We start from the raw sequence: 43,595 nt of genomic DNA, 5'->3' as shown, positions 1-43,595 counted from the left end.
ACCTCGGAAAAGGCATCAATTTGATTCTCCAAATGAAGTATATTTACAATTATTAAACAATAATCAGGAATTCGCATTAATTAATTGAATCCACCAAATAAAATACTTGAGGATGTAATCTGTAGTACTTTGTGCGTTTAAAATTTCAGCAGTAATTTTATTTAAATCAAAAGTTGCTTTACCATTTGAATCATTTCCGTCCTTCGCATCATCGCAAATGACTGATTCAATTGCGGGAATATTTATATATTCATTCACTTGAACATAAAACTCTGATGTGGTGAAGCAACCAGTTATTGTATTCGTTATTCGTGCAAAAAGAGATTGAGGATTCTGTGAATTTGTAAATGAAGTTGGATTTAGTATCGGATTTATACTTGTTGTTGCGTCATTTTGATCTTTATGATAACTCACATTAACACCGGTTTGGTCTCCTATGATAATTGGAGTATTTTTAGTTAAATCGAATGTCGTAGAAAAGTCCGCTGTTCCATCGCTATCGCATTGAACTATATTTAAGGTTTCTCCCGTTGGTACATTACTGGTAGGCGAAGAATTGAATGTTGCAGTTCCGGTCCATTGAATTGAAAAATTGCTATTGCCAATAGGTCTGTCTATTACTAAAAAATAAGAATCACCATCAGCTACCGTCAGCCATTTTACAAAGCTATTTCCATTGTTTCCGGGCCCTTCGGCTATATCACTCTCTATTTCATTCATGCCAGTATAATTATTATTCTGCCTTGTTGATGCTGGATTAGTGGTAGAACACCTGATGGCCAGTCCTAGAGCATCGCATGTTTCATTAGGTCCAAAAACAAAAAAATCAAAATCTTCTCTGATGTCTGTACTTTCAGGAACGAGATTGAATCCTAGCGTGCCGCCTTTTTTTATCGATATTCTTAACCAAATACTATTATTCTCCTGACTTGAGCAAGTATTTAAAGCAGATAATTCTTGGGTGCCAAAACCGGTTACTGTCAGACCATCTAAATTTGTGTTTCCGCAAACAATAATGGCATCGCTACAGTCACTTTGTGCATGGCTCTTTACAAATGCAAGAAGTAAGAATAAGGGTAGTAAGATTGTTTTTGTCATTGTTAAAATTTAAAAAATATTTTTACCTTTTTAAGCTAAAATGCCCTTTAGTTTGTCTTCCATCTTCTAATTTTATGGTATACCAATAATCATCAGAAGGCAAAGGTTGGCCTGTAAAAGTTCCATCCCAACCTTCACTGGTTGGTATCAATTGTTTCAAAAGCTTTCCATAGCGGTCAAAAATATAGATTGTCGACTTGGCATTAAAGTTGGCATTAATTCCTTTTACATTCCAAAAATCATTATAACCATCATTATTGGGTGTAAAATATTTTGGTACACCAATAACAGAAATAGTTTTACTAACCGTTCCGCAACCATTAATGTCATTAATAAAGACATCATAAATTCCGGAAGGAATGTTAGTAAATACATTAGAGGATTGGAAAGGGCCCGACGGTTCGTTTAGGCTATATTCATATTTTCCTTTTCCGGTAACATTCACCGTTACCGTATTTATATCTGTTAGGTCTACAATATCAATGTTTGAAATCATTGCAATATCTGAAGCTGTCACTTTTATTTTTCTGGTCCTGCTGCAGCCTAGAGTTGTAAATACTTCAACAGTATAATTACCTTCCGCATTAACATCTAAGGTTGCATTGGATTGGCCACTTAAAATAACACCGTCTTTGGACCAAACGTATTTATAATTAGTTGTAGCTGAACCATCTTGAATTCCCGCATCAAGTGTTACGAAGAAAGTGGGGAGATTCGAACATACTAATTCATCCTCACTTCCATCTAAATTTAAATTTATTGGTGGAAGTGGATGTACTATAAAAGGTATAATTACCGATGCAGTACAGTTTGAATTTATAGTATTTTCTACTATAGCAGTAATGTCTTGAGTATTGCTAAAAAATGGATTTGGTAGCGGACTAGGTAAGGGAGCCCCATCCTTGTCGAAATATTTAACATTCATTCCTGTTTGTCCTCCTAAAATTGTATTTTGAAAAGTACTAGTGTCAAATCCATATTTCCCGTCTTGCATTAACGGATCTGCTTCATCATCGCAAACCGTTGTTAAAGCTGTTGGAATTGGGAACGCTACAGGTAAATCATCTACGATAAAAACGATAGTCGTTGCATCAGAACAGCTCAAAGTTGTGGCGTTCGTTACCACTGCTTTTATAGTCTGAGATTCCGTTGTGAATGTTGGTGGAAAAGGACTAGGTAACAGATTGTTATTTTTATCAAAATAAGTGATGGTTACATTAGTTTGTCCTTTTACTATATCTGATTCTAGAGTAGAAGTGTCAAAAGTATATATTCCGTCTTGATTGTCATCGCATTGTCTTGGAACGGTAACCACATTCGCAAAAGGTAGTTTTTCAACAGTAAGCGATACATATGGTCCCAAACCATAACAAGCGTTATCGACATCACTATCTACTCGACCCCATATTTCCTGTGTGTTTTGATAACCAATATTTCTATAGTTTGAAATATTTGTGATCACATTGTTTTCCGCTAACGCATCTGTTTGATTACGGTAAAAAGTTACGGTGTAATTACCAACTGGCAATAAAGTTTTTACATCCGTTTCGGCACTGCTAAAGTCAAATGAACTAATTCCATCTCTGTTATCATTGTTTGAATTGTTATTCCCGTTTTCATCTAAGAAATCGTCACATTCCATATACGTTCTCTTGAAGGTGCTTGGAATTTGTGTTACTAAAACTTTTAAGGTTAATTCTGCTACGCTAAAGCAGCCATTAGCATTGACTACTCTTGCCCAAACTTTCATCGTGCCGGGTGTTGTATTTGTAAAAGATGTAGGCGTACTAATTAATTCTGATTCGTTTGCTGTGGTAGCACCATCCAATGAAGTATAATAGAAGAAGTCCTCATTGGCAAAATTACTGGAAATAGCATCATTTTTCACCGTTAGATTAAAAGTAGTTACCGCATCTAAATCATCATCACATTGAATGATAGTCACCTTATTAACGATTGGTAAAGTGTACACGGTTAGCGTAGTATCATCTGAAAGTAATCCGCAGGAATTACCCACTTTATTTAGTTGAACTCGATATTTATATCCGTTCATATTATTTTTTACGCTTGTTATCACTAAAGTATTGGTTGTTGCTCCAGAATAGATGACGTTATTAATAATAGTATTCCAAGTGGTTCCATTAGTAGAAATTTGCCATTGGTAGGTATTACCACCATTGTCACCTAGTGTAATTGTCGTGTTTTCTAGCTCACAAGTAGGATTTGCCAGCGGTTGGGAAGTGATTACAATTGGCGCGGCTGTTATGTAATTTGCATTTGGGGTTGAGTAGCCAGTACCGCTAGTTACTTGCCCTTTACTATCAATGGTTGGTGGAGCAATTGTACCCAATAATCCATCTCCATTTGGATCCATGAATCCTGCTTCGATAACATCAGAACATAAATCTCCATCACTATCTAAATCGCGATAATTTTTGATGCCGTCAGTATCGGTGTCTGTTCCAAGATTGCCAGTTTCAATTGCATCAGTAATTCCATCATTATCGCTATCTAAATCTAGATAATCGGGTACGCCATCATTATCTGTATCGATTGGGACCAATCCAGGTTCAAACGCATTATCTAATCCATTTTTATTGGTATCAGAATTGGATAATGCAATCGAGGTGTTTGGTTGAGATTCTATTATGTCTAGAATTCCATCATTGTCACTGTCACTGTCTAGCTGGTCTGGGGTTCCATCTCCATCAGAATCTTTTGGAACACAAGAAGCAAAAAACTTAAATGTTGATTTGTTGGCATTGGTGTCAGATAAATTTTTGTGTGTGAAACTGATGGAGTTGGACAAGTAAGTAAGAAACTTGAATGTTCCTGTTCCCGGCACCAGGGGAGTGCTACTGTTTAAACGAAATCGTATTTCGAAAGAAGAATATTGTGTCACGCCGCTTTCATAAATACCATCATAATTAGTATCAATCAATAATTGGTTGGTTGGGTTGATTACCGTTATTGTTTTATCGATATCCGAATTTACAATGTAATCAGAATCAGCATTCAATAAATCTGTTGCATTGGCGCTAGTTACATATTCCATTCCCAAACTTATGGGTTTTGAAAAAGTCATTTTATAGCTTACAAAATTTCCTTTTCCGGCGGGTATTTGGGTAATAAAACTTCCATCATTATTTCCTGTAAAAGGAGCAGCGCCCGGTGCTGTCGACGTAGAAATGGCTCCAATAAATGAATTGGAATAAAGACCAGTTGCTATAATTCCCCCATTAGGATTGGATATGTTAACGTCTTGCTTGCCATAAGATTCCGTACAATTGGTAATGCCGTCGTTGTCATTGTCGATATCAATATTATCGTTTACGCTGTCATTATCTATATCTGTTTCACACGTGCTTACAGGAATCAGGTCAGATAAAACAGGAGGTGAACTGCAACCAGATATACTACCCTTTACTTGATAATAGCCAGGTTGTGTGGGAGTAAATGAACTGTTATTAGAATTACTTTGAGCAACACCATTAAAATACCATTCGAAGGTATCGTATGAAGAAATAGAACTAACTTTTAGCGTAACGTTAGGAATACAGGATGAACTACCTACGGTGATTTCGTCAGTTATAATTTCGGGCTTGGTATCAAAACCGGAATAATAACCTCCATAAGTAGCTGCATTGTTTGAACCAAAATAAGAAACATAGACTTGTTTGGATGAAAAGACGCCAATATTTCCAGTTAAACCAGTAATAGTGTAGGTTTCATATAGCGTATTCCCAATGACATCCTGTGGTTGGACGCCAATAGGCTGTCTAACGCCATTTATCGCAATTTCTATAGTTGCTCCTTTTTCAGTAACAATATTTAATCCACTGTTTGTAGTAAATGACGTTGTTCCTATTTGCTCTATCATTGGAATATTATCAACGATATTTGGAGTAGAACAGTTTAATGGCGGAACAAAAAACATTTCTTGATTGGCCTGACTCGAACTCCCAACACTTTGGTATGCAAAGACATTTTTATTTGTTTTTACATATAAACTGCGATTGGCAGAATAATTTGTACCATCAAGGATAATGTATTGCCCTGCAGTAAGAGGAGTTGTATTAAATGGAATTGTACTTCCATTAAGGTAAATAAAAGTATCATTTTCGTGAGCCACGAGCAAAGGCCTTTCTAAAATATCTAAGCCCAAACCACGAACAAAAATATATTCATTCCCTATTCTTTGTGCAGGTACTATCTGATCAAATCCTAAATCTAAATTTCCACTATTGTTCCCATTCGTGCCTCCATAAGAACCACAATTCATGACAATGGGTTTGTTAGATTTTACTAATGCCCCAATTAATCCATCTTTATTGGCGGTACTAATATCTTCCGTCGCTAAAACATAGCTCTGACCTGTATTTAAAGTTACACTTGGGGGAGTGTTTCCTACGGTTGTATTTCCCATTAATGTTACTCCCTCTTTTATGCCGCTAAAATCGACCACCGTATTGTTTTCAGTTGCTAAGATTGATAAAAAAGTATATCTAAAAGTACCATTATTTGCTGTACCCGTATTGACAAAAGCGCCAACTCTAAACTCATTCCCAATAGCTGATATGCCTTTTGAAACAAGGGAACCGGCTTGATTGGAATTACCTGCTATTACTCGTGCGGCAACGTAAATTAAATTTTCAGCCTCAATAATAAATCCCTTGTTGGATAAAGGAGTGTTTAATAAACTAGGTTCAACATGCAGTTGGCTATCTGTTCCAAATCCTACGTTATATTCAACTGGTGAATTTTTTGATACTATAATTTCCGTTATACCTACTCCTAAGGCGTTAATTTTAACCTTTACAGGAATAATACTCGGTGTAGAAATGTAGAGATATTGGTCTTGTGCAGCAACCAAATTAGAGCCTGACAACGGCGGTATATAATGTGTTTTACTAAATTGGGCAAAGCAGCTTATTGATAAAAAAATAAAGAAAATAAGTAAAGTTTTTTTCATGCGCTAAAAATAGGGAAATTAGTATTATCTTTTTAAAGAAAAATGTCCTTTTATGATTTTCCCACCCGTAAAAGTTAAATTAAACCAATAATCATCAGCAGGTAATAAGACTCCATTAAAACTTCCGTCCCAACCACCATCTGAAACCGTTAATTGTTTCAGTAGCTTTCCGTAACGGTCAAAAATATATAATGTCGATTGGGGAAGTGTGTCCAGATTTTTAATTTTCCAAAGATCATTGTAGCTATCATCATTTGGCGTGAAATAACGCGGGTAATCCAAAACGTAAACTACAAAAGGGAACGAGGTGCCGCAACCATTCCTATCTCGGGCATAGACTAAATATTCTCCTGGAACCACACCATTAAAAGTGGAATTTTCTTGAAAAAAATCACCGTCAATTGAAAATTCATATGCTCCAATTCCCGTGTACTCAATTGAAATTGAATTCTTATTACCCGCAAAATCGTTTGTTTTTATGCCTGTTATCGTTGCAATTCCAGAAAGGGTTACCGTATATTTTTTAGTTTTTTGACAGCCTTTCTCATTTGTGACTACTACAGTATACGTTCCTGGCGCATCAATCAAAATACTATTAGAACGTCCTCCTGTGTTCCACAAATAGTTGGTGAAGCCACTATCAACGGCAAGAGATATGCTAGATCCTTCACATAAAATTAAAGATACGTCTTGAAAATTAGGTGGGTCAAATGGGTTTACTTCCAATTGTATAGGAGTAATTGCATAACAGTCGGGTCCATTTACAATCTTAGCAAAAATGGTTTGTTGATTCGGAATCGTGTTTCTGGAAACCGTTGAGAGTTGGTTTTGCGTTGTTATAGCATCCGTTGAGGTCAAATAATACTGAACGACCAATCCCGATGGTAAACCGGTCAGGACCTGCGCGGTTGCCTGAGTACTTAAATTAAATTCAGTTAAACCATCTTCGATACCATCGCCGTCGCAAGTTATGATGGGATTTTGTTCCGAGAGGGTAGTATTGGAAATAAGAAGTTTTACTTCCGCAAAGTTTTCACATCCCAAGGAATTGGTCACTCTAGCGAATACAGATTGACTCGGTGCTGTATTTTGAAAAGTGGTTGTGTTGCTAATTGGATTGATTTGTGCTTTGGCAGCAGCCAAAGATTCATAATAGACTACCATGCTTAAATTCGGTATATTATTTTTTACAATGGCATCTACTTTTGTCAAATCAAATAGAGTGATTCCGTCAGTGTCAGTATCACATTGCAAAAGTGTGGTGTCCCTCAAATCGATTTTTGGAATAAATTCAATTTTTATGTCTTCTGTTGCAATACAGCTGGGTGTCAAGAGTACTTCAACTTTATAAATACCAGGACTTGTAACAGTGTAAGTAGGTGTGGTATCGGATAATTCGATTCCGTTTTTAAACCATTTATAGGTATAACTTGAGGGTAGTTTAGGATCAATAGTGTAGCTTTCGCCTAAGCAAATAGCATTGTTTGTGGATAGTAATCGATCAGGCCCTAAATCAATTTTTGGCAAAAAGCTACCCGCTTCTAGAAAAACTGCCGAATCAAAATCAGCATTTTCGTCATCAGCGATAACTAATTTTATATGATAAATTTTGCCGGCAATCACGTTACTTTGCGCGTTTAGAACGGTAGTTTGTCCACTGTAATTAATAGGGCTAGTGCTACCGTTATACCCTCCAAAAAAATTCTCATTTACAGCCGAACATCCGGGTATTGAACCGCCAGATCCATTGAAGGGAGGAATGAGGGGATGAACATTGGTTGAGGAAACAGGAATCGTAGAAGTGGGTAGGACCGCTATATTTTGATAGGGTGTAGGACTTCCTTTTTCTTGGATTAAAAATGCAAACCCGTCTGAATAAAAGCAAGGAAAATAATCTTGGTATTCATTTGAAGCAAAGATGTAATTGAAACTGATAAAATTTGTCAACGGAATAAAATCGAATTCTAGAGTAGTAGCATTAATGGTCCGGGTTAGATTCAAAGCTTGTTCTAAATCGGAATCCCCCAGCCACCCGGGGTTTCCACCACCTCTGTTTCTTATAAATGGGCCTACAGAATTTTGACTGCTCCAAGTACTCAACAGGACGCCCTCTTTAAAAGGAAAAGTACTGGTTCCTGCATTGAAATAAGCATAACTTTTTTGAATGCCAGAAAAATTATCTCCGGCAGCCTCAGCATTTGAAATGGTAGCGCAGGAACTATTTACTAATACATTTTCTACCAGTTGATTTGCTGTATACGCGTCGTTTACTGTAATAGATTGTGCAGTTGCATTACTAAAAATGCAACAAATGAAAAGAATAAATAGTATTTTTTTTACACCGTTCATAGCGCTATAAAGATACTACAAATCTCTATTTTTTAATAATCGATGCGAAAGGAAAATAAAAATCACGGTCCAGCATAAAACAATTATTAGGGAAGACAGTTCGACATCATATTTTTTAACATTATCTAATCCAATTTGTGTTCCCAAGTTTTTCACCACTGACAAACGTGTAAAGGGTTCAATGATTAAATTCGACATGGATTCCAAAGGAAAAAACTGCATAATGGAAGCCGCTGTGGTACTTTCTGGGAAAATCTTGAACGTTAAAATACCTTTTACAATTCCTTCGATAATATTCCAAACCAATAAAAATCCTAACGCAAAGGCGGATCGTTTCACCAATATCCCTAAAAATAAACAAAACGAAAAGAAACCAACTAATTTTATGAAATAGGCAAGCAGGTATTCCAAATCAGAAAATACGATGCTGAATTCCGTGTAAGATGAAAAACTAAATCCTAAAATCAGTGACATTATAAAAATAAAAATGGTGGATACTGATGCAAATAAAACAACGGTTAAAAATTTAGACTGAATAAATTCCGCTTTGCTCATGCCATCAATTAAGTTTTGCTTTAGCGTTCCATAACTGTATTCATTTGCCATCATCGAAACAATTACGATGGCTAAAAATAGTTTTAGTATTGCTGCAATGTACGTGTTGAAATGCCAAATAAAAGGAAAGTTAAAAATCCCCATCTCAGCTAGGTGAAATTTAAAAATTCCTAAATCAAATTTTATAGAGGCTATTAATGCAATGAAGGTTAAAAGTATAAAGTAGGTCAATGTCAAAACCCGACTGGCTTTGTTTTTCCAAATTTTTTGAAGTTCTATGGAGAGAAGTCGTTTCATAAATTGAGTATTAAGACTTAAGAATTATAGCTTAAGATTTAGTGTTTTGTAATAAGATTTAAATGTAGCTCGTGAAATTGCTTTACCGATGTTATTTTTTTTGTGTCAATTCTAAAAATTGTTCTTCCAAGCTGTTTTTTCGCTTCACCAAATGATTTAAAACTATGTTTTTTTCAAAAAGGAAACGATTCAAGTCTTTTGCTTCCAAATTCTCTTTTAAATAAACCAAAACCTTTCCTTGCTCCTGTACAATATTTTTAGTGGCGGGATGCGTATTTAGAACCATCATTAAGTTGGGAATGTCATCTGCCTCTACTTCAAAAAATCCTTCATTAGCTGACATTCCGTCGACTAGACCAGTATATAAAACCGCTCCTTTTTGTAATACTAAAACGTGGGTACACACTTTTTCCACTTCGTCTAATAAATGCGAAGCGAGCAATATGGTTGTCCCTTTAGAGGCAATTTGTTTGATAATATCTCTAATTTGATGGATTCCTTGTGGATCTAAGCCATTTGTGGGTTCGTCTAAAATCAAGATTTCAGGATCATTCAATAGTGCCGAAGCGATTGCTAATCGTTGTTTCATACCTAATGAAAAGGTACTGAATTTACTATTTTGGCGATCCGTCAAACCTACTAATTCTAACTTTTCGTTGACTTTGGCGTAATTAATCCCTTTGATTTTGCACACTAATTCTAAGTTCTCCTTAGCGGTCATATAGGGGTAGAAATTTGGTCTTTCAATAATCGCGCCTACTTTTTTCAGGGCTTGATGTGTCTCCATGGTTCCGCCAAACCAGCTGTATTCGCCAGAAGTTTTGTTGACCACATTTAAAGCAATACCTAAGGTGGTTGATTTTCCGCTCCCATTAGGACCTAAGATCCCGTAGACATTGCCTTTTTTTATTTCGAAAGAAACGTTTTTTAAAGCTTGGAGTGCGCCATAACGTTTATTGAGATTTTTGACTGAAAGTATCGTTTCCAAGGAATTCATCTTTATATATTTTTATATAGGACGAACAAGGACCGATTTTGTTACTATTTAATCAGAATTAGTTTATTTCTCCGATTAATTTACAAAGGATATCCAGTTTTTTTGCAGTGATTGGCTTTTCAATATAATCTTTTACTATTTGATATTCCTTCGCTTTTTCGATGTCAGCCGGGTCAATTGAGGAAGTCATGATAAAAATAAAGATCTCTTTTTTTAATGATAATTCGATAAACTCGTCTAGGAACTGCCACCCATCCATCATTGGCATATTGAGGTCGAGTAAAATGGCATCTGGCAGAATTTCGTTGTCAAATTCATTTTTTTTTAGTTCCTCTAACGCATGTTGGGCGTTATTATAAGATTGAATTTCTTCGCAAAACTTATTTTTTGAAATAAGAATGCTCATCAGTTTCACGGTTAGTTTGTCATCGTCTATGATGTATGTTAATTTATTTTTCATTTAAATAAATTTTAAAATTCGAACCTAGATCTAGTTCACTTTCTACCTCAATTTTGCCATTCATGGCTTCTAGTTGATTTTTAGTAATAAATAACCCAATTCCTTTAGCATCTTCATTGCCATGGAAGGTTTTATACATACCAAAAATTTTATGTCCATTTCTTTCTAAATCTAATCCTAATCCATTGTCTTTGAAATTTATGACATTGTAATTATCAATAAATTCATGCTGTATTTCTAAGGTAGCAGTGCGCTGCGTTGATTTGTATTTTATAGCATTGGTAATTAAGTTGAGTAAAATACTATCTAAATAGGCTGGTATGGCTGTAACCATAAGATCTTCTGGAATGGTGTCCGTTATAATTATTTTACTTTCTTTAATAACTAACCTTAATGCTTTTTTTGTTTTTTCGATTTCGTTTTTTAAACAAATTTCTTTTTTTTCGATATTTGTTTTTTGCTGAATTGTTATTATTTCATTCAAATATTCAATCGATTCAGACAGTTTTTCCGTTCCTTCTTTAAATAATTCAAAATAGGAAAGTTTCTCTTGGATATCATCAGTATTTTCAATCACATCTACTACCATAGATAAATTACTGGTATGAGAACGGATATTGTGGGAAACGATATGTGTAAAGTTATATAATTTATTGTTCTGATTACTAGTGACTTCTAAAAGTTTTTTCAATTCTAGTTCTTTTTCGATTCTGGAAGTTACATTTCGTCCTACACCAATAAAATTGATGAAATTATTGTGATTATCAAAGGCTGTCGTGATATTCAATTCAAACCAATATTTTTCTTTTTTCTGGTTATAATTAAGTACCGTAATTTTTATACTTTCTTGGTTTTCAATCGCTTTTCGCATCAATGATGAGGAAGTTGCGTCCGTTTCAGGACCTTTAGATAGACATCCTGGTTTTTGCCCTAAAACTTCAATCATTGTTAAACCCGTTAGGTCTAAATAAGCTTGGTTTGCCCATACAGCGATTCCATTTTTATCAGCAATTACTATGGTGTCAGTTGTCTCAGATGCAGCAAGTGATAGTAAAGTCATTTTGTTTTCAGTAATCTTTCTTTCGCTGATGTCTCTGATGAAACACACTAAATAGGTGATATTATCCACCTGAAATTTCTTTCCAGAGGCTATCTCGACTGGGATTAAATCTCCCGACTTAGTTTTTATGAAGGTTTCATCAACGGTATAGTCATTTCTGTGTAGGTTGTATTTTAGAAAAAAATGGGCTTCTTTTCGAAATTCTTCGCTAAATAATTCGGTGTAATGGCTGCCTTTTAATTCAGAGACCTCATATCCAGTGAGGACTGAGGATCTCGGATTACAATCGGTTATGATGCCATTAGAAGTGTCAATAATGAAGATTGAGTCATTGGCACTAGAAAAAATGGACGAAAATTTCTCTACATTTAATTGAAGCTCATTAATTAAGTTCTGTTCATTTGTGATATCCTGAAAAGTACCTAATAAATTAGCCGGTTTTCCATCAATCATTTCCACTTGACAGATGCATTCTATATATTTTATATTGTTTTTAGCGGTAGTAATTTGGAATTTATCATCAAACGAAATTCCTTCATGAATTGCACTATAAATTCTATTTTTAATCCGGTCTCTATTTTCTCCTTCGGTATAAAAATTAATTCCGTTTCCATTAACAGGGTCAAAATCAGCAGGAACCTCAAGAATGCATTTTGTCACTGCATCCCAAAAAACGTGATCTGTCTGCACATTCATCTTCCATATACCAATCTTAGCTGATTGCGCAGCCTTGAAGTAGAGTTCAAGTTTATTTGTCATTAGTAGGTTATAAATGTTTTTAAGTAATTTGGGGTTTTCAAATATAAAGTATAAATGTTGTCATCCATTTTTTTTAACATTAAATAACCGTTTTTCAGGATGGTAATGTTAAATATGCTTTTAAATCAGCTTTTATGTTTTTATTTACGATACAGGGATTATATCTAAGATCTCGGTTTATCTGGTAGTAAACTGTATACGTGATCGTAATCTAGTCCTTGGCGCTTTTCCTAATTGTTGTTTATTAAAATAAAAAAATATAATAAAAGCTGCTCCTTTATTATTGATTTGGGATAATTAGCGCAGGAAATTAAGTCAGCCTAAGCTGCGGCGTGTACTTTTATATTTTTACGATAAACATTATTTTTATCTTTTTTTATTCAAACTTAAAACCTGTACTATTTCAGAGATCTCTCGCCAATAATTTATGAAAACTGATGTCGCGGAGGTCTATTTAAACATTCAATAATCTTCTTTACTGCATTTTTATGGTTCAATAGTAAGTTCGCAGAGGTTTAGTTGAACGCATGCACCAGTCAACAGCTTAATTTGTTGTAATTTTGTTGTAAATTTTTTTCAGATGAGTGAGCCAGTAATGATTTTTAAAAAACCATCTTATCCTATAAATGATGCTCTTTTGCAGTATTTAGAGCGGTTTGATCGCATATCAAAAGTCTCAATATTTTATGATGATTTATTGCGATTTTCAGGTTCGGTAACGGTGTATGATAAAAACGATGTGGATACGTTGTGGATTAGAGTGTATTACAATGAGTTTGAAAGAGAAGAAATTGATTTGAATTTAAAAAAAATCTATTCACTATTGCACTCAGATGGTAATTTAGGAATTATTAAATTCTTAAATGTGGATTCGATTGATTATTGCACTTTTGGGAACTCAAAGCCTTTTCGAATAAAAGTCAGGAACATACTTAATGATAATTATACGCATTTTTATATCAAAAAAGCCGATGCTTCCCGTGTTTATGGTTTGGAATTAGAACACATTCTTTCCCCTGATAAAATCAATTTTTTGGTTTACCAAGATACTTTAATTGAGGAGCACATCATGGGGATTCCGGGCGATGTATTTATTAAAACCTTATTGAAAGATTGTACAGAAACGGAAAAGTCACAAATCGCAAAAGAGTTTGTAAAGTTTAATGAACGTTGTATGATTCGGTTGCTAGGGGATATGCGTTCTTATAATTATGTAATTGTTCCTACGCATGATTTTGACCAAGTGGTCTATAAAATACGGGCCATTGATTTTGATCAGCAATGTTACGAAGGCAATTTTAAAGTGTATCGCCCACAGTTTTTTAAAGAAAATTATCCAATGGTTAAATTGGTAAAAGAAAAACTTCAAAATAGTTCAATCGAGCAATACAAAGATGAGGAGCGTTCTGTGTTAGCTAAAAGAATGATTTCTGCTGAAAATAGAATCAACAGATTATTGGAAATTATGGGAGAGGACGAACTTGCACCCGAAGCACATTTGCATCAGTTACAAATGGAACTTTACAATTATACCAATGATTTGAATTTTAAAAAAGCCAAATCTATGGGAGAAATTATGAATGCAGCATTTGAATTTATTACTCGAAATTTCAAAAGCATTAATTTATTTAAATCAAGAATGTAAGTGTTGGTCTGTTTGTGTTGAACGAATTAAAATGATTTTTGGTCATGCTACTATAAATCGTATTGTTTAATTTTTGCAACCACAATTAAAAAGGGATGAATTTTCTTAATTGCTTTTTACTATTTCCTTATGCTATTCAAATTAACGTCAAGTTCTTTTTTATGAAAAAATATTTTTTATTGAGTTTCTCTTTTATTTTGATGGGTTGTCAGCAAGAATCAAATTCTTTGACACCACTCTTTTCTTTTCCCAATAAATTAAAAGAGGTTTCAGGAATAACGTATGTTCCTAGTGCTAATCTGTTATGGGTATTAGAAGATCGTGGAAACCCAAATGCAATTTATAGTATTAATTCTAATGGAAAAATCGAGAATACCTTAACGATCTCAAACACAGATAATATCGATTGGGAAGACATCACAAAAGACAAAGAAGGAAATCTTTATATTGGCGATTTTGGTAATAATGACAATGAAAGAAAGGACTTGAGTATCTACAAAATTGATAAAAACGCGTTACAAAGCAAAAGTGCAACACCAGTATACAAGATTTCTTTTACTTATCCTGAACACAAAGATTTTCCACCTAAGAAATCAGAAATGTTTTATGATGTAGAAGGTTTTTTCGAGTTTAAAGATAATTTCTATCTTTTCACAAAAAATAGAAGTAAAGGATTTGATGGAACAGCATTTTTATATAAAATACCGAATGCTCCAGGAGTTCATCTAGCGGTTTTAATGGGGAAATTTGAAACATGTACAGTGTACAATAGTTGCGCAATCACCAGTGCAACCATTAGCCCAAACGATGAGAAAGTTGCTATTTTAACACACGATAAACTATTTTTATTTGAAAATTTTAAAAACGATGACTTCCTTAATGGTACTAAAACTGTTCTGGAATTAAATCATTTCTCTCAAAAAGAAGCGGCTTGTTTTAAAGATAATGACCGCTTATTCCTTGCTGATGAAAGAACCAAAAGCATTGGAGGAAATGTGTATAATGTCAGTCTTAAAATGTTAAAATCCAAATCCTAGACCAAAAGCAATTCGTGCTTCTTCGCCTGCACTTTTAAAATAAGTGATCCGGGCCGTTAATACATTTAGTCCGTTAAGCCATAAGCCGCCACCAAATGACTGGTGCCATTTATCAGAACTCTCGCCTTTCTGCCATACTCTACCGTAATCAAAACCACCTAAGACTCCATAAGACATCGGTATAATGGTCCTTTTTATTTTTCCTAAATTCAAACGAATATCACTACTTTGATAGAAAGATCGGTTGCTTAAAAAACGTTCATTTCTGAAACCTCTTAAATCATAATCACCTCCTAAAGTCGCTCCTTGGTAAAATTCAAAATTGTCATTTAATACGGCTTTTCCTTTAAGTATAGTTGCGAACACTAGCTTTCCGTTGGCGTCTATTTTGTGATTAAAATTAAGCTTGCTTTCTAATGCAGGGAAATTTCTTTTGGTATCTTCTAGATTTATTTTCCATGTACCTGCGATACTAAACCCCATTCCCATAGAGGGAAAAGATAGTACATCATAATTTTCAAAACTGTATTTTAGCATTGCTCCAGCAAATTGTTGGCTCTGGAAAACCGCTGGATTTACACTTGGGGAAAGATCTACAAACCGATTCATAGTTTTTTCGACGGTGATTCTTTCAAAACTGGTTTGTAACTGAATGGTACTACCGTATTGTCCAACTCTTTTAATGGACGGCATTACTTTTAGCATTCGGATGCGAACGCGATTGAAATCCATGCCAAAAGTATCATCCTCATTTACAGTCTCATTTCCGTAACCGAAGTAATTTATCGTAAAATTAGGACTGGTGAAGCGGCTCTCGAAATCAGCATCCCATTTGCCAAATAATTTTGGAAATTTACCATTATAAATAACTTCATATCCTTTTGTAGCAAAGAAATAATTGGTTTTTAAGCTGTGTTTTTGAGTGTATGGATTCTGATGAAAATCGTTAACAATATAACCTGCTACAATGCCTATTTTTATTCCGTCATCAGGATTAAATCCAATATTTGGAAGCCCAGAAAAAGCATTATATTTCGGTTTTTTATAATCGTATAAGCTAGTTTCGTAGTCGTCTGATAATAAAATTTTACTCTTCGCATCTAATGCATACGTATTAGTCTTGGACTTAAAATCATGAATTTTAATTTTTCTTCCGTCTTCAACAATGTAAGAATCCTCATTTTGACCTCCAATTAGTCGGATTTTAATTCCTGATTGTGCTTTTCCTTTTACTTCAAAAATATCATCATCATCTAAACCATAAATCCATATTTTTTTTGTGTTTTTAGCGTTGAAGTTTTTAGTATATTGTAGTTCGTCTCCATCATTTTTCAAGCGAAAAACTTGGATTTCGAGTTTGTTTCTTCCTTTATTCTGGATTACAAACTTGTCTTTTTTATCTGTTCCAACAATCAAAACAGTGTGCTGTAAAACCGTGTAATATTGGGAGGCCGACTGCTGTAATTCTTTTTTACGAAGTTTTAATTTTCGTTTGATATCTTGCAATGTCTCATCTTGTACAGCCTCAGGTAAATTATCAAAGGCCGCCTCTATAGCTTCATCTGATAGGTTATCTTGGATGTATTTTGCTTGTTTGATCCATTCGTTTTCATCGGCAGTTTTTATAAAAGCGAGGTCTAAGGGGTAAGGTTCTCGATTCATCAGTTTGACGTTTTTCATTTTGTCCCCAAAAGACTGCATGTGACGTAATGGTATACTTTTCATTAATACAAAGAGCAACGCACCATCATATTTTGTAAATGCTTGATCTCGATCTCGCGGAATGGGTTTGTAAATTACTTTTTGATCTACTTTATATTCGCCCCAACGCCACTGATCTTCATGACGGTCCCAATCACCTATAAGCATGTCAAATAAGCGCGCTTTAATATAAGCACTTTCATCTATTGTGTATTTTTCGTCTTTGTGTAGGTTTTTCAATACCTCTTTTGTGTTGATGATTGCCATTGGATTGCCAAAACTTGCTACATCCTTTTGGCTATCTGTTGGACGCTCTTCCACCAAGTATAATTCGTTTCCAAATTCAACATTGAAATTTTGCAACGCACTGTGTTTTGGAATGTAGTATAAGTTAGGATTCGCATGAGCAACACCTATTTTTGAGGCTAAATTGCCCACAGCAAAGGGCGTATAAGGATGTGCAGTAGTATAAAAATCAGATAATAAATTTTCGGCATACGTATCGTCAAATTCATCTTGGATGAACTGATTCTTGAAAGCTACGGATTGGATAAAACGTGTTGTGCTTTTTTTCATAGCACGCATCACATATTCTTTTCCCGTTTTATCAATGAGTTGTAAGGAATTAGATTGATGTCCGCCGCCAGAACGCTTTGGTTGTAATCCTCCATAAAGAGTATCAATTGTAGTAGTTGTAGCCACTATGGGTAGGCTGTAATATTTGCGGTAGTGGTTTCCGAAGAAGAACCTATAAAACCCTGATTTCTGGGTTTGTTTTGAAGTATAAATACTAGCAGTGGTCGTTTTGGGAAATGAGGTTGAAAATACTTTCGTGTTATAATCCTCTTTTTTGTCCAATACCAATTTTTCAAAGATAAGTTTTTCGGTATTATTTTCTTGGCCATAAAATGATACTTTTGCCACCCCATTTTCATAGATTGCCAAGGAAGCATACCCATTTCGACCATAGGAAAAATCATTTGGATAAAGTGCTTTAGCAGCTTCAGATTTAGAACCTGCACCACTGATAACTTGCTTTATATTGTCTTTTTCAATATACTGTAAATTGTGATCATGGCCGGATACGACAATAACATTGTCCTGATTTTGAAGTAGTGTTTTAACCCTTTTGATAAAAAGGCTGTATTGCTTATTTTGAATATCTTGTGGACTTACTCCAGATGTTTTTCGGACAAAATTGATTACAGAACCTAAAATTGGAAGCGGAATCTTTTGTTCTAAGGGGAAAAGTTGTTTTTCTAGTGAAAATTGACCTCCATGTGATCCATTGCTCATTAGCGGGTGATGTAGCGCGAGAATTACTGTTTTTTCTTGATTCTTACTCAAAAGGTTTTCAAATTCTTCAAAAAAAGCTTCTCGAGTTTTGATCGAGCAATCATCATTTATTGTAGGGCTTTTGTCCCAATCCTCTAAAAACCATTGGCTGTCGATAGTGATTAAAACCAGATTTTCGTTGATTTCTAAATCATCAATACCGCAACTTTTTCTAGGAAGGAATGATTTCTTGTCGTTGAGGTACTCCGTTACAAATTTAGCCTGGCGTTCTAATCCCTTAATTCCGCTATACCAATCGTGGTTTCCGGGAATGAAGATAGTTTGCCCCTTAAATTTTTTAGATAATTTAAGTTGATTTGTCAATTTACTTTCCGCGATAATTCGTTCATTTGGACTATCAGTTGCAGGCAATCCTTTTGGATAAATATTATCACCAAGAAATAAAAGAGTACTGTTTTTATTGGCTTTTTGTAAACGTTCCTCCAGTATAAGTAATGTTTGCTGTGCTTTCTTTTCATTGGCGTTACCAGCATCTCCAATTAAATAAAAAGTATGCGCAATTGCTGAACTATCTGTTGCGTTTTGGGAAACTACATTTTTGATGTTTTTTCCAAACTGGGCATGATGTGTTGCGCACGATTGAAAAAATAGCGCTACAATAAAAAATATAAAACCTGCTTTATTGGAGGTAATAAAACATTTATCCAAAAATAATTTCATAATTTAGTATAAAAATAAGTCCATGAATCTAACAGAACAGGCTGAAGTATTTGTTAAAAAATTATTCAAAGATAGACTTTCTTCGTTATATACCTATCATAATTTACAACACACAATTGATGTCGTTACCGCTGCTAAAACTCTCGCTGATGCAGTAGATCTTAATTCTTCTGATCGAGAAATTTTGATAATTGCTGCATGGTTTCATGACACGGGATATATTAATGGTTGTGATGATCATGAAGAATCTAGTGTGGTAATCGCTAACGAGTTTCTACAAGAAAATGAAAAATCGCCTGATTATATGGCCAACATAGCTAATTTAATACGGTCAACAGCATTCGGATATATACCTAAAAGTCCTATTGAAAAAATAATGAGGGATGCGGATTACTTCCATTTAGCAAGTGATGATTATCCAGCAACGAGTAGTGCGTTGCGAATGGAGTGGCAAAATATGGATCAAAAAACCTTTTCTGATTATGACTGGAATACTGAAAACATAGAATTTATGTCGGATAGACATCAGTACTACACGGATTATGCTTTGAGAAATTGGCAGCCATTAAAAGAAAAAACGGTAACGCGACTAAAGAAAAAAAGAAAAAAAATGGAAGGCAATGCTAAAGAAGAATTGGAGAAAGAATTAAAAAAAAGGGAAAAAGAACAAAAACCGGAACGAGCCATCGATACTCTTTTTCGTATCACCTTAAATAATCATACTAGTTTGAGTGGTATTGCAGATAGTAAAGCGAATATATTACTGTCGGTAAATGCTATAATTATTTCCATTGCACTCTCAACATTGATCCCTAAATTAGATAGTCCTAACAATGCTCATTTGATGATCCCTACTTTTGTCATGCTCTTGTCCAGTGTGACCACTATAATTTTTGCGATACTTTCTACACGACCAAAAGTGACCAAAGGAGTTTTTACTCGACAAGACATCGAAAACAAAAAAGTGAACTTGCTTTTTTTTGGAAATTTCTATAAAATGCCTTTGGAGGAGTACCAATGGGCAATGAATGAAATGATGAAAGACAAAGAATACCTGTATAATTCTATGATTAAGGATTTGTATTTTCTGGGATTGGTTCTCGAAAAAAAATACCGATTGTTAAGAATTGCTTACAATTTATTTATGATAGGAATTATAATATCAGTTGTTTCTTTTGTAATTGCATTCAGGATGGTGGGCGCTTAGTTTAATTCATCCAGCAAATCTTGGTACGAAAAATTATTTGGGATTTGCTTTCTATGTTCATTGCTAACTTTCACTCTAATTGCTTTTAAGCCGGAGATGCCTTGTAATTCCTCTACTTCAAATTGTTCGACTGTAGATTCTAAAATCTTTTTGAATTGTAAAAATTTAATGTAATTCAAATATTCCATTTCTTCATTGGTATGGGAATAAACGATTGTTATTTTTTCTTTTGCTGTAATTCTCTCACTGCTGCCTTTGATCATAGCTTTGTCGATACGTTTTTTTACCACTTCATAGCGAGCATTATAGGTGCCATCTACATCAAAACGTTTTTCATCCATTCTAAACCGAATTGAAATGGGAGAACTAAAAACTAGAATTAATCCTGTAACATCGAGTTCGTAGGGCAAAGAGAGTTTGAGTTGGTGGTGTTTCATCTCCATTTCGCATAAGGTTTGTAACTGCCACAATCTCAAATTATGGAGGTAGAGTGTGTCAAATGGTTTTGATGGAGCAATCGAAGATCCTATGTAAAGATTGTGTTCTACGCCATCAGTTTTGAAACGCTCATAATAATGAGGATATATGTTTTGTGCCTCTATTTGTTTTTTATCAAGGAGTGAAGCTAGTTTTTTATTGATAATAGACATGGCATTATCAAATTTCTTTCTGGATTGATAAAACAGGCCCGATTTCTTATCTATGCTTTCGAAATAATTGGCGACTAAAAGTGCTTCAGTTGAACCGGCTTCGCTATTATTTAGAATAGGATGAATCTCATTTTCAATATAAAGCTGAATTTGCTGCTCTGTATCTGCTTTCAAGGGTAATTCCAGTTGCGTAAGAAGGGAATCTAATTCAAATTTTCGTTGTTCTAGTAAAACTAAGTTGATCTTTGATTCTTGATTTTTAAAAAGGTGGATGAGAGCACTAATTTGGTTTTTTAGGTCTTCCTTAACACACTCGTTTCTATGTTCTGATGATCCTTTGATGTCTATTTGTCCAAACAAAGGATATACTTCTTTGAATACGATTTCTTTAAAAATGAAGCCTTTATTATGGCTACTCGTTTCAAAATAATCTAATGCTTCCCTTCTGAATTTCCAGTAAACACTCGGGTGAATAGCAGTATATTCCCTTTGGATTATGGCTTCAATTTGATTTTGCATATCCGTATTGTAGCGCTCGACGGTATCAATTAAATAGGGTAAAATCAAATCTAGTTTGCAAGCGTTAATACTATTTAATTCCCTAGGATATCCGGAAACGAGTTCAACTACTCCTAAAAGTAAGCCGTTTTTTAAAATGGGAGCAAAAATGCAACTCTGAATATTTTGTTTCAATAAATGATTGCCTAGTATTTCATTTTCTGGTTGTTGCGCAAATTTTTCAACATTTGAAATGGATATAATTTTTTTATTTTCCAACAGATTTTCAAAAGAACAACTAAAAAGTGCATTTTTACAAGCTACTTCTTCACTATCTGCGAGTATGAAACTGGTCAAACTCTTGTCATTCAAAGTGGGTTTTACAAATTTATCTTCCTCTTCATTGTAAACAATAACTCCCACTCTTAAATCAGTAATTTTGAAAATGGAACGAAAAATAGATTCGAAGTTTTCTTGCAACTCTATTTGCTCCTTTTCGGGCTTCAATAGATTGCTTTTTAACTTTGAAATGGAACTTTCCGTGGTGGCATCAAATAAAATGGCAATGCCAAATCCTTTGAGAATCCAACTCTCAACAGGAAATTTTTCTTTCCATAAAGCAAGGTTGTCATAATTGTCCATCAACAAATCTATGTCATCCTGCGATAGCTTTGGTGCTTTTTCGGTTGCAATAATTTCTAAAAAATCAGCATTGTACAAAATACGATACTGATTCATAATTCCTTTTTTGTTTGGTATATCGTAAAATAAGGGCTTATTAAAGTCTATTTTTTGTCCGTAAATCGCATTCAAAATCAACGTACAACTCATTACATAAAATTGATGTTCATTAAAATCTCGAATGGCCATGTCAAATAATACACCAGCTTCTGTGACTATTTTCTTGAATCTTTCCGTGTAATTGAACGTGAAATTTTGAAATGGAATTGTAACTGCCTTAATTTCATTATTTGTTAATGCAGTTGGAAATAAATCAGCTAGCAAATGCTTAATTAAAGTTTCATTTTCAGAAATTATGCTCAAATCTTCAATGCCTGTTCTAAATTCAGGTAGGGGCTCTATTTCTTTTAATAAAGCGGTGGCATAATTAGCACGATAATCCACATTAGTGACCGCAATTGCTTCCAAGGCTTCAATAAGCTTATGAAATGATATTAGGGTTTTGAACGGACTTTCTTTAAAAAAATTATGCGCCATTTTTCTTTTATTTTAAGAGCTACTAATTTACAAATAAACCAAATTTTTGGAATTGTTTTTGGAGTTTTATTTTTAAATGTAAAAATCCCCAATTACAGAAGTGAATTGGGGACTGAATCTTTTTTATAGTGCGTTATTGCGTGCTTTTTAAGCTATGATTTCTCTTCTTTATTGAAGTAAACAAGGTAATAATACATTTGTTTTTCTTCATCCCAACCTTTTTCCACATATTTCTCCGCACTTTCAGGATTGATAAAATCCATTTTAATTTGGATGTGCGTATCTAAATTGATCACGTTTTTGATGGATTTTCTAGCATCAGAAACTGCTGCATTCGCAATAGGGAATGAGGTAACATCTTCAATGCTGTATTTCTCTCCTTTGTCAACTTTATAGTTTTTAAACTCAGGAATTAAGTCTGGATTGTCTAAAACTTCATTAAGAAAATTCGTTTCTTCAAACTGATCATTTTTAGCAAAATAATTCACGGAACGATTCATAAACATCACTTCTTCTTTCTTGTCTTCTGCAGGAAAAACAACATCTTTCGCAAAGTTCTGACAGAATTTAAGGTATTTTTTAGTGATGAAGTTTTCATCTTCAAAAGCATCCACAGATAAGAAATGTTCCAACCAATATCTCGCATCATAACGGTTGCTGTCAACAGTCAGGATTTTGTAACCTTCTTCTTTTTTGTAGTTAAAGATAATACATCCTTTGTCCAACTTATTCAGACTCACACCATGTTGCAAAATCATCTCTAAATGGGAAGCTTTTTCTTCAAACTGCAAAAAGTCAGCTTGAATTTCACTTTTGAAAATCCCTATAGCGTCAACCACATTATTATCGATACTTACATTGGTTAAATAAGTAACATATACTTCACCATTCTTGATGTGCGGATGATTCGACTGCTCAAATAAGTGCGTTGTGATTTTTTTAGAAACGTCATGAATTGTACTTGGATTATCAAAAACTTCCGTTGCAAATTTGAACATGTCGTTATAGTCTAAATCAATTTCATGGGCAAACTGAAAATAGTTTTCTTCTTTTTCTCTAAAGGGTTTAAAGAAAAATTCTTTCATCAAAGGCACAATTTCATCATTCAGATTAAACGGTTGCTCCGATAAAAAAATCGCTTCGTTTCTACTTTTATTTCCCACTCTATGAATGGATAAGTTTTCGATGTGGGTGTTGTATAAGTTGATCATGGTTTTTTTGAGTTTCAAAGGAGCAAAGAGACAAAGAAATTGAGGTTTTAAATTCGCTCTTTTATTTTTCTAATGAATGAACTTAACATTCTTTCTATTTCTCTGCTTTCTTCGTATTTTTTGTTAAATTGAATTTCGTTTGTGTATTTTAGATTAAATGCTATTTCAAGTTGTGTTTGTATTTCAAATAATGAAGCTACTACAATATTCAAGAATTTTAAATAATCTTTATTACCATCTCTGCCGTAACCTTCAGCAATATTACTCGGAATTGAGACTGAGCTTCTCCTGATTTGCGAAGTTAAACCGTAAATTTCTTCTTTTGGAAATGAATTTGTTAACGGGTAGATATCGGTAACTAAAACCATAGATTTTTGCCAAATCAGTAAGTCTCTAAATGTACTCATGTTCTTATATTTTTAAAACCTTTGCAACTTTGCACCTTAGTAGCTAGCACCTTCTTCAAGAATTAATTCCAATTCTCCTCAAATCCATAATCTTCAAAACTGTCATCGCCTTCAAACATGTCTAAATCATCCTCGTCTAAGCCATCTTCAAATTCATCATTGTAGTCATCTGCATTGTCTGATTCAAAGTTTTTTTCCATTGCTTCGTCAGGCATTTCACCATGAGAAAAAATAGTTTCAGGATATAAATTACCAACAACTTGATCTTCTACAGCAGCAAGTTCCACAAGGAACGTCCACATATTGATGAAGTCATATACATAAAGAATTTTAGTATTTTGCTTGTCTAAAATATTGGATAATTGGTAATCGCTCATGACCTTTTGTTCACCGGGAACATCACCGGTATCAAAAAGTGAAATCTCCTCTCCTTGATTCCAAGTTTCGTCACAAGTATAAAAAGAAGCCACTTCCATTCCATCAAAACCGAAAGAATTGAAAATAGCGTTGTGTAAATCTTCTAAAGTATCGTCTTCAAGTATTGCAATGTCCCTAAAAACATCTTCTTCTGCGTCTAGAATCACTCTAAATTTATATACCATAATCTTTGTTTTTATTGAAAGGCCAAAGGTAAAATATAATTTTAGATTTAGATTTCAGATTTTCGATTTGTTGATAATATTTTTGCGTATGCGGAAGTAAGAAAATGATCAAGATGATACTATTTCAACAAAATAGAAAAAAGTAAATCTCGTTTTAGAACTAAATATTTACCTCTGAAATTACAGTTTTTGATCGTTTGGTTTATTTTTAAAAACACGTGCAACTCTTTTTCGGAACTGATGGTATTTTTTATGAGTTGGATACTGTCTATTTGATGTCATATTATTAAAAACCAAAGCTACAGCAAGCAAAATTAGTACGCCGCTCAATACCGGGGAAAGTACATACCAATAGCCCATATTTTTAATTTCATTTGAACCAGTAACTGCAATTAGAGCAGTAGCACCGCCTGGTGGATGCAGAGTTTTCGTTATTTGCATAAAAACAATAGACAAAGAAACGGCAAGCGGGGCGGTTATCCAAACTAGATCCGGAACGAATTGAAAAACGGTAACTCCTATAATTGCTGAAATTAAGTGTCCTCCAATAAGGTTTCTTGGTTGTGCCAATGGACTTTGGATTACACCATAAACTAAAACACTGGAGGCGCCAAAGGAACCGATTAAATATACCACATCAGATTGCGGTAACGTTTGGGATTGTAAATAAGCGAGTATTCCGATGCCTATAAAAGAACCGAGAAAAGCCCAGAAATGTTCTGTGAAGTCAACCAATGTTTCTTTGTACAGAATGTATTTTGTTTTGCGGTAACTCCTTTTTATTTTTTGAACTGCCATCGATAATTATTTTGCTAAACTGGGAGAATAAGAGTAAACGGTGAACGGATAAATCAATTTAGCCGTGTATTTTGAGATTAAACACACCACTAGAATTGGTAGAAACAACGTGTAATCATTGGTTAAACCACACACTAAAAATAGGGCGGTAAAAGGCGCATGAATACTGGCACTCAAAACGGCTGCCATTCCTATTATGACGAAATTTATTGGAATTACATTGGCATTGAAATACTGATTTAAAATTAAAGCAAGTAGCAATCCTAAAAAAGCTCCTATAAACAAACTTGGTGCAAAAACGCCGCCATCTCCTCCTGAAGCTAAAGTGGCTGAGGTAACAATAGGTTTCAAAACTAAAATTCCAATGAAAGTAAGTACCATTGAAAGTGAAAGTACCATTCCATTCGGATTAATGAAAATAGTTTTGATGGCATGATAGCCTTCGCCATAAAGCTGTGGAAATACAAAAAGGGAAACGCTTAAAATTACGGATCCGAAGATGATTTTGTAATAGTGTACTTTTATTTTAGAAAATTGTGCTTTAAAAAATAACACACAACGGGTTAAATAAACCGAATTTATTCCTGCTATAATTCCAAGCAGTATAAAGTAGGGAATAGCTCTTAAATGCCAAGTCATATTATGTACTGCAAACAAAGGTTTTTCGTCCAATAAATGAAGGAGTCCAAAAGCGATTGAAACAGCGATTAGATTGGTTAGTATAAATGCCCGAGTTACTTTTCTTGAAATTACTTCCAATGAAAATAAAAGGCCGGCAATAGGACTGCTGAATAATGCGGTAATTCCGGCAGCAACACCCGCACAGATTAACTCGGTTTTGTATTGTCGGAATACATTTTGTTTTCTTTGTGCCACAGAACCTATTGTAGCCGAAGCAACAACTGTCGAGACTTCTATTCCTGTAGAGCCACCAAAAACGACAGTCAATAAGCCGTTAATGAAATGAGAAGGAATTTTATAACTGGGTAAATTATTCGAAGGAGAATTAGTGCTTTCAAACACTTCTTTTATGCCTTTATTTTCCTTTTTCTTGAATACATATTCCCGCAGAAAATAGATAATTGACAATCCAAAAACGGGGAAAACAACTAAAAATATTGGGTTAACTACCGTTTTATGAAAAAAGATTTCTTCATAATATTCGGTTGTATTTTTTAAAATAACACCTAAAAAAGCCGATAGAAAACCAATTAGTATTGATACAATTACTAGTTTTTGAACTTTAATGAAGCGATAATTTTTTTTAATTTTTGTGGTATTGTTCATTTGAAAAATTAATTTTCTGAGTAATACAAAATTAAAGAAACTTAATCGGAATCAAATAAAGAAAATGGATAGACTATTTTCTTTTGTGATTTAGGTATTATTTTGACTTTTTTACAAACAAAAACGCCTTATTTTTCATAAAACTCTACCGGTAAGTTATCTGGATCTGCGATAAAGAAGAAGCTTTTTTGAGTAAATTCATCAATACGAATTGCTTCTGCAGTAATACTTTGATTCACTAAAAAATCGCGTGTTTTTTGGATGTCATTGACTTCAAATGCTAAATGGCGTAGTCCAGCCGCTTCAGGACTCGAAGGACGTTTTGGTGGATTTGGAAAAGAAAACAATTCAATCACATAGTCTCCGTTAAGTGCTAAATCAAGTTTATATGATTGTCTTTCCTCACGATAAATTTCTTGAATAATTGTAAGCCCTAAAATAGTTGTAGAGAATGTTTTAGATTTCTGATAATCGGAACAAATAATGGTAATATGGTTAATTTTATTGAGTTGTAGCATTTGTATTATAATGAAAAAGCCTAATCGGTTGATTAGGCTTTAGGTTTTTATTTTTTTGCGTCAGAACAAAGTCCCACAATTTCATGAAAAGTGTCGTGTAAATCCGTAATTGATTTCACAATTGCGGCATCAGTTCCATTTGACTTTACTAATTTGTGAAGTGCTTTACTTTTTAGTTGCAGTCGTTCTGCTGAAGCTAAAATAGCGTTTGTTCTAAATTCTGTTGGAATATCTGATTTTAATAACATCGCTGCTTTGTTCATCATTTCTTCTGAACGTGCTTTTATTGGCGCCACATTTCCTTCTTCTGCCGGATGGAAAGTTTGCGACATTACTTCGTGAAATTCTTTTATGGCAGGCCACTTATCAAAAGTGGATTGTGCCGAAACTGAGTTTGCGACAACGATAAGTGCCAAGACTAAAAATGTTTTAAGATGTTTCATTATGATTTGTTTAAGTTGTTATAACAAAGATAGGAAAATTTAGTTTTGAGAAATTGCAATTTCAATATTCATCATTCATTCAATTTCCGAATCACTTTTGCCGGATTTCCAACCGCCAATGAATTATCAGGAATGTCTTTTGTAACTACTGAACCTGCACCAATCACGCAGCCCTTTCCAATCGTAATTCCAGGACAAATCACCGTATTTCCGCCAATCCAGCAATCATCACCAATGGTTATGGGTAAGGCATTTTCTAGCGTTTTTCTCAATTCAGCTTCCAGCGGATGTGTGGCGGTATACAACTGTACATTGGGTGCAAAAAACACATTAGAGCCAATAGTAACTTTGGCACAATCCAAAACAACGCAGTTTACATTAAAATAAACATTTTCGCCACAACTGATATTGTATCCGTAATCGCAATGAAATGGTGGTTCAATATAAAAATTTGCATCGGCATTCGGAATCAACTCTTTTATAATTTCCCGCGCTTTCTTGGTCACTCGGTATTCTGTGACATTCAATCGATGCAGTAAGTTCTTAGCCCTGCGACGGTCTTTTACTAGAACGGTATCTCCCGCCAAATAATATTCTCCGGCAATCATTTTTTCTTTTTCTGTCTTTACTTCCATGGTTGATTTTCTTATTTTTTTTGGGCATACCCTTCGCAAAAGCTGCGGTCGGGCTATCCGTTTCAATCTTTATTTTCTCGTTTTGACAACGAGAAAATAAAGGATTTCCACTGCTATCCCTCATGCAAATCGCTTCTGTTTTCATCAGACTTGTTGTAAATATAATCTATAATTAAATTCAATACAACTCATCCTCTGATTTCAACAGTTCAGTATAGTATAGTTTTTCTTCCCTTATTTCTAAAATACATTTGCTTCATCATAAAATCAAATAAGATGAAAACCATTATTACACTTACATTTTTATTATGTACCACGTTTATTTTTTCGCAAACAACAATTTCTGGAAAAGTACTAGACGAAAAAGGGAAACCCGTTTTTGGCGCTAATGTTTTTATCGAAGGAACGTATGATGGCGGCTCCACTTCTGAAACTGGAAATTTCAACTTTACCACTAAGGCAACGGGCAATCAAACTTTAGTGGTAAGTTTTCTCGTGTATGAAACGTCAAAAACGCTAATTGATGTGGCTAGTTTTCAAAACAAAACCATTAAACTTCGTGAAAGCGTAACCTCTCTCGATGCCGTTGTAATTACAGCCGGAACTTTAGAGGCGGGAGACAAAGCCAGAGTTTCGGTGCTAAAACCATTAGATATCGTTACTACAGCGGGTTCTGCTGGAAATATTATTGCAGCTTTGCAAACCTTGCCAGGAACACAAACGGTAGGCGAGGACGGAAGATTATTTGTTCGTGGTGGCGAGGCCAATGAAACACAAACCTTTGTAGATGGGATTCGGGTAGCGCAGCCTTACGGAGCAAGTACAAATAACGTACCTACACGAGGCCGATTTTCTCCTTTTCTGTTCAGCGGAATGTCATTTTCAACGGGTGGTTACTCCGCAGAATATGGCGAAGCACTTTCCAGTGTTTTGTTATTGAATACACAAGATGAGCCGGATCAAAATAAAACCGAAATCTCATTGATGACCGTTGGTTTAGGAATTGGAAATACCCAAAAATGGAAAAAAAGTTCATTGAGTGTCAATGCGAACTACTTGAATTTAGCACCGTATCAAGCATTGATTCCTCAAAATGTTGATTGGAATAGTCCTTTTCAATCGTTGTCAGGAGAAACGGTATATCGCTACAACTTCAATAATGGAATTTTGAAAGTGTACGCTGCTTTTGATTCGTCTAAATTCGATATTAATCAGGAAAATATCAATTCACCAGAGAAAATAAGAGTCGATTTAAACAACAATAATTTTTATTTGAATTCTTCTTACAAAGGCGTTTTTGGGAACAACTGGCAAATTACTTCGGGGTTGAGTTATGGTTACAGCAACAACAAAATAAATTTAGATTCAGATAAAGTGGCGAATGATGAAAATGCAGCCCATTTAAAATTAAAACTGCGAAAAAGTTTTTCGGACCGATTGAAACTGTCTTTTGGAGCGGATTATTTTGTAACACAATTCAAGGAAGATTTTAATCCTATTTCCGGTTCGGTTTTCACCAATGGGTACGATTCAAACATAGCCGCTATTTATACCGAAGCTGATATTTTCTTCTCTAAAAAGTGGGCTGCAAAAGTTGGAGTAAGAGCATCCAATAATGATTTGCTCAACGAAACGGCTATTTCTCCCCGAATTTCATTTGCGTATAAAATGGCTAAAAACAGTCAGTTCTCCTTTGCCTATGGCGATTTTACCCAAACTCCAAATGCGGAATACATCAAATATTCCAACAGCAATCAGTTTGAAAGTGAGAAAGCGTCGCATTACATTTTGAATTTTCAGTACAATAAAAATGGAAAAACGTTTCGTGCAGAAACCTATTATAAAGACTATCGTGATTTAGTAAAATTTGATACTCAAATGGCAGCTTATAATTCGGTTTATGATAATTCCGGTTCTGGTTATGCAAAAGGTTTGGATTTGTTTTGGAGAGACGGAAAATCCATCAAAAATTTAGAATATTGGGTTTCCTATTCGTACATCGATACAGAAAGAGATTATAAAAATTTCAGTTCTCAAGTGACCCCAAGTTTCGTTGCGGATCATAGTTTATCAATTGTTACTAAATATTGGATAAACGACTGGAAATCGCAAATAGGTTTTACGAATTCCTACAGTTCTGGCCGACCGTACAACAATCCTAATGAAACTAAATTCATGAATGGAAAAACAAAATCGTACAACAGTTTAAGTTTCAATTGGGCGTATTTATTAAGCCAACAAAAGATTATATACTTTTCAGTTTCCAATGTTTTAGGTTCTCAAAATGTATTTGGTTATGAATACGCTAACAATCCAGATAATGCAGGTTTTTACAAACGAAAAGAAATCATTCCTACAGCGGATCGGTTTTTCTTTGTAGGCTTCTTTTGGACGATAAGCAACGACAAAAAAGACAATCAGCTGAGGAATTTGTAATGGATTTAAGTCGCCTATTTTAACGCTTGAAAATTACTTTAAAATAATAAATTTTCAGGGTTTTGACGTGTATCGTATAATCGTAAAATCTCAATTCTAGTATCAGTTTCTCTATAATAAAGTGAATTTTGTTTGGTGATCACACACTTTCTTATTTGTAGTTCTTTATTAATAACTGGGAATTGATTAGGGTTTTGTTGGATCAAAGTGATACAAGAATCTAAATGATTAATAAATTTTAAACAAACTGATTTATTCCACTTTGAATCAAGATATTCTAACAGTTTAGCTAGATCTTTATCTGCAAATGATGACCACTTGATAGATTTATGCATACCTTGTTTTGTACTTATCCAAAACTGATTGATGAGCAAGACCATCATTTGAATTCAATTCCTCAATTGCATCTAGTAGTCCTTGTTGTTTCGCTTGTGGCATTGTGTCCCATTCATTGCTAATTTTCTCAGCGTTTATGAAATTTAATAATAGCCCGTACACTTCCTCTAATTTGGTTTTTTCCAGATTATCGATTTCACGGAATAATTTTAATTTTAATTCAGCAGTACTCATCCTCAAGTGTTTTTATCAAAATTACAAATTAATTTCTAATCAGAATACAACTCATCCATCAAAATTGACAGTTCAGTATTTATAAATTTTAATCCAATGAAAACCGAGATACTTTTGAAGTATAAATAACACAACGTTTCAATCATCAAAAAAAACAACCATTTAAAACCAAGAAATCATGACAAAAGTTATCACCACAATCGTATTTTTTATCTGTAGTTTAGTATCCGCTCAAGGACAATTCGAACAAGGAATGGGAAAAGCCTTCCAGTTATGGGGCGAAGGAAAAAATACGGAAGCTTCAGATCTATTCGAACGAATTGCAGCTGCCGAAAAAACAAGTTGGTTGCCTAATTATTATGTTGCATTAATAAATACAACTACTGCTTTTAAAACCAAAGACAAAGATCAAATGAATTTATTGCTTTCGAAAGCACAAAACGCATTGGATATAGAAATGGATAAAAATCCAAATAATGCCGAATTGTTGGTAATGCAAGCCATGATTCACACCGCTTGGATTGCTTTTGATCCTATGACCAACGGACAAAAATTATCAGGAACCGTAATGGAATTGTACGGAAAAGCACAGGCAATAGCACCAGAAAACCCAAGAGTAGTTTTTAGTAAAGCCGAATTTGAAATGGGTAGTGCTAAATTTTGGGGAACCGATACCAAGCCAATGTGTACTCAAATTGAAAAAGCTATTGGACTTTTTGCTACTTTTAAACCTGAAACAGTTTTTTCTCCAAAATGGGGTTTAGAGAGAACCATCGAAGCACAGAAAAATTGTAAATAAGAGAAAAGAAACTTTTTCTTGAATGTAACATCGGAATAAATAGCAAAGTAAAATGAATGTACTATACAAACAACTTCAAAAAGTAATAAAACTAACCCTAATTATATTTATTGTAATTGAAGTGATTAATGTGATTATGGGCAGTGAAGTTCATTTTAACAAAAGGCTATTGGTTCATTTTTTATTTACAACATTGTATACATTTTCGCTTTACGGAGCTAATGCATTGCTTTTTGTGAAATTAGACAGCTTTTTTGTAGATCGATTTTCAATTAAAAGATTGGTAGCGGGTTTTTTAGGTTCTTTTGTTGTCTCATTAGCAGTGATTTTTTTACTGCATGTTTTTGAAGAAGTAGTTTACGGTAATACCTCTTTTGAAAAATTTTTGGCAAACGAAAAGCCTTCCAATTATTTAGCATCGATTATCATTACTTTTTTCGTCACTTTATCAGTACATGCAATTTCATTTTATAAAGCGTATAACGAAAACAAAGTCAAAGAACAGAAAATTATCGCTGGAACAGCTAATGCCAAGTTTGAAAGTTTAAAAAACCAAATTGATCCTCATTTCCTTTTCAATAGTTTGAATGTACTGAGTTCTTTGATCGAAGAAAATCCAGAAAATGCGCAGCGCTTTACAACATCGTTGTCTAAAATTTATCGTTATGTTTTGGAACAAAAAGACAAGGAATTAGTTTCGGTTGCCGAAGAATTGGCTTTCGCCAAAACGTATATGAATTTATTGAAAATGCGTTTCGAAAATAGTTTATTTTATGAAATGCCAACAACTGAAATTTCGGCTGAAGCCAAAGTCGTACCGCTTTCTTTGCAGCTTTTATTGGAAAATACAGTGAAGCACAACGTGGTTAGTGAACAAAGACCATTGCACATCAGGATTTGTGTAGAAGGCGATTACTTAGCAGTCCAAAACGATTATCAAAAGAAAGAAGTGTTGCAAGAGCGTCAAGGTGTTGGGTTGCAAAATATCATCAATAGATACGGAATTATTACTAAACGAAAGGTTTTGATTGTCCAGAATGAAGAGACATTTACTGTCAAAATACCCATTTTAACCAAACAAATAACCGTCATGGATACAACAAATAATTATAGCGAAAACAACGCCTACTATAAAGCAAAAAAAAGAGTAGAAGAACTCAAAGGATTTTACGGAAACCTGATTTCGTATTGTTGCGTGATTCCTTTTTTAATATTTATCAATTTAAAGTTTTCACCTCATTTTCAGTGGTTTTGGTTTTCAGCAGTGGGATGGGGATTTGGTTTATTAATGCACGCTTTAAAAGTGTACGGTTACAGTTCAAACTGGGAAGAGCGCAAGATTCAAGAAATTTTACAAAAAGAAGACAACAAGAAAAATTGGAATTAAACCCTTAAAAAATTAAATCATGGAAAATACATATCAAAATGACGAGCGCTATTTTAGAGCAAAAAAACAAATTGAAGAAATAAAGGGGTTTTATGGGAACTTGGTTTCCTACATCGTCTTTAACAGCATATTACTCGTCATTAATCTCGTTACATCGCCAGATCATCTTTGGTTTTATTGGCCTTTGTTTGGTTGGGGAATTGGAGTGGTTATACACGGACTAAGAGTGTTTAATTACATGCCTTTTTTGGGTAAAGATTGGGAAGAGCAAAAGATCAAACAAATAATGGATCAGGAAAATAAAAAAAACTGGGAGTAATACGATTTGCCAAACAGGAAATTAGAATATGAATTGTTGAGGTCTAACAAAGTATCATTTAAAATTAAGTACAATGCGAAATAAAGTTGAAATGGATTATAACAACCTTCAATCCGAGGACAGATATGCAGAAGCCCAAAAAAAAGTAAAAAAGTTAAAAGGGTTTTACAGCCATTTGATGATTTACATTCTAGTTAACATTTTTATTTTTGTTTTGAATGTTAAGGATCTTTCACCAGGCGAAAGTTATTTTAAACTAGAAAATTTCTTTACTGCATTTTTTTGGGGAATAGGACTATTCTTTCATGGATTGTCCGTTTTTGGTGGTAATATCTTTTTTGGAAAAAACTGGGAAGAAAGAAAAATCAAAGAGTTTATGGAGAAAGAAAAAAGTGAAAAATGGGAGTAAAAAGGAGTATGCAGTAGCAGTATTCAGTTAAACAAATAACCAAATTAACGATTTTACGTAAATGACCACAATAATAATTGAAGACGAAAAACCAGCTGCAAGATTACTGCAAAGAAAACTGGAAAAACTAAATATTCAAGTAGGAGTGATGCTGCATTCAGTAGAAGAAGCACTCGAATGGTTTTCTAAAAATGAACACCCGGATCTGATTTTTTTAGACATTCAGTTATCGGATGGATTATCGTTTGAAATTTTCGAAAAAGTTGCAATTAAAAGCGCCGTAATCTTTACAACAGCTTATGATGAATACGCGCTTCGTGCTTTCAAATTGAATAGTATCGATTATCTTTTGAAACCCATTGACGAAGATGATCTTGAAATTGCAGTTGCTAAGTTCAAGTCGCTTTTGCCAAAGCAAGAATTACAATCTCAAAATCTCGGAATCGATTTTGAGCAAATCAAAAGGATGCTGACCAATCCGTTTGAGAAAAATTATAAAAAACGGTTTACGGTAAAAATAGGCCAACATTTGAAAGTGATTTCCATTGAAGAAATCGAATGTTTTTTTAGTGAAAATAAAGGAACCTATTTGCATACTTTTGACAACAGGAATTATTTAATCGAATGTACTTTGGAACTTTTAGAGCAGGAATTAGATCCCGCAGATTTCTTTCGAATTAGTAGAAAATTTATAATTCCGCTGAAAGCAATCAAAGAAATTGTCGTGTACAGCAACTCTCGTTTGAAAGTTATTTTGCCTTCGTATAAAGAGGAAGAAGTGATTGTGAGCAGAGAAAAAGTATCCGATTTTAAGACGTGGATTGGTTAGTTTTATAACATATAAAACTGTTTCAATTGAAAGTTAAAATGTCCTAAAAGGGAAATTTTTGAATCTAACAATTGAAACAGTTTTAAGTCCGTTTAGGATGTAAAAATTAATCAAATAATGATTTAATTTCCTTCTCTGTCTTACCTAATTTTTGTTGTAATTTACCCCACATTTCGTCTTCTTTTCCTTCATCGTAAAGTAAATCATCATCCGTCAAATCGGCAAATTTTTGTTTCAGTTTCCCTTTCAACTCATTCCAGTTTCCTTCAATCTCTTTTGAATTTGGCATAATATCTAAGTTTTAAATTACTATTTGTTCTTTACAAATTTCGCTAATTTAAACGCTAAAAATGTTATATAATTCTATTGAACTATTTCATAATTCCTATGGAATACGTTTTCTTACTCTAATTGAAACTACTTAGATCTGCTATATCCAGTATTATAGTAAATGTTAAAGTGATTTGATGTAGAAATATGGTAACGTGTATTTTAGATGATTGATATAGATTATCTCTATAGTGTTTTTAAACCTTAAAACAGGCCTTCCTAATGCTAATTATTCCAAAAATTAAAGCGGTATAGATTATAAAAAACGGGATGATGTATTCTATTAAATGGAGAGACAGCATGACGGCTATAATCAGTAATTGAAAGCCCAATCCATAAATACTGACTAGGGTCATAAACCAGTTAGGAAAGGTTTTTACTTTGTACGCCTCTTTGTCTAATGTGTGAATTATTTTGTCAAACACACCGTAAACGATTGAGTAAACAAAGAATAAAATATCAACAGATTTTTGAGTTTCTCCAGGTAAAGCTCGAGGAGATTTATATTCAAAAATTTTACTAGTTGCATCTCCACCCACTGATTTGTTTCTTAAAATCACATAGTAATAATTGTATAAAGTTCCTTGCAATTGTATGCCAAAAAAGGCTAAAATAGTAAGCCAGATACTCGTTTTTGAAACGTAACAAATGGTCATGAAAAACAGAAAATTAAGGATGATATCAAACACGCTGTCTAAGTATCTTCCTGTGTAGGAAGGCGTGTTTTTTAAGCGTGCCAATTCTCCATCCGCAGCATCGATTCCTGATTTTAATAGTATGAAAATACTAGCCAAGTAGAATGATTCATTGATAATAAAGTAAATAGCAATCAAACCTGAAACACCAAATAGCAAGGTAACATGAATGGGAGTAAAGCGGGTACTTTTTAATTGATTGGCGAGAAATTTCCCGAATGTTCTTCCATAATCTGATAAATCTAAAAATTTATCTTGAGGAGCAAGTTTAGACATTTATGTTTATAAACAAAGAAATGTGACAATATAGTCAGGTAATGATGGTGCTAAATTATGATTTTATTTTGATAATCGATGCAAGGAGAACGTCATTGCTGTCAAGAGAAAGAAAGCCATTATTTGATGCGCTAAACCTAACCAAAGCGGAACCCCATACAACAAGGTAAAAACACCTAAGGCAAATTGCAAAAATACAAAAACAACTAAAACTTTAATGGCGCTTTTCTGCAGTATAGTAAGTAGGTATTTCCTACTAATAAAATACAAAGCTAGAATAAGTCCCACTACAACATAAGCCATGGTTCGATGCACAAATTGAACGCCGCTTTTTCCTTCAACAAGATTCAAAAACAATGTTTTTTGCTCAATGAACACGCTGTCGTGAATCAATTGTCCATCACTCATTAAAGGCCAATGGTTGTGTATTAAACCGGCATTTAAGCCGGCAACAAAGCCACCGTAAATAATTTGAATGACAAGAAAAACTAGTGCTACGCGCGCCAGATTGCGCAATGGAACAATGATTTGTGTTTTGTTGGGAAAAATTAAATCCAATGCAACCCATAATGTGTAAGCAAAAGTGATAAAGGCGAAAGTTAAATGTAAGGCCAATCTAAAATGGCTTACATCCGGATTGTCAATTAGACCGCTTCGTACCATAAACCATCCCAAGAATCCTTGAAAACCGCCCATAAATAGTAATACAACACATTTTTTGATAGTCTCGCGTGAAAGACGTTTTTTTAGTAGGAAGTAGATAAAAGGAATAATAAAGGCTAGACCAATAATACGTCCTATTAAACGGTGAAACCACTCCCAAAAATAGATGAATTTATAATCGCTAAGTGTAAAATCGTTATGGATATTAATTTTTTTATACTCTGGAAATTTTTTATATTCTTCAAAGGCTTGAGACCATTTTGCTTCTGACAAAGGAGGGAAGGTGTCGGTTACTAAATGCCAATCAGTCATGGATAATCCAGAATTGGTCAATCTTGTAATACCTCCTACTACAACCATAATAAACAATAATAGGCAACCCGATAGCAACCAAATGATAACGTAATTATTCTCTTTTTTCATTGTTTGAAATTAATTTGCACAAAGATATTTGAAAACCTGTGAATTGTTAATTCAACAAGCGTTAATCTTTAGGCCAATTTTCGCTGCTTTTTTTAGCATAAATTGATAGGCTGCCTGATATTCATTTGGTATTTCTCCTTCTAGAATCGCTTCTTTAATTGCTTCCTTAAGCATCCCTATTTCCTTAGATGGCTTCAAGTTAAATAGCTCCATAATTTCTTCTCCTAAAATAGGCGGTTGAAAATTACGTACTTGATCACGTTCTTCTACTTCCACAATTTTCTTGCGGACGATTTCAAAATTATTATGATATTTCTTGAACTTATTTGGATTCTTGGTTGTAATATCGGCTTCGCACAACGTCATTAAATTTTCGACATCTTCACCTGCATCAAATACCAAGCGGCGTACTGCAGAATCTGTAACCGTATCTTGCGATAATACAATTGGCCGCGAACTCATCATGACCATTTTTTGCACAAATTTCATTTTATGATTCAATGGCATGTGCAAACGTTCAAATATCTTTTTTGCCATCTTACCACCCAGAAACTCATGTCCGTGAAAAGTCCAGCCTTGCTTTTTATTAAAACGTTTTGTTGGCGCTTTTCCAATATCGTGCAATAAGGCCGACCAGCGCAACCATACATCATCCGTATTTGGACAAATATTATCAACGACTTCCAGCGTGTGATAGAAATTATTTTTATGGGTATGACCTTCAATTTCCTCCACTTGATTCAGCGCAGTCAACTCAGGAAGGATAATATCTAAAAGTCCTGTTTTGAACAAAAGCAAAAATCCTATGGAAGGCTTGTCTGTCGAAAGGATTTTATTCAGTTCATCAACGATGCGTTCTCCGGAAATGATTTTGATTCGTTCTGCGTTTTTGATTATAGAGTTCAACGAATTTCCTTCAATTTCAAAACCTAATTGATTCGCAAATCGAATGCCTCTTAACATGCGCAACGGATCATCAGAAAAAGTAATATCTGGATCCAAAGGTGTTCTAATTATTTTGTTTTTTAAATCTTCGAGTCCATTAAATGGATCGGATAGTTCTCCAAAATTTTCTTTGTTTAAAGATAGTGCCAAAGCATTTATCGAAAAATCGCGTCGGTTTTGATCGTCTTCCAGCGTTCCATTTTCCACAACTGGATTACGACTTTCAAAATGGTATGATTCTTTTCTTGCACCTACAAACTCAATTTCAGTATCTTCAAAGCGCAACATCGCTGTTCCGTAAGTTTTGAAAACTTGAACTTTTGGTTTTTTTGGAAGTAGTTGAGACACTTTTAAAGCTAATTCGATTCCGCTGCCTACAGCAACAACATCGATGTCTTTTTTAAAGTCTCTGTTTAAGATCAAGTCACGTACGAAGCCACCAATGACATAACTTTTCATGTTTAGTTCTTGGGAAGCTTGAGAGATGACTTCGAATATTTTATTATGTAAGGCTTGTTTGTAGTTCATTTTTTATTACCGCAAATTCGCTAATTATTTTTTGGTATCAACGATACGTTTGTATTCTAAAGAGTTTAGGTTAAAATTAACCAATATTGCAAGTCTGTTTCCAGAAATTTTTAAATAATTTAGACATTGATTGTAATGACTATTGTTAAAACATTCGACAGTTTTTATCTCGAGAATTATTTTGTCCTGTATAATAAAATCTGCATAAAATTTATGTTTTAAAATTGAATTTTTATATTTTACAACATATTCTTTTTCCCTTTCAAAATGAATATTATTTTCGTTAAATTCAAATTCTAATGCATCTTTATAAACTATTTCAGAGAAACCTTTACCAAGATTTTTATGGACTTCATACAAAAGACCAACAATTTTATAACATTCATCTTTGTAAATTAAATCATCCATTTTTCAAATTAAATTAGCGAATTGGCGGTAAAAAAAAACTATTTTCGAATCACTTTCACCTGTGAATCGTTTGTCAATTTTATAATTGTAGAAGGTTTTCCAGCAATTTTATCGCGGTGCAAATTTACAATATAGTCTACACCTTTTATAATCTCGGGACTAATTTCTTTAAAACTTTTTGGTGTTGGTTGCCCTGAAATATTTGCCGAAGTAGAAACTAACGGCTTTTTCATCTTTTCCAGTAGTTTAAAGCAGAAAGGCTCTTTTACGATTCGGATTCCCAGTGTGTTGTCTGGAGCAATTAAATTTGCGGCTACATTTCGTGGTTTATCCAGAATTAGAGTTGTTGGATTTTCAGATAATTCTATGATTTGCCAAGCCACTTCAGGAATTTCCTTGAAAACATTGTACATCATTTTATCTCCATTCATCAAAACAATCATACTTTGACTTTCTGCCCTTTTCTTGAGTTTATAGATCTTGGCAACAGCCTCCGGATTGGTGGCATCACACCCAATTCCCCAAACCGTATCGGTAGGATAAAGGATTATTCCGCCTTCTTTAATTATTTCGTGCGCCTTGAATACTTCGTCGTTAATTTCCATTTACAATACTTTTATATTCTTTTAAAGTTTTTTGTGCCATTATGGAAGTAGTATAATACTTCATGAGATTTTCTTTCGAAATAGCAACAAAATTAGCTATCAAATTCTCGTTATTGAATAGATATTCTAATTGATTAGCCAGTATCTCTGGGCTTTGCTTTGGTGCTAATAAGCCATTTATTCCATCTTCTATAATTTCAGGTATTCCGCCAACATCAGTACTGATCACGGGGATTTTATGATAAAAACTCTCATAAATAACTTGTGGAATTCCCTCGCTTTGAGAGGTCAATAATAGAGCATCAAATTGCGGGATGAAATTCGAAGCATTTGGCATGTATCCTAAAAACAAGATATTTTTTTCCAAATTCAAGTTTTTTACGCTTGCTACTAAATCGTCAGTTCGATCTGTATGACTTCCTATTTGAATAAAAATAAAATTAGTTCTCTTTCTAATATTCACTATTATATTTACGGTTTCAATCAATGTCTCGAAATTTTTCGCTCGGATATGATTGCCAATAATTCCAATTATTTTTACAGATGGATCAACAGTAAATTTTTCTCTCAACAAAAAAGGAGTTTGCGTATTTTTAGTACTAATATTGGTCCCGTGGTAAATCGTTACTAACTTTTCTTTATCAATTATTGATGCCGCCGTGATTCTTTTAGTCTCTTCTGAAACGCATAAATATTTTTTAATTTTAGAATAATTATATTTATAGAGTGTCCCCTTTTTATTTTTGATAGGAAACGATGTCTTCTTGCTGAAAACAAAAGGAGGTAAACTGGAAAATTTATCAGCAATAATCGCTAAAACAATCGCTGATGGATCATGAAGATGGATAATATCAGCCTTATATTTTTTGCTTAGTTTTATTATTTTTAATACAAAACGGACATCTAGATTAATAGCTAAAGGAGCTGTTTCTGTTGTAATATTGGTTTTAGAAAGGCGCTGATGAAAAAGTTCGTCTTTTACGCATAACACTACATTTTTTACTTCTGGATTTGATGCTGCCAACTCGAAACATAGATTTTCGATGTGGTTTTCACCGCCGCCCCAACTTTTAACTGCTGAAATATGTAAAATTGTCATTCTTTTATTATTATTTAAAACTGCGGTTTTTAGTTATTTGTATATCGATTCTTCACTTAAATTCCCACTCCGTTTGCTGATAAATACGCAACAAAACACCCATTGTATACTCAAAGACCGATGCCAAAAAGCGGGATTAGTAAAAATTTTTGGGTAAAATTACATTAAATTTTTTAAGTGTTGAATTCAATACTTACTTTTGTCATTCAATTCTTCTTTTTATGAAATATATCTTTAATCCTTCTTACCAATCTTCTGAGAAACTAATTAGAACTTGTGTCGCTAATTTTGATGCAGCAGGAAAGCTATTTGGAGATGGTCAAAGAAATAAGATTAAACTGTTTGATTTAGCTGATATAACGATTAATATCAAGTCTTTTAAAATACCAAATCTAATTAATCAGGTGGCGTATAAGTATTTTAGAAAATCAAAGGCCAGACGCTCATTCGAATATGCTAATCGATTGATTGAAAATGGTATTGGAACACCACAACCAATCGCTTACGCTGAAAATTTTAAATTCTCCGGTCTTGAACAAAGCTTTTACATCAGTGAGCATCTTCAGTCCGATCTAACTTTTAGAGAATTAGTGCTGCATCCAGAGTATCCCGATCATGAAAATATTTTGCGGCAGTTTACTAAATTTACATTCGATTTACATGAAAAAGGCATTGAATTTCTGGATCATTCTCCAGGTAATACTTTGATTAGAAAGGGGATTGGGAATCAATATGAATTTTTCTTGGTGGATCTAAACCGAATGAATTTTCACGGCGCGATGGACTTTGAGATGCGTATGAAAAATTTTAATCGGCTTACGCCAAAAACAGAGATGTTGGCGGTGATGAGTGATGCGTATGCAAAACTGTACCATAAAAAATACGATATTGTTTTTACTAAAATGTGTTTTTATACTAATGATTTTCAGACCAAATTTCACAAGAAGATTGCTCGTAAAAAGAAATTATTGTTTTGGCGATAGCGAATTTTTATTCCAAAGTTGGTCTAATTCTAGGTATCGAATATAAACGGAATTGGCATTTAGGTAGCAGATAATCAATCCTTTCTTTCCATCAAGAAATCCTAATCGCGCAATATAATTGAACATAAAATTATATGTGGGATGTAAAAAGCGCAATAAAAAGGAAGGCTTTTGATTTTTGATAAACTTTTCCTGTGCTTTAAGTTTTCCGTAGCGGATGGTTTTTGCTTTATACCCATCATAACTGGAATAGGAATAATGAACGAGTTTGTTTTTCAGAATACCTACCTTTCCCTGTACTTTTAATTTTTCGTGTACGAGTCTATCTTTACTGTATTCAGCATTGTTTTTATTAAAAAGTCTAAATATTTTATCCGTTTGATTTCCGCTGAAATGTAGTACTTTTTCTTGAAACATAAAGGTACGTTGGAAAAGAAATGCTGCAATTGTTTCGTTATTTTTCACAGTCGTTAGTACTTCTTTTTTTAATGCAGGAGTTAGTCGTTCATCTGCATCAAGAAATAAAATCCAATCGTTTTTGGCTTGAGATATAGCAAAATTTCTTTGTGAAGAATAATTTTCAAACTTATGTTGGATAAAAGTCACCTTTTTAAATGATCGACAAATCGCTTCAGTTTGATCTGTGCTGAATGAATCCACGACAATAATTTCAGCAGCAAAATCCAAATCAGCTAATAGAGCCTTGATTTGGTTCTCCTCGTTTAGAGTGATTATTAAAACTGAAATTTCAGTATTGGAATTATGATTCATTGCCTTTTGTCTGTTTTACAAAAATAGATTATTCTCTGGAACTTCAAATTTTAGAGTTACTCGTTATTTTAAATGTGTTTTTAAAAAAGTGCTTAATTTAGGATAAATTAACTCTGGAGTAAACTCTCTGTAAAATTCAGCCGTTTCTTTTTTTATAATTTTAGCAGATTTTCCTCTAAATAGATTGGGTTTAAATTCTTGAAGGTGCAGTGAAATATGATTAATACCATCTTCAAAAGTAGCCCATCCTTTTTTATCAATCCAGGGGGAAAAAACAATAAAGGAAGGTTTTTCTAAAGCTTTTGCCATATTTATAGCGCCACCATCATTACCAATTATTAGGTAACAGGAATCCATTATGGCAATAAACTCACGTATGTTTTTTCCTAAAGCTGTTGGGTAGATCTTAGATTTAGTTGCTTCTGTACATCCATCGTAAATTATTTTTGCTGCTTCATTTTGCTGTGGCATATAATTAAAGAGCAAATTAACATCACCTTTTGCAGCTATAAAATCAATCAGTTTTGACATATAGTCTAGCGGATAGGTTTTATCCAAACTACTTCCAATTATGCTAAGCATGATTGTTTTATTTGACCTATTTATATGCTGCGACCTATTCGCGATGCAACTTTTTTAGAAACTTAAGATAGTTTTTTAAGTTTTCATTTCTATTTTCTAGGCTAAAATCGGAAATAAC

The 43,595-nt window shown here is 33.8% G+C and carries 38 protein-coding genes; 10 read left to right on the top strand and 28 right to left on the bottom strand.

Going from position 1 to position 43,595, the window contains the following annotated elements; all coding sequences use genetic code 11:
* Positions 1 to 63: 63 nt before the first annotated feature.
* The 7 genes from BUC11_RS11830 to BUC11_RS11800 form a co-directional block, all read right to left on the bottom strand.
* The gene (locus BUC11_RS11830; RefSeq protein ID WP_073354296.1) at positions 64 to 1,098 is read right to left on the bottom strand and encodes a hypothetical protein; all 1,035 of its coding nucleotides are present in this window, start codon (positions 1,096 to 1,098) and stop codon (positions 64 to 66) included.
* Between the two features lie 22 nt (positions 1,099 to 1,120).
* Positions 1,121 to 6,070, bottom strand: coding sequence for a T9SS type B sorting domain-containing protein (locus BUC11_RS11825; RefSeq protein ID WP_073354294.1), 4,950 nt, complete (start codon positions 6,068 to 6,070; stop codon positions 1,121 to 1,123).
* Between the two features lie 24 nt (positions 6,071 to 6,094).
* Positions 6,095 to 8,419, bottom strand: coding sequence for a T9SS type B sorting domain-containing protein (locus BUC11_RS11820; RefSeq protein ID WP_073354292.1), 2,325 nt, complete (start codon positions 8,417 to 8,419; stop codon positions 6,095 to 6,097).
* Between the two features lie 15 nt (positions 8,420 to 8,434).
* Complete coding sequence (locus BUC11_RS11815) at positions 8,435 to 9,271, bottom strand: ABC transporter permease (RefSeq protein ID WP_073354291.1); 837 nt, start codon at positions 9,269 to 9,271, stop codon at positions 8,435 to 8,437.
* 91 nt (positions 9,272 to 9,362) lie between these two features.
* Complete coding sequence (locus tag BUC11_RS11810) at positions 9,363 to 10,259, bottom strand: ABC transporter ATP-binding protein (RefSeq protein ID WP_073354299.1); 897 nt, start codon at positions 10,257 to 10,259, stop codon at positions 9,363 to 9,365.
* 67 nt (positions 10,260 to 10,326) lie between these two features.
* The gene (locus BUC11_RS11805; RefSeq protein ID WP_073354290.1) at positions 10,327 to 10,728 is read right to left on the bottom strand and encodes a response regulator; all 402 of its coding nucleotides are present in this window, start codon (positions 10,726 to 10,728) and stop codon (positions 10,327 to 10,329) included.
* A complete protein-coding gene (locus BUC11_RS11800; RefSeq protein WP_073354288.1) occupies positions 10,718 to 12,547 on the bottom strand; it encodes a PAS domain-containing sensor histidine kinase in 1,830 nt (609 codons plus the stop codon). Before BUC11_RS11800 ends, BUC11_RS11805 begins: the two co-directional genes overlap by 11 nt.
* Positions 12,548 to 13,127: 580 nt before the next feature.
* Here BUC11_RS11800 and BUC11_RS11795 point away from each other — a divergent pair.
* Positions 13,128 to 14,192 (top strand): hypothetical protein, encoded by a 1,065-nt coding sequence (locus BUC11_RS11795; protein ID WP_073354287.1) that lies wholly within the window; start codon positions 13,128 to 13,130, stop codon positions 14,190 to 14,192.
* A gap of 161 nt (positions 14,193 to 14,353) precedes the next feature.
* Complete coding sequence (locus BUC11_RS11790) at positions 14,354 to 15,229, top strand: esterase-like activity of phytase family protein (RefSeq protein WP_073354297.1); 876 nt, start codon at positions 14,354 to 14,356, stop codon at positions 15,227 to 15,229.
* Here the strand turns inward: BUC11_RS11790 and BUC11_RS11785 are convergent.
* Entirely contained in the window at positions 15,212 to 18,946 is a 3,735-nt protein-coding gene (locus BUC11_RS11785; RefSeq protein ID WP_073354285.1) for a metallophosphoesterase, read from the bottom strand. The two genes, BUC11_RS11790 and BUC11_RS11785, sit on opposite strands and share 18 nt — an antisense overlap.
* 22 nt (positions 18,947 to 18,968) lie before the next feature.
* Between BUC11_RS11785 and BUC11_RS11780 the strand changes: the two genes are divergently transcribed.
* Complete coding sequence (locus BUC11_RS11780; protein WP_073354284.1) at positions 18,969 to 20,153, top strand: Pycsar system effector family protein; 1,185 nt, start codon at positions 18,969 to 18,971, stop codon at positions 20,151 to 20,153.
* Here BUC11_RS11780 and BUC11_RS11775 read toward each other — a convergent pair.
* The 9 genes from BUC11_RS11775 to BUC11_RS11735 form a co-directional block, all read right to left on the bottom strand.
* A complete protein-coding gene (locus BUC11_RS11775) occupies positions 20,150 to 22,519 on the bottom strand; it encodes a GAF domain-containing protein (protein WP_073354282.1) in 2,370 nt (789 codons plus the stop codon). The two genes, BUC11_RS11780 and BUC11_RS11775, sit on opposite strands and share 4 nt — an antisense overlap.
* Before the next feature lie 152 nt (positions 22,520 to 22,671).
* Positions 22,672 to 23,730, bottom strand: a complete 1,059-nt coding sequence (locus BUC11_RS11770) for a nucleoid-associated protein (RefSeq protein WP_073354281.1) — start codon at positions 23,728 to 23,730, stop codon at positions 22,672 to 22,674.
* Between the two features lie 47 nt (positions 23,731 to 23,777).
* Positions 23,778 to 24,137: a four helix bundle protein gene (locus tag BUC11_RS11765; RefSeq protein WP_073354279.1), complete on the bottom strand. Its 360-nt coding sequence runs from the start codon at positions 24,135 to 24,137 to the stop codon at positions 23,778 to 23,780.
* 62 nt (positions 24,138 to 24,199) lie between these two features.
* Entirely contained in the window at positions 24,200 to 24,739 is a 540-nt protein-coding gene (locus BUC11_RS11760) for an IS1096 element passenger TnpR family protein (protein WP_073354278.1), read from the bottom strand.
* A gap of 180 nt (positions 24,740 to 24,919) precedes the next feature.
* Positions 24,920 to 25,537, bottom strand: a complete 618-nt coding sequence (locus tag BUC11_RS11755; RefSeq protein ID WP_073354276.1) for an HPP family protein — start codon at positions 25,535 to 25,537, stop codon at positions 24,920 to 24,922.
* A 6-nt stretch (positions 25,538 to 25,543) separates the two neighbouring features.
* Positions 25,544 to 26,824 (bottom strand): chloride channel protein, encoded by a 1,281-nt coding sequence (locus BUC11_RS11750; protein WP_073354274.1) that lies wholly within the window; start codon positions 26,822 to 26,824, stop codon positions 25,544 to 25,546.
* A 128-nt stretch (positions 26,825 to 26,952) separates the two neighbouring features.
* The gene (gene gloA2, locus BUC11_RS11745; RefSeq protein WP_073354272.1) at positions 26,953 to 27,342 is read right to left on the bottom strand and encodes an SMU1112c/YaeR family gloxylase I-like metalloprotein; all 390 of its coding nucleotides are present in this window, start codon (positions 27,340 to 27,342) and stop codon (positions 26,953 to 26,955) included.
* Between the two features lie 47 nt (positions 27,343 to 27,389).
* A complete protein-coding gene (locus BUC11_RS11740) occupies positions 27,390 to 27,785 on the bottom strand; it encodes a hypothetical protein (protein WP_073354271.1) in 396 nt (131 codons plus the stop codon).
* A gap of 71 nt (positions 27,786 to 27,856) precedes the next feature.
* The gene (locus BUC11_RS11735) at positions 27,857 to 28,420 is read right to left on the bottom strand and encodes a sugar O-acetyltransferase (protein WP_073354269.1); all 564 of its coding nucleotides are present in this window, start codon (positions 28,418 to 28,420) and stop codon (positions 27,857 to 27,859) included.
* Between the two features lie 276 nt (positions 28,421 to 28,696).
* Between BUC11_RS11735 and BUC11_RS11730 the strand changes: the two genes are divergently transcribed.
* A complete protein-coding gene (locus BUC11_RS11730) occupies positions 28,697 to 30,856 on the top strand; it encodes a TonB-dependent receptor (RefSeq protein WP_073354268.1) in 2,160 nt (719 codons plus the stop codon).
* A gap of 38 nt (positions 30,857 to 30,894) precedes the next feature.
* Here the strand turns inward: BUC11_RS11730 and BUC11_RS17375 are convergent, their stop codons facing one another.
* Positions 30,895 to 31,191, bottom strand: coding sequence for a type II toxin-antitoxin system RelE/ParE family toxin (locus tag BUC11_RS17375; RefSeq protein WP_073354267.1), 297 nt, complete (start codon positions 31,189 to 31,191; stop codon positions 30,895 to 30,897).
* Positions 31,184 to 31,426, bottom strand: coding sequence for a hypothetical protein (locus BUC11_RS11720; protein ID WP_066078186.1), 243 nt, complete (start codon positions 31,424 to 31,426; stop codon positions 31,184 to 31,186). Before BUC11_RS11720 ends, BUC11_RS17375 begins: the two co-directional genes overlap by 8 nt.
* A gap of 178 nt (positions 31,427 to 31,604) precedes the next feature.
* On the opposite strand from BUC11_RS11720, the gene BUC11_RS11715 reads away from it, so the two are divergent.
* The 5 genes from BUC11_RS11715 (at position 31,605) to BUC11_RS11695 (ending at position 35,169) form a co-directional block, all read left to right on the top strand.
* The gene (locus BUC11_RS11715) at positions 31,605 to 32,225 is read left to right on the top strand and encodes a hypothetical protein (RefSeq protein WP_073354265.1); all 621 of its coding nucleotides are present in this window, start codon (positions 31,605 to 31,607) and stop codon (positions 32,223 to 32,225) included.
* A gap of 52 nt (positions 32,226 to 32,277) precedes the next feature.
* Positions 32,278 to 33,612, top strand: a complete 1,335-nt coding sequence (locus tag BUC11_RS11710) for a histidine kinase (protein ID WP_073354264.1) — start codon at positions 32,278 to 32,280, stop codon at positions 33,610 to 33,612.
* Positions 33,613 to 33,631: 19 nt separating this feature from the next.
* Positions 33,632 to 33,931 (top strand): 2TM domain-containing protein, encoded by a 300-nt coding sequence (locus BUC11_RS11705; protein WP_073354262.1) that lies wholly within the window; start codon positions 33,632 to 33,634, stop codon positions 33,929 to 33,931.
* A gap of 73 nt (positions 33,932 to 34,004) precedes the next feature.
* Positions 34,005 to 34,340 carry a 2TM domain-containing protein gene (locus BUC11_RS11700; RefSeq protein ID WP_073354261.1) on the top strand — a complete coding sequence of 112 codons (336 nt, stop codon included), beginning with the start codon at positions 34,005 to 34,007 and terminating at the stop codon, positions 34,338 to 34,340.
* A gap of 61 nt (positions 34,341 to 34,401) precedes the next feature.
* Positions 34,402 to 35,169 (top strand): LytR/AlgR family response regulator transcription factor, encoded by a 768-nt coding sequence (locus BUC11_RS11695; protein ID WP_073354259.1) that lies wholly within the window; start codon positions 34,402 to 34,404, stop codon positions 35,167 to 35,169.
* A 106-nt stretch (positions 35,170 to 35,275) separates the two neighbouring features.
* On the opposite strand, the gene BUC11_RS11690 is transcribed toward BUC11_RS11695, so the two are convergent.
* The 7 genes from BUC11_RS11690 to BUC11_RS11660 all read right to left on the bottom strand — a co-directional run bounded on the left by BUC11_RS11690 (position 35,276) and on the right by BUC11_RS11660 (position 41,141).
* On the bottom strand, positions 35,276 to 35,458 hold the full coding sequence (locus tag BUC11_RS11690; protein WP_066078207.1) for a CsbD family protein: 183 nt from the start codon (positions 35,456 to 35,458) through the stop codon (positions 35,276 to 35,278).
* Between the two features lie 238 nt (positions 35,459 to 35,696).
* Entirely contained in the window at positions 35,697 to 36,470 is a 774-nt protein-coding gene (locus BUC11_RS11685; protein ID WP_073354258.1) for a CDP-alcohol phosphatidyltransferase family protein, read from the bottom strand.
* A 63-nt stretch (positions 36,471 to 36,533) separates the two neighbouring features.
* The gene (locus BUC11_RS11680) at positions 36,534 to 37,556 is read right to left on the bottom strand and encodes a COX15/CtaA family protein (RefSeq protein WP_073354256.1); all 1,023 of its coding nucleotides are present in this window, start codon (positions 37,554 to 37,556) and stop codon (positions 36,534 to 36,536) included.
* 51 nt (positions 37,557 to 37,607) lie between these two features.
* Positions 37,608 to 39,029 carry a CCA tRNA nucleotidyltransferase gene (locus BUC11_RS11675; protein ID WP_073354255.1) on the bottom strand — a complete coding sequence of 474 codons (1,422 nt, stop codon included), beginning with the start codon at positions 39,027 to 39,029 and terminating at the stop codon, positions 37,608 to 37,610.
* A gap of 24 nt (positions 39,030 to 39,053) precedes the next feature.
* A complete protein-coding gene (locus BUC11_RS11670) occupies positions 39,054 to 39,437 on the bottom strand; it encodes a GxxExxY protein (protein ID WP_073354253.1) in 384 nt (127 codons plus the stop codon).
* Positions 39,438 to 39,475: 38 nt separating this feature from the next.
* On the bottom strand, positions 39,476 to 40,042 hold the full coding sequence (locus BUC11_RS11665) for an L-threonylcarbamoyladenylate synthase (protein ID WP_073354252.1): 567 nt from the start codon (positions 40,040 to 40,042) through the stop codon (positions 39,476 to 39,478).
* The gene (locus tag BUC11_RS11660; RefSeq protein WP_073354250.1) at positions 40,032 to 41,141 is read right to left on the bottom strand and encodes a glycosyltransferase family 4 protein; all 1,110 of its coding nucleotides are present in this window, start codon (positions 41,139 to 41,141) and stop codon (positions 40,032 to 40,034) included. The genes BUC11_RS11665 and BUC11_RS11660 overlap by 11 nt, the downstream gene beginning before the upstream one ends.
* Positions 41,142 to 41,362: 221 nt before the next feature.
* Here BUC11_RS11660 and BUC11_RS11655 point away from each other — a divergent pair, with 221 nt between their 5' ends.
* Entirely contained in the window at positions 41,363 to 42,124 is a 762-nt protein-coding gene (locus BUC11_RS11655) for a lipopolysaccharide kinase InaA family protein (protein ID WP_073354249.1), read from the top strand.
* Here the strand turns inward: BUC11_RS11655 and BUC11_RS11650 are convergent.
* Together BUC11_RS11650 and BUC11_RS11645 are read right to left on the bottom strand one after the other, a co-directional pair.
* Positions 42,107 to 42,895: a glycosyltransferase family 2 protein gene (locus BUC11_RS11650; protein WP_073354247.1), complete on the bottom strand. Its 789-nt coding sequence runs from the start codon at positions 42,893 to 42,895 to the stop codon at positions 42,107 to 42,109. The genes BUC11_RS11655 and BUC11_RS11650 overlap by 18 nt on opposite strands.
* Before the next feature lie 63 nt (positions 42,896 to 42,958).
* The gene (locus BUC11_RS11645) at positions 42,959 to 43,477 is read right to left on the bottom strand and encodes a glycosyltransferase family 9 protein (protein ID WP_073354246.1); all 519 of its coding nucleotides are present in this window, start codon (positions 43,475 to 43,477) and stop codon (positions 42,959 to 42,961) included.
* Between the last annotated feature and the right edge of the window lie 118 nt (positions 43,478 to 43,595).

Origin of the sequence: Flavobacterium xanthum (assembly GCF_900142695.1) — a bacterium.
In the GTDB taxonomy this organism is placed as follows: Bacteria; Bacteroidota; Bacteroidia; order Flavobacteriales; family Flavobacteriaceae; genus Flavobacterium; species Flavobacterium xanthum.
The sequence above is the reverse complement of the archived record's forward strand: the minus strand, read 5'-3'. Positions and strand labels throughout refer to the sequence as shown.

What these genes read in the sequence shown, in the direction of transcription:
- BUC11_RS11780 (WP_073354284.1), top strand. Translation starts at nt 18,969, where the DNA reads ATGAATCTAACAGAACAGGCTGAAGTATTTGTTAAAAAATTATTCAAA.
- BUC11_RS11765 (WP_073354279.1), bottom strand. Translation starts at nt 24,137, where the DNA reads ATGAGTACATTTAGAGACTTACTGATTTGGCAAAAATCTATGGTTTTA.
- BUC11_RS11775 (WP_073354282.1), bottom strand. Translation starts at nt 22,519, where the DNA reads ATGGCGCATAATTTTTTTAAAGAAAGTCCGTTCAAAACCCTAATATCA.
- BUC11_RS11820 (WP_073354292.1), bottom strand. Translation starts at nt 8,419, where the DNA reads ATGAACGGTGTAAAAAAAATACTATTTATTCTTTTCATTTGTTGCATT.
- BUC11_RS11660 (WP_073354250.1), bottom strand. Translation starts at nt 41,141, where the DNA reads ATGACAATTTTACATATTTCAGCAGTTAAAAGTTGGGGCGGCGGTGAA.
- BUC11_RS11705 (WP_073354262.1), top strand. Translation starts at nt 33,632, where the DNA reads ATGGAAAATACATATCAAAATGACGAGCGCTATTTTAGAGCAAAAAAA.
- gloA2 (WP_073354272.1), bottom strand. Translation starts at nt 27,342, where the DNA reads ATGCTACAACTCAATAAAATTAACCATATTACCATTATTTGTTCCGAT.
- BUC11_RS11720 (WP_066078186.1), bottom strand. Translation starts at nt 31,426, where the DNA reads ATGAGTACTGCTGAATTAAAATTAAAATTATTCCGTGAAATCGATAAT.
- BUC11_RS11650 (WP_073354247.1), bottom strand. Translation starts at nt 42,895, where the DNA reads ATGAATCATAATTCCAATACTGAAATTTCAGTTTTAATAATCACTCTA.
- BUC11_RS11790 (WP_073354297.1), top strand. Translation starts at nt 14,354, where the DNA reads ATGAAAAAATATTTTTTATTGAGTTTCTCTTTTATTTTGATGGGTTGT.
- BUC11_RS11675 (WP_073354255.1), bottom strand. Translation starts at nt 39,029, where the DNA reads ATGAACTACAAACAAGCCTTACATAATAAAATATTCGAAGTCATCTCT.
- BUC11_RS11665 (WP_073354252.1), bottom strand. Translation starts at nt 40,042, where the DNA reads ATGGAAATTAACGACGAAGTATTCAAGGCGCACGAAATAATTAAAGAA.
- BUC11_RS11830 (WP_073354296.1), bottom strand. Translation starts at nt 1,098, where the DNA reads ATGACAAAAACAATCTTACTACCCTTATTCTTACTTCTTGCATTTGTA.
- BUC11_RS11645 (WP_073354246.1), bottom strand. Translation starts at nt 43,477, where the DNA reads ATGCTTAGCATAATTGGAAGTAGTTTGGATAAAACCTATCCGCTAGAC.
- BUC11_RS17375 (WP_073354267.1), bottom strand. Translation starts at nt 31,191, where the DNA reads ATGCATAAATCTATCAAGTGGTCATCATTTGCAGATAAAGATCTAGCT.
- BUC11_RS11760 (WP_073354278.1), bottom strand. Translation starts at nt 24,739, where the DNA reads ATGGTATATAAATTTAGAGTGATTCTAGACGCAGAAGAAGATGTTTTT.
- BUC11_RS11735 (WP_073354269.1), bottom strand. Translation starts at nt 28,420, where the DNA reads ATGGAAGTAAAGACAGAAAAAGAAAAAATGATTGCCGGAGAATATTAT.
- BUC11_RS11800 (WP_073354288.1), bottom strand. Translation starts at nt 12,547, where the DNA reads ATGACAAATAAACTTGAACTCTACTTCAAGGCTGCGCAATCAGCTAAG.
- BUC11_RS11690 (WP_066078207.1), bottom strand. Translation starts at nt 35,458, where the DNA reads ATGCCAAATTCAAAAGAGATTGAAGGAAACTGGAATGAGTTGAAAGGG.
- BUC11_RS11710 (WP_073354264.1), top strand. Translation starts at nt 32,278, where the DNA reads ATGAATGTACTATACAAACAACTTCAAAAAGTAATAAAACTAACCCTA.
- BUC11_RS11795 (WP_073354287.1), top strand. Translation starts at nt 13,128, where the DNA reads ATGAGTGAGCCAGTAATGATTTTTAAAAAACCATCTTATCCTATAAAT.
- BUC11_RS11825 (WP_073354294.1), bottom strand. Translation starts at nt 6,070, where the DNA reads ATGAAAAAAACTTTACTTATTTTCTTTATTTTTTTATCAATAAGCTGC.
- BUC11_RS11770 (WP_073354281.1), bottom strand. Translation starts at nt 23,730, where the DNA reads ATGATCAACTTATACAACACCCACATCGAAAACTTATCCATTCATAGA.
- BUC11_RS11655 (WP_073354249.1), top strand. Translation starts at nt 41,363, where the DNA reads ATGAAATATATCTTTAATCCTTCTTACCAATCTTCTGAGAAACTAATT.
- BUC11_RS11740 (WP_073354271.1), bottom strand. Translation starts at nt 27,785, where the DNA reads ATGAAACATCTTAAAACATTTTTAGTCTTGGCACTTATCGTTGTCGCA.
- BUC11_RS11695 (WP_073354259.1), top strand. Translation starts at nt 34,402, where the DNA reads ATGACCACAATAATAATTGAAGACGAAAAACCAGCTGCAAGATTACTG.
- BUC11_RS11700 (WP_073354261.1), top strand. Translation starts at nt 34,005, where the DNA reads ATGCGAAATAAAGTTGAAATGGATTATAACAACCTTCAATCCGAGGAC.
- BUC11_RS11730 (WP_073354268.1), top strand. Translation starts at nt 28,697, where the DNA reads ATGAAAACCATTATTACACTTACATTTTTATTATGTACCACGTTTATT.
- BUC11_RS11680 (WP_073354256.1), bottom strand. Translation starts at nt 37,556, where the DNA reads ATGAAAAAAGAGAATAATTACGTTATCATTTGGTTGCTATCGGGTTGC.
- BUC11_RS11785 (WP_073354285.1), bottom strand. Translation starts at nt 18,946, where the DNA reads ATGAAATTATTTTTGGATAAATGTTTTATTACCTCCAATAAAGCAGGT.
- BUC11_RS11815 (WP_073354291.1), bottom strand. Translation starts at nt 9,271, where the DNA reads ATGAAACGACTTCTCTCCATAGAACTTCAAAAAATTTGGAAAAACAAA.
- BUC11_RS11755 (WP_073354276.1), bottom strand. Translation starts at nt 25,537, where the DNA reads ATGGCAGTTCAAAAAATAAAAAGGAGTTACCGCAAAACAAAATACATT.
- BUC11_RS11670 (WP_073354253.1), bottom strand. Translation starts at nt 39,437, where the DNA reads ATGGATGATTTAATTTACAAAGATGAATGTTATAAAATTGTTGGTCTT.
- BUC11_RS11805 (WP_073354290.1), bottom strand. Translation starts at nt 10,728, where the DNA reads ATGAAAAATAAATTAACATACATCATAGACGATGACAAACTAACCGTG.
- BUC11_RS11715 (WP_073354265.1), top strand. Translation starts at nt 31,605, where the DNA reads ATGACAAAAGTTATCACCACAATCGTATTTTTTATCTGTAGTTTAGTA.
- BUC11_RS11750 (WP_073354274.1), bottom strand. Translation starts at nt 26,824, where the DNA reads ATGAACAATACCACAAAAATTAAAAAAAATTATCGCTTCATTAAAGTT.
- BUC11_RS11685 (WP_073354258.1), bottom strand. Translation starts at nt 36,470, where the DNA reads ATGTCTAAACTTGCTCCTCAAGATAAATTTTTAGATTTATCAGATTAT.